The 57,671-nt window shown below is 55.0% G+C and carries 43 protein-coding genes and 1 other RNA gene (1 of these 44 cut by a window edge); 18 read left to right on the top strand and 26 right to left on the bottom strand.

Annotation, left to right across the window (positions count from 1 at the left end):
* On the bottom strand, positions 1 to 844 hold the 5' portion of the coding sequence (locus ACQKLP_RS07715) for a hypothetical protein (protein WP_427321622.1). The gene continues 449 nt to the left of window position 1, outside the view; the window shows 844 of its 1,293 coding nt (coding positions 1-844); the start codon lies at positions 842 to 844; its stop codon lies beyond the left edge, outside the window.
* Between the two features lie 300 nt (positions 845 to 1,144).
* Between ACQKLP_RS07715 and ACQKLP_RS07710 the strand changes: the two genes are divergently transcribed.
* The 6 genes from ACQKLP_RS07710 to ACQKLP_RS07685 all read left to right on the top strand — a co-directional run bounded on the left by ACQKLP_RS07710 (position 1,145) and on the right by ACQKLP_RS07685 (position 6,611).
* Positions 1,145 to 2,023 carry an acyl-CoA desaturase gene (locus ACQKLP_RS07710; RefSeq protein ID WP_427321621.1) on the top strand — a complete coding sequence of 293 codons (879 nt, stop codon included), beginning with the start codon at positions 1,145 to 1,147 and terminating at the stop codon, positions 2,021 to 2,023.
* 345 nt (positions 2,024 to 2,368) lie between these two features.
* Positions 2,369 to 4,258: a gamma-glutamyltransferase family protein gene (locus tag ACQKLP_RS07705; protein WP_427321619.1), complete on the top strand. Its 1,890-nt coding sequence runs from the start codon at positions 2,369 to 2,371 to the stop codon at positions 4,256 to 4,258.
* 119 nt (positions 4,259 to 4,377) lie between these two features.
* Positions 4,378 to 4,845, top strand: coding sequence for a redoxin domain-containing protein (locus ACQKLP_RS07700; RefSeq protein ID WP_427321617.1), 468 nt, complete (start codon positions 4,378 to 4,380; stop codon positions 4,843 to 4,845).
* Positions 4,846 to 4,852: 7 nt separating this feature from the next.
* The gene (locus ACQKLP_RS07695) at positions 4,853 to 5,368 is read left to right on the top strand and encodes a DsbA family protein (RefSeq protein ID WP_427321615.1); all 516 of its coding nucleotides are present in this window, start codon (positions 4,853 to 4,855) and stop codon (positions 5,366 to 5,368) included.
* 9 nt (positions 5,369 to 5,377) lie between these two features.
* A complete protein-coding gene (gene trxA / locus ACQKLP_RS07690) occupies positions 5,378 to 5,677 on the top strand; it encodes a thioredoxin (protein ID WP_427321613.1) in 300 nt (99 codons plus the stop codon).
* A 46-nt stretch (positions 5,678 to 5,723) separates the two neighbouring features.
* Positions 5,724 to 6,611, top strand: a complete 888-nt coding sequence (locus tag ACQKLP_RS07685; RefSeq protein ID WP_427321611.1) for an SMP-30/gluconolactonase/LRE family protein — start codon at positions 5,724 to 5,726, stop codon at positions 6,609 to 6,611.
* Between the two features lie 2 nt (positions 6,612 to 6,613).
* Here the strand turns inward: ACQKLP_RS07685 and ACQKLP_RS07680 are convergent, their stop codons facing one another.
* The gene (locus tag ACQKLP_RS07680) at positions 6,614 to 7,606 is read right to left on the bottom strand and encodes an ABC transporter ATP-binding protein (RefSeq protein WP_427321609.1); all 993 of its coding nucleotides are present in this window, start codon (positions 7,604 to 7,606) and stop codon (positions 6,614 to 6,616) included.
* A gap of 328 nt (positions 7,607 to 7,934) precedes the next feature.
* Here ACQKLP_RS07680 and ACQKLP_RS07675 point away from each other — a divergent pair, with 328 nt between their 5' ends.
* A complete protein-coding gene (locus tag ACQKLP_RS07675; protein WP_427321607.1) occupies positions 7,935 to 13,229 on the top strand; it encodes a glycoside hydrolase family 44 protein in 5,295 nt (1,764 codons plus the stop codon).
* A 155-nt stretch (positions 13,230 to 13,384) separates the two neighbouring features.
* Here ACQKLP_RS07675 and ACQKLP_RS07670 read toward each other — a convergent pair whose 3' ends face one another.
* Positions 13,385 to 14,245 (bottom strand): hypothetical protein, encoded by an 861-nt coding sequence (locus ACQKLP_RS07670; RefSeq protein WP_427321605.1) that lies wholly within the window; start codon positions 14,243 to 14,245, stop codon positions 13,385 to 13,387.
* A gap of 174 nt (positions 14,246 to 14,419) precedes the next feature.
* On the opposite strand from ACQKLP_RS07670, the gene ACQKLP_RS07665 reads away from it, so the two are divergent.
* The 4 genes from ACQKLP_RS07665 to ACQKLP_RS07650 all read left to right on the top strand — a co-directional run bounded on the left by ACQKLP_RS07665 (position 14,420) and on the right by ACQKLP_RS07650 (position 17,814).
* Positions 14,420 to 15,058, top strand: a complete 639-nt coding sequence (locus ACQKLP_RS07665) for a response regulator (protein ID WP_427321603.1) — start codon at positions 14,420 to 14,422, stop codon at positions 15,056 to 15,058.
* Positions 15,059 to 15,184: 126 nt separating this feature from the next.
* Positions 15,185 to 16,018 carry a sensor histidine kinase gene (locus ACQKLP_RS07660; protein WP_427321601.1) on the top strand — a complete coding sequence of 278 codons (834 nt, stop codon included), beginning with the start codon at positions 15,185 to 15,187 and terminating at the stop codon, positions 16,016 to 16,018.
* Positions 16,019 to 16,110: 92 nt separating this feature from the next.
* Positions 16,111 to 16,884 carry a helix-turn-helix domain-containing protein gene (locus ACQKLP_RS07655; RefSeq protein WP_427321599.1) on the top strand — a complete coding sequence of 258 codons (774 nt, stop codon included), beginning with the start codon at positions 16,111 to 16,113 and terminating at the stop codon, positions 16,882 to 16,884.
* A 60-nt stretch (positions 16,885 to 16,944) separates the two neighbouring features.
* A complete protein-coding gene (locus ACQKLP_RS07650; RefSeq protein WP_427321597.1) occupies positions 16,945 to 17,814 on the top strand; it encodes an ester cyclase in 870 nt (289 codons plus the stop codon).
* Between the two features lie 65 nt (positions 17,815 to 17,879).
* Here ACQKLP_RS07650 and ACQKLP_RS07645 read toward each other — a convergent pair whose 3' ends face one another.
* Entirely contained in the window at positions 17,880 to 20,993 is a 3,114-nt protein-coding gene (locus ACQKLP_RS07645; protein ID WP_427321596.1) for a chondroitinase-B domain-containing protein, read from the bottom strand.
* Between the two features lie 199 nt (positions 20,994 to 21,192).
* On the opposite strand from ACQKLP_RS07645, the gene ACQKLP_RS07640 reads away from it, so the two are divergent.
* Positions 21,193 to 21,762 (top strand): pentapeptide repeat-containing protein, encoded by a 570-nt coding sequence (locus ACQKLP_RS07640; protein WP_427321594.1) that lies wholly within the window; start codon positions 21,193 to 21,195, stop codon positions 21,760 to 21,762.
* 30 nt (positions 21,763 to 21,792) lie between these two features.
* Here the strand turns inward: ACQKLP_RS07640 and ACQKLP_RS07635 are convergent, their stop codons facing one another.
* From ACQKLP_RS07635 to ACQKLP_RS07610, 6 genes are all read right to left on the bottom strand, one after another.
* A complete protein-coding gene (locus tag ACQKLP_RS07635; protein ID WP_427321592.1) occupies positions 21,793 to 22,326 on the bottom strand; it encodes an OmpA family protein in 534 nt (177 codons plus the stop codon).
* A gap of 92 nt (positions 22,327 to 22,418) precedes the next feature.
* A complete protein-coding gene (locus ACQKLP_RS07630; RefSeq protein ID WP_427321590.1) occupies positions 22,419 to 23,558 on the bottom strand; it encodes a VWA domain-containing protein in 1,140 nt (379 codons plus the stop codon).
* Positions 23,555 to 25,780 carry a DUF5682 family protein gene (locus ACQKLP_RS07625; protein WP_427321588.1) on the bottom strand — a complete coding sequence of 742 codons (2,226 nt, stop codon included), beginning with the start codon at positions 25,778 to 25,780 and terminating at the stop codon, positions 23,555 to 23,557. Before ACQKLP_RS07625 ends, ACQKLP_RS07630 begins: the two co-directional genes overlap by 4 nt.
* An 11-nt stretch (positions 25,781 to 25,791) precedes the next feature.
* On the bottom strand, positions 25,792 to 26,871 hold the full coding sequence (locus tag ACQKLP_RS07620) for an ATP-binding protein (RefSeq protein WP_427321586.1): 1,080 nt from the start codon (positions 26,869 to 26,871) through the stop codon (positions 25,792 to 25,794).
* 19 nt (positions 26,872 to 26,890) lie between these two features.
* On the bottom strand, positions 26,891 to 28,387 hold the full coding sequence (locus ACQKLP_RS07615; RefSeq protein WP_427321584.1) for a DUF5691 domain-containing protein: 1,497 nt from the start codon (positions 28,385 to 28,387) through the stop codon (positions 26,891 to 26,893).
* A gap of 3 nt (positions 28,388 to 28,390) precedes the next feature.
* On the bottom strand, positions 28,391 to 29,698 hold the full coding sequence (locus ACQKLP_RS07610; protein ID WP_427321582.1) for an SWIM zinc finger family protein: 1,308 nt from the start codon (positions 29,696 to 29,698) through the stop codon (positions 28,391 to 28,393).
* Between the two features lie 255 nt (positions 29,699 to 29,953).
* Between ACQKLP_RS07610 and ACQKLP_RS07605 the strand changes: the two genes are divergently transcribed.
* Positions 29,954 to 30,721 carry a MerR family transcriptional regulator gene (locus tag ACQKLP_RS07605; protein ID WP_427321580.1) on the top strand — a complete coding sequence of 256 codons (768 nt, stop codon included), beginning with the start codon at positions 29,954 to 29,956 and terminating at the stop codon, positions 30,719 to 30,721.
* A 68-nt stretch (positions 30,722 to 30,789) separates the two neighbouring features.
* Here the strand turns inward: ACQKLP_RS07605 and ACQKLP_RS07600 are convergent, their stop codons facing one another.
* Positions 30,790 to 31,647, bottom strand: coding sequence for a family 43 glycosylhydrolase (locus tag ACQKLP_RS07600; RefSeq protein WP_427321578.1), 858 nt, complete (start codon positions 31,645 to 31,647; stop codon positions 30,790 to 30,792).
* On the bottom strand, positions 31,644 to 32,375 hold the full coding sequence (locus tag ACQKLP_RS07595; protein WP_427321576.1) for an endonuclease: 732 nt from the start codon (positions 32,373 to 32,375) through the stop codon (positions 31,644 to 31,646). The genes ACQKLP_RS07600 and ACQKLP_RS07595 overlap by 4 nt, the downstream gene beginning before the upstream one ends.
* 79 nt (positions 32,376 to 32,454) lie before the next feature.
* Here ACQKLP_RS07595 and ACQKLP_RS07590 point away from each other — a divergent pair, with 79 nt between their 5' ends.
* Positions 32,455 to 32,796 (top strand): HopJ type III effector protein, encoded by a 342-nt coding sequence (locus ACQKLP_RS07590; RefSeq protein WP_341843443.1) that lies wholly within the window; start codon positions 32,455 to 32,457, stop codon positions 32,794 to 32,796.
* A gap of 4 nt (positions 32,797 to 32,800) precedes the next feature.
* Here ACQKLP_RS07590 and ACQKLP_RS07585 read toward each other — a convergent pair whose 3' ends face one another.
* Entirely contained in the window at positions 32,801 to 33,715 is a 915-nt protein-coding gene (locus ACQKLP_RS07585) for a ketopantoate reductase family protein (protein ID WP_427321574.1), read from the bottom strand.
* 344 nt (positions 33,716 to 34,059) lie between these two features.
* Between ACQKLP_RS07585 and ACQKLP_RS07580 the strand changes: the two genes are divergently transcribed.
* Positions 34,060 to 35,166: an epoxide hydrolase family protein gene (locus tag ACQKLP_RS07580; RefSeq protein WP_427321572.1), complete on the top strand. Its 1,107-nt coding sequence runs from the start codon at positions 34,060 to 34,062 to the stop codon at positions 35,164 to 35,166.
* A gap of 124 nt (positions 35,167 to 35,290) precedes the next feature.
* On the opposite strand, the gene ACQKLP_RS07575 is transcribed toward ACQKLP_RS07580, so the two are convergent.
* From ACQKLP_RS07575 to ACQKLP_RS07535, 9 genes are all read right to left on the bottom strand, one after another.
* The gene (locus ACQKLP_RS07575) at positions 35,291 to 36,400 is read right to left on the bottom strand and encodes a redoxin domain-containing protein (RefSeq protein WP_427321570.1); all 1,110 of its coding nucleotides are present in this window, start codon (positions 36,398 to 36,400) and stop codon (positions 35,291 to 35,293) included.
* 12 nt (positions 36,401 to 36,412) lie between these two features.
* Positions 36,413 to 38,962 (bottom strand): M1 family peptidase, encoded by a 2,550-nt coding sequence (locus ACQKLP_RS07570; protein ID WP_427321568.1) that lies wholly within the window; start codon positions 38,960 to 38,962, stop codon positions 36,413 to 36,415.
* Between the two features lie 2 nt (positions 38,963 to 38,964).
* Positions 38,965 to 40,344 (bottom strand): TlpA family protein disulfide reductase, encoded by a 1,380-nt coding sequence (locus ACQKLP_RS07565; RefSeq protein ID WP_427321566.1) that lies wholly within the window; start codon positions 40,342 to 40,344, stop codon positions 38,965 to 38,967.
* 27 nt (positions 40,345 to 40,371) lie between these two features.
* Entirely contained in the window at positions 40,372 to 41,223 is an 852-nt protein-coding gene (locus ACQKLP_RS07560) for a hypothetical protein (RefSeq protein WP_427321564.1), read from the bottom strand.
* An 11-nt stretch (positions 41,224 to 41,234) separates the two neighbouring features.
* The gene (locus ACQKLP_RS07555) at positions 41,235 to 42,701 is read right to left on the bottom strand and encodes a RagB/SusD family nutrient uptake outer membrane protein (protein ID WP_427321562.1); all 1,467 of its coding nucleotides are present in this window, start codon (positions 42,699 to 42,701) and stop codon (positions 41,235 to 41,237) included.
* Between the two features lie 19 nt (positions 42,702 to 42,720).
* A complete protein-coding gene (locus tag ACQKLP_RS07550) occupies positions 42,721 to 46,305 on the bottom strand; it encodes a SusC/RagA family TonB-linked outer membrane protein (RefSeq protein ID WP_427321560.1) in 3,585 nt (1,194 codons plus the stop codon).
* Positions 46,306 to 46,386: 81 nt separating this feature from the next.
* Entirely contained in the window at positions 46,387 to 47,610 is a 1,224-nt protein-coding gene (locus ACQKLP_RS07545) for a FecR family protein (protein ID WP_427321558.1), read from the bottom strand.
* Positions 47,611 to 47,641: 31 nt separating this feature from the next.
* Positions 47,642 to 48,187: an RNA polymerase sigma-70 factor gene (locus tag ACQKLP_RS07540; RefSeq protein ID WP_427321556.1), complete on the bottom strand. Its 546-nt coding sequence runs from the start codon at positions 48,185 to 48,187 to the stop codon at positions 47,642 to 47,644.
* A gap of 74 nt (positions 48,188 to 48,261) precedes the next feature.
* A complete protein-coding gene (locus ACQKLP_RS07535) occupies positions 48,262 to 50,334 on the bottom strand; it encodes a carboxy terminal-processing peptidase (RefSeq protein WP_427321554.1) in 2,073 nt (690 codons plus the stop codon).
* 117 nt (positions 50,335 to 50,451) lie between these two features.
* Here ACQKLP_RS07535 and ACQKLP_RS07530 point away from each other — a divergent pair, with 117 nt between their 5' ends.
* A complete protein-coding gene (locus tag ACQKLP_RS07530) occupies positions 50,452 to 51,693 on the top strand; it encodes a thioredoxin family protein (protein WP_427321552.1) in 1,242 nt (413 codons plus the stop codon).
* A gap of 267 nt (positions 51,694 to 51,960) precedes the next feature.
* Here ACQKLP_RS07530 and ssrA read toward each other — a convergent pair.
* From ssrA to ACQKLP_RS07510, 4 genes are all read right to left on the bottom strand, one after another.
* Positions 51,961 to 52,332, bottom strand: a transfer-messenger RNA (tmRNA) gene (gene ssrA, locus ACQKLP_RS07525).
* Positions 52,333 to 52,370: 38 nt separating this feature from the next.
* Positions 52,371 to 53,720 (bottom strand): RIP metalloprotease RseP, encoded by a 1,350-nt coding sequence (gene rseP, locus ACQKLP_RS07520; RefSeq protein ID WP_427321550.1) that lies wholly within the window; start codon positions 53,718 to 53,720, stop codon positions 52,371 to 52,373.
* Between the two features lie 43 nt (positions 53,721 to 53,763).
* Positions 53,764 to 54,927 (bottom strand): 1-deoxy-D-xylulose-5-phosphate reductoisomerase, encoded by a 1,164-nt coding sequence (locus ACQKLP_RS07515; protein WP_341843428.1) that lies wholly within the window; start codon positions 54,925 to 54,927, stop codon positions 53,764 to 53,766.
* Between the two features lie 114 nt (positions 54,928 to 55,041).
* Positions 55,042 to 56,541 (bottom strand): GH3 auxin-responsive promoter family protein, encoded by a 1,500-nt coding sequence (locus ACQKLP_RS07510; RefSeq protein WP_427321548.1) that lies wholly within the window; start codon positions 56,539 to 56,541, stop codon positions 55,042 to 55,044.
* A gap of 293 nt (positions 56,542 to 56,834) precedes the next feature.
* Between ACQKLP_RS07510 and rplU the strand changes: the two genes are divergently transcribed.
* Both rplU and rpmA read left to right on the top strand, forming a co-directional pair.
* A complete protein-coding gene (rplU, locus tag ACQKLP_RS07505; protein WP_240646677.1) occupies positions 56,835 to 57,164 on the top strand; it encodes a 50S ribosomal protein L21 in 330 nt (109 codons plus the stop codon).
* Between the two features lie 37 nt (positions 57,165 to 57,201).
* The gene (gene rpmA / locus ACQKLP_RS07500; protein WP_109697096.1) at positions 57,202 to 57,480 is read left to right on the top strand and encodes a 50S ribosomal protein L27; all 279 of its coding nucleotides are present in this window, start codon (positions 57,202 to 57,204) and stop codon (positions 57,478 to 57,480) included.
* The last annotated feature ends 191 nt before the right edge of the window (positions 57,481 to 57,671 follow it).

The raw sequence follows: 57,671 nt of genomic DNA, 5'->3' as shown, positions 1-57,671 counted from the left end.
GGATCGCTTTGCCGGTGGTGCCTCTGCCGGGGATCATGCCGGCTGGGATGAAGTTGTGGATTTCCACGCTTACGGTCACGGGGTTGGGATTGGACGGTTTCGCGGGAGCGGTGTAGTTGGCCAGGAAGGGCTTGGCGTCTGGAGTAATCGTTCCGCCACCACTGGCCATTTTCCAGTTTTTCACGTTTTCCGCTTTTTCCAGCACTTTTTCCCGGGCGATTTCCACTTCGTCCTGGTTCAGATTGGCGATGAGAAAGTCCTCGGTGACATGGATCGACAGCAGGGTCGATTCTTTGACTTTGACGGCGTCTTTACCGGACGTGAGCCAGAACATGGCGTAGGGTGCCCAATCGGAGAAGTGATCGGTCTGAACCGTGAGGGTTTTGGCCTGTTTATCCAATTGTGTTTTGGGCAACATGCGCCAGATGCCGTTTTGCGCCTGGTAGGCCATGAACAGCGCTTCTTCGTGGGTACTGTCGAGGTCGGCCGCAGTGTAGGTGAACTGCAGCGTGAGGGGTTTGGCGAATTTGACACCTTCGGGCCTGAGCCTGTAGGCGATGCCGGGGCTCCCGGGGAGGGTGTTGGAAATAGGCTCCACCGAGAACTGCGTGTTGGCAGCGATGGCACCGGCGGGAACGGTGATTTTCAGTTTGCCGTCGGCGGACGAAATGTCTCCCCCGGCAGCGCCGATGGTTTTGGTGACAGGCGCGCCGAGCGAAGTGCCTATGGGGCGAACGGCGCCTTTGGGCGGCTGGGGCTTGGGGGTTACGTTGTCATTATTTTCGTGTGAAGTGCAGGCAAAAAGCAATAGCATGGCCAGCACGGGGGCGATGATCCGTTTCATGTGGGGTAAAAAATGGTTATTAGCTGATGATGATATTCCGACGCAAAGGTACCTCCGTCCCGAACGACCGGCAATCGGCGATGGTACGTATTTTTAGAGGTACCGTATTTCTACTGAATACCACCTGCCCCATTTTACATACCGTCAAAACGGAAACTGAAAATCCCGTTGACGGAAATCATTACGATTTGTAAAAATTCCATCACAGATCGCCCGAAATCGTTAAGACAATGTTAAATCCACCTATATCCGTTGACCGAAATCATTGCGGATTTGTAAATCACCCCGTACTTTTGGCGGATGAATACCACCATTACTCCGAATAAGAAAGCGGGGACCAACTGGTTGCACGAGATGGACTTCATCGGGATGCACCTCGTGCCTTTTCTCGCCTTCTTCACGCATGTGACTGCTTTCGACTGGATTTTGTGCGCAGTGCTGTATTTCGTGCGCATGTTCTTCGTGACCGGCGGATATCACCGATACTTCTCGCACCGATCGTATAAGACTTCCCGGTTCTTCCAATTCCTGCTGGCTTGCGGCGCGCAGAGCAGCTTCCAGAAAGGGGTGTTATGGTGGGCTGCCAATCACCGCGTCCATCACAAGCATTCCGATACCCCGGAAGACCCCCACTCCGCCAAGATCTACGGCTTCTGGCATGCCCATATCGGCTGGATCATGGACAAGGAGCACAAGGAAACCCGCTACGATCTCATCAAGGATATGAAGCATAAAGAATTGTTCTGGCTCAATAAGTACCACTTCGTTCCGCCGCTGGTCCTCGCCGTTGCCGTGTATTTCATCGGTAACAAAGTGAATGGCGCGGGCTGGTTCGACTGGTCGGCCGGTCTTTCCACGCTTTTCATCGGGTTCTTCCTCAGCACGATCCTGCTGTTCCATGGCACTTTCACCATCAACTCGCTCATGCACAAATGGGGCAAGGCACGATATAAAACCGGCGACGAATCCAAAAACAGCCTCATCCTCGCACTGGTGACCCTCGGCGAAGGCTGGCACAACAACCACCACTATTACCAGCGTGCTACACGACAGGGTTTCTACTGGTGGGAGATCGACATCACGTTTTACATCATCAAGATGCTGGGCTGGTTCGGCCTCGTGTGGGATATCCACGGTGTGCCGGAGAAGATCAGGGAAAACAATAAGGTTTCGGTATAGGAACACCTTGCAAAATAATGAAGCCCCTCCGGCCGGAGGGGCTTTTCTTTTTTAATCCGTTTCACCCGGAATATCGAAAAACCGGACCGTTCCGTCGATGAACATACCCGCGAACCGGCCAAAACTTGCGCTGGGAAATAGTTTAATGCATTTACCCTTCATTTCTTCCTGGCCGGCCGTCTTCCGGACTGGCTAAGGCTATTGCAGCGGTTTTCAATTTTTTCAGGACCATCAAGATCGGTCATGATCAATAAATAGTCACCCGTAAAAATGACGAATCCCGTTCATGAAATTCACCCGCAACTTATCCTGAATTTTCCCTTCCCATTGATTAAATTAGCCTATATGCAACGTTTCCTGATCCTGCTATTGCTGCTGGCCGCCACCGGCAAAGCGCAGCAAACCCAGAAGCCACCGCTCCACGGCCGCCACTGGATGGCCATTACCGGCAAACCCCTCGCCGCCACCGCCGGCGCCGCGCTTTTCCAACAGGGCGGCAATGCCGTTGATGCCGCCTGTGCCATGCTGGCCGCCACTTGCACCATGTGGGACGTGCTGAGCTGGGGCGGTGAAACGCAGGCGCTCATCTATCATCCCAAAACAGGGAAAGTGATCGCCATCAACGCCCTCGGCGTGGCGCCCACCGGCGCTACCGCAGCGTTTTACAAGGGAAAGGGGTACGCCTTCCCGCCGGAATACGGCCCCCTTTCCGCCGTAACTCCCGGAACGCCCGGCGGCATCTGCCATATGCTGTCCGAATACGGCACCAAAAGCCTTCAGGAAGTGCTGCGGCCCGCCATGGAAATGGCCGCGGGATACCCCATCGAAGCGCAAACCGCCAACAGCATCGAACGCGGGAAATCGTGGATCAAGCAATGGCCTTACAGCGAAAAGGTTTTCCTCACCCATCCCGGCCAACCCCGCGAAGCGCCGGAAGCGGGCGAGATCTTCGTGCAGGCCGACCTCCTGGCCACCCTTCAAAAAATGGTCGACGCGGAAACCGCCGCGCTGCGTGCCGGAAAATCCCGGAAAGAAGCCATCATGGCCGCATACAACAGATTCTACAAAGGAGATATTGCGCAGGAGTTCGTCCGGGGCGCCCGCGAACAGGGAGGCCTCATCACGATGCAGGACCTCGCCAACTGGAAAGTGATCGAAGAAGAACCCGTCCACGTCAATTACAAAGGCATCGACGTCTACAAGCTCCGCGAATGGACGCAGGGCCCCATGATGCTGCAAGCCCTCAACATCCTCGAAAACTTCGATCTCAAGGCGATGGGATACAATTCCCCGCAATACATCCACACCGTCTACCAGGCCATGAACCTCAGTTTCGCCGACCGCGATTTTTATTACGGCGATCCGTACGGAACGCTGAAGCCCCCCATCCGCGGGCTCCTCAGCAAAGCCTACGCCCGCCAGCGCGCCGGTACGATAGATCCGAGGCAGAACGCAACGGTCGTCATGCCCGGAGACCCCTACCCTTTCCAGAACGAACGCAATCCCTGGAAACGCCTCCTCGAACTTCGGCCCGCTTTGTCTGACACAACGCAGCAAAAGCCGCCGGGGGAATTTGTCCCGAAACACGACGCCATCGCTTACCAGCCGTCGGACAGCGCCTACCACGACCGACTCTGGCGCGGCACCACCAGCGTGGAAGCTGCCGACGCAGAAGGATGGGTGGTCAGTATCACGCCCAGCGGCGGATGGCTGCCCGCCTGCATCGCCGGGAGAACGGGCGTCGGCATGAGCCAGCGCGCACAAAGCTTCGTCCTCGATTCGGTCATGAACCCTTTCAACGTGATCGCTCCCGGCAAAAGGCCACGCGTCACACTGACGCCTTCCATGGCGTTGAAAGACGGCAAACCGTTCCTTTCTTTCGCCGTGCAGGGCGGCGATACGCAAGATCAAAACCTGTTGCAATTCTTCCTCAATGTGGTGGAATTCGGGATGACGGTGCAGCAGGCCACGGAAGCGGCGAACGTCAATAGCAACCAGCTGTGGCTGTCGCTGGGCGGAACGGCGGTGAAAGACAGGGTGCCCAGGGCCGGGAGCATCCTCGTTGCCAGCGCCACGCCAGACAGTACGCGCCGCGCGCTCGAAAGCATGGGCTATACGCTCAGCTTCGCAGCACGAACGAGCGGGCCCATTAACGCTATTTTCTTCGATACGCTGCATCGTTCCCTATGGGGCGGCAGCAGCAATCACGGCGAGGATTACGGCATCGGATGGTAGTTTTACGCGGTGGGAATGTATATCACGCCCCACCATCCGGGAAACACCGGTATGCTTTTTGGGCGTACCTTTGCTGGGATTTGAAAAACTCGATTTCCTGTCACAAAAAATCATGCGGTATGTTATCGATCGGCACCCCGGCACCGGATTTTAATTTGTACTCAACGCCCGACCAGCGGTATACGCTGCAAGACTTCCAGGGCAAGAACCTTATCATGGCTTTCTACCCGGCAGACTGGAGCCCGGTTTGCGGCGACCAGATGTCGCTCTACAATGAAATGCTCCAGTTGTTCCGCAAGCAGAACGCGGCGATCGTGGGGATTTCGGTAGACAGCAAATGGTGCCACCAGGCCTACACACAGGCGCGCAACCTGCACTTCCCGCTGCTGGCGGATTTTGAGCCGAAGGGAGCCGTCGCCAAAGCGTATGAGGCGTACGACGATAAGGAAGGCCAATGCCATCGCGCATTGTACGTGATAGACGGCAACGGCATCATCCGCTGGAACTTTTTATCGCCCCCGGCTGTTAATCCTGGTGCAGACGGGATTCTCGATGCACTGGAAAAAATTCAGGCTAAAAAAATATAAACTATCTATGGCAAAACTCACACCGCCGCCCGGCCCGCAAGATCATGCACGGGGTAAGGAAGGAGCGCCCGTTACGCTCGTGGAGTACGGCGATTTTCAATGTCCGCATTGCGGAAAGGCTTTTCCCGCAGTGGAAGACATCGTTAAAAAAATGGGGCCCGGTTTGCGGTTCATCTTCCGTCATTTCCCCCTTTCCGAATCCCACGCCATGGCCAAGCCCGCAGCCATCGCCGCGGAAGCCGCCGGCCGGCAGGGAAAGTTCTGGGAAATGCATCACGGTATCTTCCAAAACCAGGAAATGCTATCCGCCGAAACCCTCTTCGCCATCGCGCAACATATCGGCCTCGACCTCGAACAATTCCGGAACGACATACAGGATACCGCATTGGAAGATAAAGTGGACGCGGATTTCGAAAGCGGCGTAAGAAGCGGCGTGAATGGTACGCCTTCGTTTTTCATCAACGGCCAAAAATACAACGGCAGCTATGACGAAGAATCGCTCATGGCTTCCCTCACTTTTTAAACACAGGTTATGAGCGCATTCAATGATCTCATCCAATCCGAACAGCCCGTACTGGTGGATTTCTATGCAGACTGGTGCCAGCCCTGCCATGCCATGACGCCCGTCATCAAGGAAGTGGCGCAGGCGGTGGAAGGCAAAGCGCGGGTCGTAAAAGTGAATATCGACAAGAACCAGCAGGCCGCCAGCCATTTCAACGTGAGCGCCGTGCCCACTTTCATCATTTTCCGGAAAGGGGAAATAGTGTGGCGGCATGCGGGGATGATCGACAAAGGGAGCCTGCTCCGCCAGTTGCAGGCAGCGTCTGCATAGGAAAGGTTTCCGGTTTTTCGTATCTTGATGGAAATACGAATTCCACATGAAACTAGCCGCCTTTTTCTTACTGGCAGCCTTGTCTGCCAATGCCCAGTCCGATTCCCTGCACCTGCTTGTGGCAGACGGCGCCAAACCCGTGCTGATATCCAAACAGTTCAAATTCACGGAAGGCCCCGCGCCCGACCGGAAAGGCAATATCTACTTCACCGACCAGCCGAACAACTCCATCTGGAAATACGACACCAAAGGCAGGCTCAGCCTCTTTTCCGACAAAAGCGGCCGCGCCAACGGATTGTACGTCGATAAAAAAGGGAACATCCTCGCCTGCGCAGACGCAGACAACGAGCTTTGGTCGTTTTCCCCCAAAGGCGTGCATACCGTATTGATGGATAATTTCGAAGGGAAGAAACTGAACGGCCCCAACGATCTCTGGGTCCATCCCAACGGCGACATCTACTTCACCGACCCCTACTATCAACGCAACTACTGGACCCGCCAAAAGCCCGAGATCGACGCCATGCGCGTGTACCGGCTCCCCAAAGGCGCCAGTGCGCCGGTTATCGTGGCAGACGATATCGTGAAGCCCAACGGCATCGTGGGCACGCCAGACGGGAAATACCTTTATGTTGCCGATATCGGCGGGGATAAAATTTACAGGTATGAAATTTCGGGGGATGGAAAACTCGCCAACCGCATCCTTTTCACCAATAAAGGCGGCGACGGCATCACGCTCGACGAGCGCGGGAACCTTTACCTCTGCGGCAACGGCGTATTCATCTACAATCCGCAGGGCCAGCAGATCGGGCATATCGACGTCCCCGAAAAATGGACCGCCAACGCCTGCTTCGGCGGCAGAAAAAGGAACATACTTTTCCTCACCGCATCCACCGCGGTGTATACCGTCGAAATGAAAGTAAAGGGAGCGGAATAAATTTACGAAGGCAGGAACCAGATCCCCTTCGACGGCAATGCCACGAAAACAGCATCGCCCTTCTGGTATTTCGGCGCGGTGGTGCGCACGGTGAGCAGATTGCCCGGCACTTCCACCACCACATCATGATAGCTGCCGCCGAACATCACATCCTTTACCACACCCTTGATGGCCTCGCTGCCGTCTTTCGCGAAACGGAACTGCTCCGGCCTCACCACCAAACTGCGCCGCCCGTTCACGACGATCCCCGGCATGAGGGCAAACACTTTCGCCTTGTCGGGCGGAAAGAGTTGAAAATCGCCCAGGAGCCCCGCTGCATAAGCGTCTGCAGGCTTACTGTACACTTCCGCAGGACTGCCCTGCTGAACGAATTGCCCGTCGCGAAGAATGATGAGATGGTCTGCCCAGGGCAACACATCGTCCGGATCGTGGGAAACGAGGAGGCTCGTGATGCCGAAAGCCTCGCCCAGTTCGCGTATCACGGATTTGAGGATGTGGGTATGAATGAGGTCGAGGTTGGAATAGGGCTCGTCCAGCAGCAGGAGCTTCGGTTTGGTGACGAGCAGCCGCGCAAGGGAAATGCGCTGCTTCTCCCCGCCGGAAAGCTGGTCGGTCTTCCGTTTGAGGAGATGGCTGATCCGGCAGATGTCGAACAAGCGGGTGGCCTCTTCGTCGGTCAGCTGGTTTGCATACGCGAGCAGTTCTTCCACCCTGTAATTATTGCGCAGCTCGTAATGTTGCGAGAGGTATGCGATGCCGGGGTGACCAGGAATCAATTTCCAATCCGGCCCCAGTACCTTCTCCCCTTCGAACAGGATGGTGCCGCCATCGGGCTGTACCCATCCCGCGATCATCCGCAGCAATGTGCTTTTTCCCGATCCGGAAGCGCCCATCACGGCTACTTTCTGTCCACGCTCCACATTGAAAGACAAAGGCTGCAATTCGAATCCCAGCTTGTCTTTCCTCGTTATATCTGAAACTTGTAAAAACGTCATATTCCCTAAAATTGCCGGCCGGTTACTGCAAAGCGCGTTCCATTTCCGGAACATAAAGAAAAAACATTTCCGCGAATTGGACCGGCCGGCTTTTGTGAAGGGCTATAACGAATGGAGGATCAGTCCGTTACGATCAACGGACCCGTTCAACCGGAACATCCTTCGCTTCGGGACTGTCCGTGTATGTTTCAGATATCAATATCGACACCCCGGCGGAAGCCCCTTAGTTGCCCCCTTCAATCCCCGTAATTTGCATTCGACTTTTTTATTATACCTAACGAGTTCCATGCCGTTCCGCGGAACGATTTATTGACCTCAACCATCTCTCATGAAACCATTCTACTCAATTGTGGCGTGTGCCGCCATGGTGCTGCTTTCCAGCGTAAGATCATCAGCCCAGGCCACACGGAACGTCCGCTTCACCATCGATGCATCCGCCCCCAACAGGAAAGCCATCAGTCCGCTGGTGTACGGCACCAACGACCATTATCCCTACGCGCCGGCCAAGCGGATGGGCGGCAACCGCATCACCAACTACAACTGGGAAAACAACGCCAGCAACGCCGGCCGCGACTGGGTGCATCATAGCGACGACTGGGTGCCGGCGCAATGGAACACGCCCGAAAACCAGTACAATGTGCCCGGTTCGGCGCTCAAGGCATTCCACAACCAATCGCTCCAGCAAGGCGCCTATTCCCTGGCCACCTTGCCCATGGCGGGTTACGTGGCGAGAGACAAAAACGGGACGGTCAGCGAAAACGAAACCGCGCCGTCTAACCGCTGGGTACCGGTGGTAGCCCGCAAACCCGGCGGGAACCTCTCGCTCACGCCCGATGTGAATGACAATGCGGTGTATGTGGACGAGGAACTGCATTTCCTCCTCGATGCCTACGGCCGCAGCAATACCGCCACCGGCATCAAAGGCTATTCGCTCGACAATGAGCCCTGCCTCTGGACCAGCACGCATCCCCGGCTGTTCGGCACCACCGGCGTGTCTGTCAATTACCTCATGAACAAATCTTACGAAACGGCGGAACTGATCAAGGAAATGGACCCCTCGGCCGAAGTGTTCGGCCCTGCCTTATGGGGTTATACGGCTTATCAAAACCTCCAGTTCGCGCCCGATTGGGACCAGGTGCGGGGCAATTACGAACTGTTCGTGCATTACTACCTCGCCAACATGCGCGCCCGTGGCCAGGCCGCGGGGAAACGCCTGCTCGATGTGCTCGACCTGCACTGGTACCCCCAGCAAAACCGCGATTTCGGCAACATGAGCCCGTTCGACGATGAAAACGACGACAACTCTGTTCTGGGCCGCATTTCCATGTCGCGCGGACTTTGGGACGATACCTACCGGGAGAATTCCTGGGTGAACGACGCTTCCAACGGACAGATTTTCCCCGTGTTGCCCAAGCTGAAGCAAATGATCGCCGATTTTTATCCCGGTACGAAGCTCGGGATCACGGAATACAGTTACGGGGGAACGAGCCACGTTTCCGGCACCGTTGCGCAGGCCGACGCGCTGGGCGCCTTCGGGACGGAACAGATCTATTTCGCTTCCTATTGGGGCGCGGTGACCGGGTATATCAAAAGCGGGTTCGACCTGTATTGCAATTACGACGGCAACGGCGGGAAATTCGGCAACACGTCCGTCAAAGCGCAGACAGACAATCGCGCGGTGAGCGCGGTGTACGCTTCCGTGAACGCTTCCAGCGACGAGTTCCTCCATACCATCGCCATCAACCGCAGCATGACCGATACCGTAGTAGCGACCGTGTCTTTTTCGGGAGCGCGCCAGTACAAGAGCGCGTCGGTGTATATGGTAGACGGGAATAGTCCGGTGGTGCGCAGGATGGAAGATATCCGCACCGTGGTGAACAATTCCTTCCAGCTGAAAATGCCGCCCATGACGGTGTATCACCTGGTGCTGTCGGAAACGGATCTTACCGTATACCCCTACATCACGAACCTTACCATTGCGCCGGCCATCGGTTATTCTGACGGGAATGCCCGGTTTACCGTATCCGCTACCATCACGGATTCCGATAACGATATGCGCCCGCCGACGATCGACCTGAGCTCCCTGGGCGGCAGTGCCGCCACGCCGCTCGTGCGTAACGGCGACCGCTATTCCATCGAGTATACCGTGCCCGCCAATACCGCCTCCGGCATGAAAATGTTGACCGTTTCGGCAGCAGACGCAGCGGGGCACAGCGTTTCCGGGAACGTCACCTACCGTGTGATTCGCGAAATGCCATCCACCGACATCTGGAACGGAGACGCCATCCGCGGCGGCGAAGGCGAACGCTTCAACGACGGCAGCGATCAGACAGCCGGGACGCAAATCATCGAAAGACGGGCCACCGGCGGCAACACCGACCCCGGCAGTTTGTACATGCGGTTCAAACACGATCCCAATTACTGGGGGCTCATGACCTGGCGCATCGATCCCAATGCAGGCGGTGCGCGGGATGTAAGCGAATTCGGGTATCTCGAATTTTACATCCGTTCCAACGCTCCGGAATATGCAGACATAGAATTCAGCGTGAGAGACGCCAGCGCCAACATGAACGTTTCCAACAGCGTGAAACTCAAGGCTAACGGCTACATTTCCTCCTTCCACCCCACCCAGTTCACGAAAGTGAAAATCCCCTTCTCCGACCTGTTCACCGGCTCCGGGTTCGACCTCACCCGCCTGTGGCAGTTCAATTTTCTCGTCAATTCCGCGCAGGATGGTTTTGAGGTTTGGATAGACGATGTGCGCGCCGTGCCCTACGACAACCCCACCGTTCAGCCGGTCCTCAGCGATGTGCGGATCAACCCTGTAGCGGGTTTCGCGGACGGCATCACTCCGGTTCAGCTCAGCGTGCTGGCCAGCGATCCGAACAACGACCTGGCCACCGTCACCGTCGATCTTTCCCCGGTGGGCGGCGCCAACAACCAGACGCTCCAGCTGGTGAACGGAAGGTATGTGGCGAGTTTCACCGTGCCGGCCACAACGCCTCCCGGCCCCCGTTCCTTCCACATTACGGCGACCGACCAGAAAGGGAACACGGCGCAAATGCCGGCGGATTACCTCGTGTGGAGCCGCGCTTCGACCGACGTGATCTGGGATGGCGACACCAAAAATCCCGGCATCGTCCACAGCACCAGCAATAATGCATCGCAGCTCGTGGTGCTGCCCACCGGCGGGAACAAAGGCCCGATCCACATGTCGGCACATATCGAGCCCGGCCCGGAACCCTTCGCCTATGTGTTCTGGGACCTGGCGCAGAACGCAGATGCCCGGATGGTCGACCTTCGCCAGAAAAGATACCTCAACTTCAGCATCCGCTTCCCCAATACCGCCGGCCTCGGCAACTTCGATCTGCAGATCTTCCTGAAAGACCGCTTCGGCGGCGGATCGAATGCGGCATTCCTGCTGCGCGACAAGTATCTCACACAATTGTCGGGCAATTACCAGCAGGTCCGCATCCCGCTCGCCGATATGGTGAACGGCTCCGAGATCGATCCGTCGAAAGTTGCGCTCATCGGATTTTTGTCGGAACAGATGCCCAACAGCGGCGTGGATTTCCAGGTAGACGACATTTACCTGAGCGGCAGTCCGGTAGCGGATGTAGAGATTGCAACGCAGCCCTCCGCATGCGGGAACAATGGCCGTATCGAAGTGAAGAAAGTGGTGCCCGCATCCAATAACTATCAGTATTCCATCGGCGGCGCAGCGCAGGCCAGCCCTGTTTTCGAAAACCTCCAGCCGGGGCAGTTCGACCTGCGGATCACCGGGCCGAATAATTTCGTATATGTGGAAACGGTCGTAATCGGCGGTGGACAAGGCCTGCAGGGCAATATCCAGGTAGATGACCAGGCCGGTAACATCAATCTGACGATCACCGGCGGCAGCGGGAATTATACCTACGCCTGGTCGAACAACGCTACTACTGAAGATTTGACAAACGTGCCTTCCGGCGATTATGTGGTGAACGTGAAGGATAACGTCAGCGGATGTACGTATCGCGGAACGGCGAAAGTGACGCGCCAGCAGGCCGTACAGTTCACCGTAAAAAACGCGCAATGCTTTCCCAACGGCATCATTACCGCCACAGTGAGCAACGGCAGCGGCGTGTACCAGTATTACATCAACGGGAAAGCCAATCCGGACGGCATCAACAGCAACATTTTCGGTCAACTGGAGCCCGGTGTATATACCATCCGCGTCACGAATGCGAATGGTTTCGACTTTTCCCAGGCCGTGACGGTGGGCGGAACGCTCAACGACCTGCTGATCGCGCAAACCATCGATCACCGCTACGGCAATATCGACATTACCATTACCGGCGGTAGCGGGAATTATCGCGTCAATTGGGCGCATGGGTCTACGGTGCCCGACCAGTTCGGCCTGGCGTCCGGGCAATATCATATCGAAGTGACCGATCGCACTACGCAATGCGTGACGGCCATGACGCTCACCGTAACGCGTACCGGTCCGGACGTGACTTTCACGTCTACCGACGCTTCCTGCAACACGGGCGGTACCATTACCGTGGGCACCACCGGGGCCAGTGCGGCGCCGTACCAGTATTTCATCAACGGGCAAGCCAACCCGGCCGGCGTCAACGAACCGGTTTTCCGGAATCTGCAGGCGGATTACTATGAAGTCAGGATCACGGGGGCGAATGGTTTCGAGAAGAACGAACTGGTGGTGATCGATGGATGGCTGAACGACATGGATGTGACGTCACAGACCGATCATACGGCCGGCGCGATCGATGTGACCGTGACGGGTGGCAGCGGCAATTATTCCTATCGCTGGTCTACCGGCGCCACTACACAGGATGTGAGCGGCCTCGCCACCGGCGATTACTGGATGGAAGTGACCGATGTAACGGCTGGATGCGTGACCAGGAAAGATTTCCGGGTGACGCGGCCCGCCCATCCCACCGTTACCTTTACCGTTACCAACGCCCGCTGCGGCGCCAACGGTGTGATCGGGGTGAACCTCAGTGCCGGTGCGCCTTCCGATTTCCGGTATTTCATCGACAACAGGGAAAACCCCGCGGGCCCCGCTAACCGGGAGTTCCGCAACCTCGCGCCTGGGAATTATTCCATCCGCGTAACCGGCAGCGGCGGATTCTCGAACACGCAAACCGTAACGGTTGGCGGCACGCTTAACCAGCTGGTGATCATCGGCACGGCGGATGAAGACGGCAACATCAACATCAGCGTGAACGGCGGCAGCGGGAACTACCAGTACTTATGGTCCGACAAATCCACCACCGAAGACCTCGAGCAACGGGCGCCCGGTTTATATACCGTGAACGTCACTGACAGGGCCACCGGTTGTTCCGCACAGTTTACCATCCTGGTGGCGGCGAGCCGGGAATCGTTGTGGATTTATCCGAACCCTGCGCAGGAGGGCTTCCGCGTCAAATTCGTCATCCCCGAATCCAGTGAAATGGAATTGACGGTGACGGACCTTTTCGGCCGCGTATTGCACCGGCAGGTGCTCACCGAATCGCAGGGGAATATATACGTTCCCGCAACGAAACTGCGGTCCGGTATGTATTTCGTGCAGGTGAAATCCGGGAAGCACAAACAGACAAGACCTGTTATCATCGCCAAATAAATGGGTAGCGTAAAAAGTAAAAGGCCGGTCTTTGTACCGGCCTTTTTTTGTAGGGATGAACAAATGGAATTGAAGTTTTGGGTATAAAAAAACCGCCGTTGCCGGCGGTTTCTCTCACACACTACAGGTTTAATTCCTGATTACCCCTGATATCATTAACCGCGTTCGCGGCCACGGCTGTTCTCGTGTCCACGGCTGCCAGGCTCTGCTCTGCGGTCGTTTCCACGGTTTCCGTTGTTATTGTTCCATTGGCGCTCTGCAGGGCGGTTCGGCGTTACTTCCCGGCGTTGTTCGGCGGGGCGGTTCGGCGTCACCTGGCGTTCCGGGCGGTTGTTGTTCTGATTCCATTCGCGGCGTTCTGCAGGACGGTTGTTATTGTTGTTCTGATTCCATTCCCGGCGTTCTGCGGGACGGTTGTTGTTCTGATTCCATTCGCGGCGCTCTGCAGGACGGTTATTGTTGTTCTGGTTCCATTCGCGGCGGTTATCGTCGCGGTCGTTGTTCCGGTCATTGTCGCGCGTCCATTCGCGGCGATTGTCATTATCTACCCGGCGCTGAACGGGGCGGCTGTTCCATTCGCGGCGTTCTTCCGGGTGGTTTCTCCAGCGGTCGTTCCATTCGCGTCGGTCGCCGGGGCGGTCCCGCCAAACGATCTGCGAATAGTTGTTCCGGTAATGTGAATACTCCCTGCGGTAACGGTTATGGAATCTCCAGGGATCGCGCTGGTTGATCACCACCTTGTAACCCCGGTAGAAGTCGTAATATCCGTAACGGGCCGGCAGATAGCGGGTGTGGACCCATCGGCCGAAGTCGAAGTAGATGTACGTCTGCGTCGGGATGTAATAGTAAATGTCGATATCAGGAAGGTAATAATACTCCGCGTAGTCGTAACCCACGGGGCCCCAGGCGGGCTGAATACCAAGGTTGATACTCACGTTCACCTGTGCCGAGGCGGGAGACGGGGTAGAGGCCGTAAAAGCGGTCATCACAGCCAGGATGAGAAAAATCCGTTTCATACATGCTGGTTTTAGTTCTTGTTAATTAGACGTTGTAAATGCGTCCGGGTTTACGCGTTACAACAGGTTTAACATATAGGATGGTAATGCATATTTGATGCCAGAACAGCCGTAAGCGGGAATTCTTTCATATCTCCCGGGAAACCATTAATATTACATATCTAATCGATTCGCATGGACCGCATTACTATCGCACTGGTAGACGATCACCCCGCCATTCTCAATGGTTTACAAATGATTTTGCAAGGTTTCCCGGACGTTACCGTGTCTGGCGCCTGGCAAAACGGCGACCAGTTGCTGGACGGTTTGCAATCTGGAGCGCCCAACATCCTTTTCCTCGACATCCAGTTGCCGGGGCAAGACGGCTTGGCGCTGTGCCGGCGGGTTTCGGCCGATTATCCCCATACGCGGGTCATCATTTTCACGAACGTGGAAGACAAGCATACCATCCGTACCGCATTCCAGAACGGTGCGGCGGGCTACCTGCTCAAAACGGCCGGCAGCCGCGAGATCCGCGAAGCGATCGATGCCGTGCATGCGGGCGATCAGTATGTGCACGGGGAATTGAAAGACCAGATGTTCCAGCAGATCATCCAGCGGAAACCAAGCCGCTACGCACCTTCCCTTACGCGGCGCGAAAAGGAAATACTGGGTTTCATCGCCCAGGGAAGCAGTAACCAGGACATCGCCGACAAGCTGTCGCTCAGCGTGCGCACCATAGAAAACCATCGCTACAACCTCATGCAAAAGCTGGACGTGAAAAATACCGCCGCCCTGGTAAGAAAAGCCATGGAACTGGGGCTCGCCAGCTAATACACTTTCCCGTTACCCGTCCTGCTCCTCTATCCGGGTAAGTAAAATTACTCAGTTTCAAATACGAGTAATACATCGGAAAAATCCGTTTGCGTTGTCAGGTAGTTTTGAGGAAACTTCATGACCATGTTGCTTGTAGAAAAGAAAGCCCCCCTTCTCTTACAAACCATGATCGCCGGACTGCTGGCGGCTTCGCTGCTGTTGCTGGCTTTCAACATGCACCAAAGCGGCGCATCCGGCGGACTGGCAGCCATGCTCGCACTGGCGGCCGTGGCCATCACCGTCCTGCTGCTCCGCATGCCGGGTGAAAAACGGGCCGTTGCCGGGATTCCCGACCGGGAAGCGGAAGTCCGGTTATTGCAGGAACAGGCTTTGCAGGCGGAATTACAGGCCCTGAAAGCACAGATCCAGCCGCATTTTCTCTTCAACGCACTTAACCGGGTGAACGCCAGCCTTCCTGCCGAACAGGAAGCCGCCAGGGAGCTCATCGCGCAACTGGCCGATACGTTCCGGTATGCGCTGAACTCCACCCGGACAGACCTGGTGCCCCTGGGCCAGGAGCTTTCCTTCCTCCGCGACTACCTCCGGATCGAACAACACCGCTTCTCCTCCCGTCTCCATGTTGAAATAGACGCGGCGGCATCGGTGCAAAGCATGCGCATCCCCCCGATGTTACTGCAACCGCTGGTAGAAAACGCCGTAAAACATGGGATCGGCCCCTGTATCGACGGCGGCGCCATCACCATCCGCTGTACCCGGCATAAGAACAAACTGCGCTGCACCGTCAGCGACACCGGCGCCGGCTTCTGCGGCCCCCTCGATCAAATCATGCTCGGCTCCGGCGTAGGGCTCCGCAACACCGCCCTAAGGCTGGAGAAACTCTATAACACCCCGCTGCAGGTAGAACGCAATTCCGGCGGCGGTCTCCAGTTCATGTTTGATATCCCCATTCAACCCTGACAGTTATTCGGACATCATGCTTCCGGCGACCGTACGGCCATGCTCCGTACGGTCGCGCTGTTTTAACCGCCCGGATTCCGTACTTTTAGGGCATGACCATCCGGAAATTCCAACCCTCGGCCCCGCTTGCGCCTTTCATCAGCGAGTACATCCTGATCGAAAGCGACGCGGACATCCTCAACCAAACGATCCCCGGCACATCGCTGGTGCTTTCGTTCCGGTTCGGCGGCCGGATCGTGCAGGAATCGGAGGGTTCATCCGAAGTGTTGCCCGGATCCGTTATCAGCGGATTGCGGAAGAACGCGCGGGGATTCCGGTACGAAAAAGGAACATCCAACCTCCTGGCCGTTTGCCGCGAAGGCGCCATCCATGCATTTACCCGGCTGCCTGCGCACGAGCTGTTCGGGTTGAGCGTGGATACGCACGATATTTTCCCTTCCGCCGAAATAAATACATTGCTGGAACAGCTGGCCGAAGCGCCCGGGCAACCGCAGCGGCTTTTTCTGCTGGAAGCGTTCCTCCTCCGCCGGCTGACCCAGATCCCGCAAGACGGATTGGTACTGGAAGCCGCTTCCCTTATCAAACGGCAAAACGGCAACCTGCGCATCAAATCGCTGGCAGAAGCCCTGCACATCAGTCAAGACCCGCTGGAAAAACGGTTCCGCGCCCGGATCGGCGCTACGCCCAAGCAATACGCGGCGCTCGTGCGGCTGAATGCCCTCGTCGGGCGTTACCACGACACCGAATCGCTCACACAGGCCGCCTATGAAGCGGGGTACTTCGATCAGTCGCACTTTATACGCGATTTCAGACAGTTCACCGGTCAAACCCCGAAAGCGTATTTCAGCGTCGCCCGCGGATGGTAAATCAATGATTTTTTACAATTTCACCCGCAGCACTGCAAGTAATTTTGTAAAAAATCCAAGATGATGACTACCATACTTTCTGCAGCCAGCCTGGCCCTTTCAGCTTCCCTCAGCCCGGAATCCGCTCCCGTACAACATTTCCTCTCCCCTGCCATCGAACAAACCGATACCAGTACCGCACAGCGCAACAAGCAGGCGGTACGCCAGCTCTTTGAGCAGGTGATCAACGAGCGGCATTTCACCGACATGCCGAAATATGTGGCAGACGAATATACCGGCCCCTCCGGCCTGAAAGGCCCGGCAGCCTTCGAAGCCTCCATCACAGGGCTTATCCGTTCCTTTCCCGACATCCGGTGGCAACTGCTGGAATTCATCGCGGAAGATGATAAAGTGATGGTGAAATGGCAATGGAAAGGAACGCATGCCGGCGATTTTCAGGATATCTCCGCCACCGGTCTCCACATCACCCACAATGCCATCGCCATTTTTACGCTCAAAGATGAAAAGATTGTAAATGGTTTTTTATTCAACGACCGGTTAGGATTCCTGCAGCAGCTCCGGCAATTGCCCGCCGATGAATCGCAGATCCGGGCGAAAAACCAGCCGGGGGAAGTGCGCTTCGTCGACCATTTTACCGTGCCCGCGGCAGCGAAAAAGGCGTTCCTGGAGCGCGTCCGCATCAACCGGGATTTCATCAAAACCCTGCCGGGATTCCTGGAAGATGAACTGCTCGGCCACACGGCCGCAAATGGGGACTTCATCTGCATCACCACTGCGCGATGGAAGAACGCAGAAGCGCTGCAGGCCGCTAAAACCGCCGTTCAGCAATCTTATCGGCAAGAAGGTTTCGATCCGGCCGCCTTCATGCAAAACATGGGGATCAGGATGGAAAGAGGCGTTTTCGAACCGATGGAGAACACCGAAAGATAACCCCTGCAAAAACAGTAAAGGCGGCCCGAAAGAGCCGCCTTTACTGCATTCAATCGATCCTTACATCAATATTTCATGATCGTGCGAACGGTTTTCACGATACCATCAGACACATGCAGGAAATAAATACCATCGATCTGTGAAGAAAGGTCGAGCTGCACCTGCGTGGCGCCCTGGCCCTGGGGGATCACCGTTCTGGCCACCTGGTTGCCCATCCGGTCGATGACCTGGAACACGTATCCCCGGTTCTTTTTGTTGTCCAGTTTCACGGTGATGGGGCCGTGTGTGGGGTTGGGAAAGATCGTGATGCCGATGGGGTCTGCGATCAACCCGATCCCCAATACGAGAATCCCCTGTTCCGCCGACGCGGCTTCATACAGCGCGGTACTGTCTGCCAACGCGCGGACCGTCACGATTCCCGTGGTCGTAAGTTTCAGCGAATTTCCGTTCAGGATGCCACCGCCATCGACCAGCGCAAAACGCACCGGCATTCCGATGGAGCTGGAGGCCTGCAATTGTACCGTCTCAAATTTCAGGCGGGGCGCAACCGGCGGGAACTGGAGGGTTTGTATGCCTTTGAGAACGGTAAACGTCTGCACCGTGTCTGCCGGGAAGTAGTTATCGGTCCCGGCTGCGGAGGCTCTCACCGTCACCGTTCCAGGCCCCGTGAATGTAAGCTGCGAGCCCTCCAGCACCGCGGGCCCTTCCACCAGCGAGAAAGTGACCGGCAGCCCGACCGTAGATTCGGCCACCAGCTGCAACGGCGCAGTTCCGTACCGGCGCTCGCCGATACTGTCGAAAACGATGGACTGCTTCCGCCGTTCGAACAGCTCCCATTCCGCAAACTGCGTGTTGCCTTCACCGTTATTTGCCGTCATATCAAAACGATAGTATACATATGCTTTCGTATTTCCCGGAACATCGAAGGAGCGCAGCTGTCCGCGGCCGGAGAACGTTTCGCCCGCACGCACGTCGAGCGTATCCCAGCTGAGGGAATCGACGGAGCCGAGGAGCGCCCAGTCGCGGGGATCGCGGGCGGGACGGTCGTTCCCGGAGGTGATCGTGTAACGTACGACGATGGCGGGTTCCGTCGATTTATATTGGACCCAGAGCGCCGTGCGGCCGCTACGGAAGTACTTGGTGCCGGGGTTGTTGTCGATGAGCGAAGGCAGATCTTCCGAGGGCTTGGAAGGGTTCGGGTATTGGCCGGAGATCGTTCCGCCGTTGTCGGTAATGTCGATATTGCCGATCCTGACCTTGATGGCGGTTGCGCCGGAGATGGCCGTTTGGCCCGATGCATTGAGGGCTTTGGCCGTCAGGGAATAATTGCCCGCAGCCGGGCCGTACCAGCGCAGGGCGTAGGGCGCCGTGCTGTCTGTCCCGATCAGCGCCGTATCTGCGTAGAACGACACCGCCACAATGCCGCCCAGGCTGTCGGAAGCCGCAGCCGCCAACTGAATGTATACCGGCGAAACGAAAACCGTTCCTGCCGCCGGCGAAGTCAGTGAAACATCGGTGCCGCGCGGGTTTACGGTCACAGTGGATGACGCAACGGCGGACTCACGGCCTTTCATGTCGAATGCCTTCACCGCGATGCTGTGCTGGCCGTAAACTGCCGTCCAGGCGAAAGCATAAGGGGCCGATGCATCCTCCCCTGCCTTTACCCCATCCACATAAAATTCAACCCTTGCGATCGTATCGGAAAATGAGATGGCGGTCGCCTGAATGGAAACAGTATCGCCGGCTTTGATCAGCGCGCCGTTCGCAGGAGCGGAAATACTGGCGCGGGGCCCGTCGCCGCCCGCAAGATAGCCGACCATGGTGCTATCCAGCGGAATGGCTTTTACCGGTGCGATGGAAAACTGATCGGCACCCGCGTCCATGGGCGATGTGCGGGGCTGACCGTCCAGATCGACCGTCACCAGCGGATATCCGGCGCCGCCTTTCCCGATGGCAGGACTGTTCTGCACCAGGTGCCAAATGCCATTCGCATCCCGCTCCAACAGCGGATTCTCAACGGTATACGACGTATCCGGAAAAATGCCGGCCGGCACATTATGCAGGATGTTCCCCAGCCAAACCGAGCCCGTACTGGGGCCGGCGATCTGTAACGCGTCGTACGTACTGTTCTGAATGATGTTATAGGCGCCGGTGATGTAAGTGGATCCCAAACCATTGGTGCGCGCGGCCTGGCGGATGTTCTGCGCGTTGCCGTTGAGCGTGTTGAATGCGATCAATACCCGGTCTGGCCGGTCGTGCGAGGTGAGCGCGCCGCCTTCCGACACTTCCGCGCTGCCGTTGCCGATATTGATGGCGATGCTGCAACTGTCGAAATAATTGGAATGGATGGTGTGATCGTCCCCGAAAATGCGGATGCCCGGCGTCTTGATGAAATAGTTGCCGTACACCTGGCAGAAATTCCCGTGCCGAAGCGTAAACTGCGCGGGATTGTTGCGGATCGTATTGTAGCGCAGCGTTACGTGCGACGCCTTCACCGAAATACCCTCGTTCTCCCCGTCGCATTCTTCGAAAAGATTGTACTCCACCACGCTGTGGCTCGAAGAAAGACTGTAGCCGCTCAATCCGAACTGGATCGTTTCGGAGCCGTTTCCGCCGCCGGGATACTGCTTGTAGAAAAAGTTGTGATGCACCCAGATCCTTTGCGCCACCTGGCTGCCGCCGTTGCCCGAACCGTGGATCGAAACGTACTGGCCCAGGCCGCGCTTGTTGCGGAACGTGCAGTACGAGAGCTCATGATCGTTCCCCTGGATGTTCAGGTTGTCGCCTTCGCCGGGCGTCTCGTATACGTTGTGCATGAGGCGGACGAAGCCGGTCCCTTGTGCGGTGGACGATTTTCCCGCCGCATGGCGGAATATAAACCCGGTGATGGTAATGTAACGGGCCGGGCTCAATACCTGGAACCCGCCAGCACCGTTGATCTCCACACCACCTATGGTTTCTGCCGCGATGATGATGGGCTGCGCCGCCGTACCCTGGCGGTTGACGGTAATCGTACCGGTTGTGGTGTATACACCGTTAGCCAGCACGATCACGTCGCCGGGAACGGCGGCATTGATGGCGGACTGTAAGGCGGAAATAGAGGTGACGCGGATGATGGCAGCGTGCAATGCCGTGTGCGCCCATAAAAACAGGACGACGAGGGGTAAAATTCTTTTCATAAGTGGATGTTTTCAATAACGTGAATCAATGCAATCGTTTGCAATTCTAAATAACAGTAATTATTGGAGGTGGAATGATAGTTTTTTCACAAGGAATGGCAGAGAATTGATGTTATCGTCGGGAGGGTTTGTCCGCCGAAAAGCGCAGTTCAGCGAATCCGGCGGCAAGATCTGGTGGAAATGATTAATTTTCAGGGATATGGAAACCGAATTTTACGATCAGGCTTTCGAGCGGCAGGATTATCGCGCGCAGCCACTCCGGCCCGGCGAATACGAGGCATGTACTTTCCGGAACTGCGATTTTTCAGAAAGCCCGCTCGTCAACGTCATATTCATCGACTGCACCTTTTCCGGCTGCAACCTTACCCTGGCGCAAATCAAGGGGACGGCGCTGCGTGGCGTGAAGTTCCAGGACTGCAAACTCCTCGGCCTCCGGTTCGACGAATGCAATTCCTTTAACCTGTCATTTACTTTCGAGCGGTGCACGCTTACCAGTTCATCCTTCTTCGGCCTGAAAATCAAAAAAACGACGTTCGCCCATTGCCAGCTGCGCGAAACGGATTTTACGAACACCGATCTCACGGGGTCCGCATTCCCGCATTGCGACCTGCTGAACGCGGTTTTCAGCAATACGGTATTGGAGCAGGCAGACTTCCGCACGGCAGAGCATTACCTCATCGACCCGGAGCGGAACAATATCAAAAAAGCGAAGTTCTCGTTGCCCGGCGTATTGGGGTTGTTGGGGAAATACGATATTCAGATCTCATAAAAAAGCAGTCCCGCGGGACTGCTTTTTCAATTATTTGCTTTCAGGTTTGACGTCGTAAAGGATCACGAATTCGATCCGCCTGTTTTTAGACCGCCCGTCTTCCGAATCGTTCGTTGCGATGGGGTGGCGCGATCCCAGGCCCCAGGTGAAGAGCCTGTCACCCGCAACCCCGCTGGAAGTGAGCTGGTTTTTTCCGCTCACGGCCCGTTTTTCGGACAGCTCGTTATTGATCTGGTCGGTGCCGGTATTGTCGGTATACCCTGTCACCAGGATTTTCGTTTTGTCGAACTTGTTCAGTACTTCCGCAAACCGGCCGAAGGTGGGCTTGATTTCGTCTTTCAACTGGTCGGAGTTGGTGGCGAACATCACGTTGTTGGGGAAGATGACTTTCAGGCTGTCGTTCAGGATGGAAACATCCGCTTCGTTCAATACTTTCTTCAGCTCCTTGTACTGCTTGGTCATATAAGCATGGGAAGTCCCTTTCTTGGACGCCGCACAGGAGGTTAACAGTGCCGCCGCTACGAAGAACAGGAGGCTTCTGAGATTAACTGCAGGTAAGGTCATATGCTTGCGATTTTGGGGACAAATTTATGTAAATCCCCAATAATCAATCAGTTATGACAATAAACAACCATATGACGAGGTAATTACATAAGTTACCTTTTCAATGCCAGGTCTTCCTTCGCGGCCCATCCGCCGATATCCTGCCGGCTGAGGGAGGCGGCCATGAGATCGGGGAATTTGTCGGGCGTGCAGGCGAACACGGGAATGCCGCGGCTGGAAAAATATTGTGCGTTGTCGTGGTCGTAGGATGGGGCGCCTTCATCATTGAGCGCCAGCAACACCACTACCTGCACACCGGCGGCGGTGAGCTCGGCAGCGCGTTTGCGCATTTCGGCTTCGTTCCCGCCTTCATACAGGTCGGTGATGAGCACCAGCACGGTATCCATCGGGCGGGTGATGATCTGGCGGCAATAGGTGAGCGCGGCATTGATGTCGGTACCACCGCCCAGTTGTACCCCAAAAAGCAGTTCCACGGGGTCTGTCAGCGCTTCGGTAAGGTCCGCGACGGCGGTGTCGAACACGACCATCTTCGTTCTGATGGCGGGAATAGACGCCATTACGGAGCCGAATATCCCGGAATACACGACGGATGTGCCCATGGAGCCGCTTTGGTCGATGCAGAGCACCACGTCTTTAAGCGCCGTTCTTTTGCGGCCGTAACCCACTTTCACTTCGGGGATAATGGTTTTGAATTCGGGTTGGTAGTGCCGGAGGTTTTTGCGGATGGTGATGTCCCAGTTGATTTCGTTGTGCCGCGGCCGGTAGTTCCGCATGCTGCGGTTGACGCTGCCCGAAACGGCCTGCTGCATGGGCTGCTGCAGTTTCCGCATCAGTTCGTCCACCACTTTCCTGACCACCTGGCGGGCGGTGTCTTTCGTTTTGTCGGGGATCACGCGGCTGAGAGTCATGAGCGTGGCCACGAGGTGCACATCCGGCGTTACGTTTTCCAGCATTTCCTTTTCGAACAGCATCTGGGTGAGGTTGAGGCGCTTGAGCGCGTCTTGCTGCATCACCTGCACCACCGTGTTCGGGAAAAAGGTACGGATATCGCCCAGCCAGCGGCTTACGTTGGGCGACGAAGGCCCCAGGCCGCCGCTTCTTTCACTGTCGTACAGCGCTTCCAGCGTACGGTCCATCCGCAGCTCGTTGCCGCCCAGCTCAACGCCGGTGCCGTCGTTTTGGCCTCCACCGAGAATCATGCGCCATTTGCGGAGATTGAATTCGTTGTTCATTTGTATCCGAGTAATTTCATGACTACCGGGAGCCCTTTCGCCCCGCGGTCAAAATCAAATTCGTTCGTTGTTTCCGATGGCAGCACGGTGGCGGCGCCTCCGCCCTGTTTCACCTTTTCGCCCAATTTCCCCCGTTCGGGTTGCGTGAAATGCGCGAACGTTCTCCGCAGCAGCGGCAGCACTTCCGTGAAATCGCTTTCCCCGAGCGTGGCTACCCAGCTGTTGACGACGTTCCAGAGGTTCGCGTCCAGCAGCAACAGGGTGCCGCTGCCTTTGAGGAAACCCTCCAGCCAGGCGGCCGCCGTGGCAGGCGCCGAGGCTTTTGACATGGCGAAATTGAACACCTTCACCAACGCGTCTCCCGTCAGCAATTGGTGATCGGCCAGCAGGCGGGTGCTGTAGCCGCCGATGACGGGCGCGGTTTGCCGGCCTTCGGAAACGGTTTTGAGCGATTGTTGCCATTCTGCCGTGGCGTTTTCCTGCTGCAACAGGTTCACCGAATCGTTCATCCGGTACAACAATTCCAGTAAAGTTTGCGCGGCGTCGCCGGAAATGGCGTTACAGGCGTTGGGCAGACTGATGCAGATCCGTGTGATCATGCCCGTTACGATGCCCGTCACCAGCGCCGCGTCGGTTTTCCGGACGTTCCCGTAGCGGCTGACGCTCACCAGCGAAGGGATCGCTTCCATTAGCTGCATCACGTCGCTGCTGGCGGCAGACAGGTTGCCCAGCATGCCGATCAACGCTTCCACCGCTTCCGGCAATTCTGCGGGCAGGGTGTCTGACAGCAGTCCTGCCACCGTCCGCAAACTGCCCGATTTGTGCGCTTCACTGGTCACGAACCTGGCCGCGGCTTCGGCGGCTGTGTTGCCCCAGATCCCTTTTTCGATGATCTCGATGGTGAACGCGGGGTCCCACTGCAGGCGCCATTGTTCCTTGAACGTCCCCTTCCCGCCTACTTCCGTTTTTTGCGCCCAGGTGAGCCCCAGGAGCTGTAAGCGGTGCAGGAACACGCTCCGTTCGAGGTCGCCTTCCTTGCGCAGATCTAGCAGCAGGTCTTTGGGATCGGGCGTAACGGGGATGCGGAGCTTCTTTTGGTATTTCTCTATATCGACCTGCAGCGGCGGCTTCGGCACTTCGGAAGGCACCTGCCCCATTTTGTTGCTGACGATCAGCTGCTCGCTGATGAGTTGCATCATGATGTTTTCGCCGGTGCAAAGTACGCTAACGGTGGCTTCGTTCAGTTCCTCGAGCCCCGCTTTGGGCAAGCCTCTCAGCGCCGAGAGCGATTCGGCCAGGCGAACGGCTTCGATGACGTGGGCCACGGAAGTGTCCATGTTATTTTCCCGGAAAAGCCGGGCCACGTTGGTCATCCAGCGCGAGCCGTCGTCGCCGGGATGCTCCCAGATATGTTCGTACCACCCGGGAGATTGGATCCCCGCGCCGTAGCCGCTCCGGTAACTGAGCCGGTTGTAGCTCCAGGGGGCCCAGGTACATTCCACTTTCACTTTCGGCAAGCTTTTCAGCAATTCGTTGTCTTCTTTCGCCGGCGGCATTTCCCGCAACGCCGGTGCGTGCCAGGCGCCGCAGATCACGGCGATCGAGGTGTACATTTCCTTTTCCGCCTGGCGGATGATCTTGCGCATATACGCTTCCCGCAGCTGCTCTTCGCGGTCGCCGCGGGAAGGCTGCGATTCCCGCATCGCCTGCATGGCCTCGCCGATGGCATCGAACACCTGGTCGTTCATCCGCCGGTGCTCGAAGGTATGCTCCCACCATTTGTCGCTGCTGTCATAACCCGCCGCCATGGCCATTTCCTCCATGGGATGCGGTTTTCTTTCCAACGTTCCCGTTCCTTCCGCCACCGCATTTTCCGCCTCCACGCTGTTTTCCTCTTGCTGATCTTCTACAAAAGCATGCACCAGCGGCAGGTCCATGAACCGGACGGGAATATGGTGGCGCTTCGCGTATTGAATGGCCTGCCATTCCGGTGAAAACGTGGCGAATGGATAGAACACCGATTTCCGGATATCGTCTGCCTGGAAAGCGAGGATCGCTACGGGCGGGCGCAGCGCTTCATGGTCTGCCCATTGCAGGAGCGCATCGGCTTCCGGCGGACCTTCCACCAGCACGATGTCTGGCTGCAGCCGTTCCAGGAAACTTTTCACATTGGCGGCAGAGCCAGGGCCGTGGTGGCGTATGCCTAAAACATGTATCGACATAAACGCTTTTTTTACACCAGGTCTCTGCAAGCCCTGTAAATATCCTTCCAGTTCTCGCGGGGTTTCACGACCGTTTCGAGGTACTCCTGCCATACGATCTTGTCCTGCACCGGGTCCTTGATCACCGCGCCCAGGATGCCCGCGGCGAGGTCGGCGGCTTTGAGGTGCCCGTCGCCGAAATATCCCGCCATCGACAAACCGTTGTTCACCACAGAAATGGCTTCGGCCGTGCTGAGCGTGCCCGACGGCACTTTGATCTTCGTTTTCCCGTCGAGCGTAACGCCGGAGCGGAGCTCGCGGAAGATGGTGACGATGCGCCGGATCTCTTCGAGGGCGGGCTTTTCAGCGGGCAGTTCCATTACTTTTTCGAAACTTTCCACCCGGCGCTTCACGATATCGATCTCTTCGTCCATACTATCGGGAACGGGCAGGATCACGGTGTTGAAACGGCGCTTCAGGGCGCTGGACAAATCGTTCACGCCTTTGTCGCGGTTATTGGCCGTAGCGATCACGTTGAACCCTTTCACCGCCTGCACTTCGCTGTTAAGTTCGGGAACCGGTAAGGTTTTTTCGGAAAGGATGGTGATGAGCGTATCCTGGACATCGGCGCCGATGCGCGTGAGCTCTTCGATGCGGACGATCTTCCCGTCTTTCATGCCACGCATGACCGGCGTTTCGACGAGCGCCCGTTCCGACGGGCCTTCAGACAGCAGCCGCGCATAGTTCCAGCCATAACGGATCGCTTCTTCGCTGGTGCCGGCCGTTCCCTGGATGATCAGGGTGCTGTCTCCGCTGATGGCAGCGGCGAGATGTTCGCTCACCCAGCTTTTCGCGGTGCCGGGGAGGCCGTAGAGCAGCAGGGCACGGTCTGTGGTGAGCGTGGCCACGGCAATTTCCATGAGGCGCCTGTTGCCGATGTATTTGGGCGTGACCTCCATGCCGTTTTTCAGTGTGCCGCCTACCAGGTAAGTGACAACAGCTTGCGGGGTTAACTTCCAGTTGGCGGGGCGCTTGCCGCTGTCCTGTTTCTGCAGCTCCTCCAGTTCGTGCGCGAAGAGTTGTTCTGCATGGCTGCGTAAGATGGCTGACATATTTGTTGTTGTTAAGGGTTTATTGTTGAAATGCTTGTAAGGTTTGACTTTTGATGGACAGTAACTGGAGCACATATCCTGCTATTTCCGTCCAGCCTTTTTTACTGTATTCGTCGCCGGCAGAAAATTTGTCGAGCTCCGCGCCGATGCGGATGGGCAACAGGTGGATGTGCTTGTTGAAGAAACCGCGATTGCAGGTATAATGATTATTGGCCGCATATTGCATGAACACCCGCGTTACTTCCAGGCTCCATTCTTCCTGTTGCTGCTCCGTCAGAAAACGGATAATGAGATCGGCGCTATGCGAAAAATTCCGGATCATGTATTCATCACGATCCTTCCCGGTTAAAACGGGCAGGATGTCTGCGAAATACCTTCGCTCGTCTTTGGCGAAAATGGTACCCCATTTTTCATTGGGATATTTGCTCAAAGCAAGGCCGATGCCGGGCAGCAATCCTTCCACGAAATCGTCTTTAGAAAAAAGTGTGTAGACCTCTTCCGCTGATCCTTCGAAGTGAGATTCCCAATATTCGGGCGGGATAAACTGCATCATTTGATAAATGACCATCGTATTTTCCGTGATCCCGTTTTTGCTTCCGCTTGTATTGATTTTGTTGATCCCAAGTTTGAAAATTTCGGGATCGAACGATTCGGGTTCCTTGTATTCGAGTATTTTCCGGGATGATAAGCCCAGCATTTTCTTCTCGATCTTTACCTGGAAACAGGATTTCAACAATTCCCAATACCGCTGCACCAGCGATGATCCGGGAATCCGCTGCAGGATTTTAATGGCTTCGTCTTTCACCTTCTGGCTCTTATCTCCCAGCAGGGATTCCAGCCAGGGAAGGTCCGTTTCGAACAGCGACGGGGGCAGGTCTTTGAGCAGTTCCGTCCGCGCGGCCGCATTCTCCTTGCCCCAGGTATCTTTCAGCCATTGCAGCGCTTTCGCGGGATCGGATGGAGCGGTACGGAGGAGCACCTGTTTGCGCTGTTGCGGCGAGCCGGTATCCCATAGCTCATCGTCGGTGAGATCGGTCGTGAACTGCCAATCCGGATTGAACTGCGCGAGCCATTTGCCGCGCCGGCCGAGAACCGGTGCGATCATGGGGCGAAGCGCTCGTTGCTGCCGGGCCGTGTCCAGCAAAACGGGGAGCAATTCCGGCCGGGCGATCTTTTGCTTTTCCGCCGCCTGTTGCAGCCAAAGCGAGAGCAGGCCGGGACTTTCGAAAATGAAAATATCTTTCAACGCCTGGTGCGCCGCCGGGCTGCAATACGCCAGTTCCTCCGCCGGAGCGGGTGCCAGCCCATCGCCCGTATAGGAGACGGGAAGCGTGCCGCATTGTCGGAAATTGAAAACCAGCGCGGCCGACTGCAGGAATTTTTCTTCGCGGTCGATGTCCGGATGTTGCTGCACGATGGAAACCGCTTCCGCCAGCGAGGGTTCCGGCGGTGAGGCGGGTTGCCGTTTTTCGGTGCCGAGTTGCGCCGTTTGAACGATGTTATCCCAGGATTGCATGTCTTAATTTGTGAGGTGATGATATTGCCCGCGTGCCCAAATGCCCAGTGGCTCGAAGGCGTGCTCGCGGCCCAGCACCGCCATGTCGAGCGGTTCGCCGCCGCTGATGGCCAGCAGGGTAAACAAATGGCGGAACCCTTCGCGGATGCGCGCCAGCCGGTTTTGCCCGTCGCAAAGCCACCATTGGCCGTTCCATTGCACGGGCCGCAGTTTTTCCACGATGAAAGGGCGGTCGCCGTCGAACGGAAGCCCTTCGCACACGGCCGCCACCGACTCCGCCACCTGCATCCAGCCGCCGAAAGCGGTATAGGGCGCCTGGGCGCGGGTGGACTGCTGTTGCCGGATAACGGCCCTCAGCGGCCTGGCAGAAGGGAAAAACACCAGTTCCGCCTGCACCTGCATGCCCGCGCTCAGCGAAAACGCAAGCCCCTGGCCGCGTACGCTGAACTGGAGCACCAGGGCGTATTGTTGGGTTTGCGTCCCGAAAAGCCAGTTCCGTTCTACGAGGAGATTGTCTTCTTCGAGGGTTTGTTTGCCGAGGACGGTCCATATATCGGTAACGCCGCTTTGGGATTTCAGTTCTTCCTGATTTTGGGTGAACCCGATCCAGGTGCGGACGTCTTCCGCCAGTCCTTCCGGGAGATCGTTCCTGTGCCGGAACCCCGTTGCCACGAGGTACATGCGGCAAAGCTGGTCCATAAAGCGGCTCTGCCAGTCTTCCCTGAAAAACCCGATGGAGCCGAGCTGGCGCACCATCCCGGCGAGCCCCGGAGATTTGGCGTCGATCATCCTTTTGGCCATATCCGCAAAAAATGCAGGGGCTTTTTCCGGCATATGAAGGATGCCATTGCGCACGATGTCTTTCATCCACCGTAACAATTCCTCCAGCCCGTCTTCCACCTGCTGTTCCCGCGATTCTTTCCGTTTCGCCTGCGCCGCTTCGTCTACCGGCCTGGCCGCCGTTTCGGCTTTCTTCTCTTCCCGCTTCGTCCTTTTCTCCAGCCATTCCGTCACCCAATCCGGCGCTGCCTGTCCGGTAAAGAAGCCCTGTTGGCGGGCGTGCAGCAGCAACAGGCCCAGCCCATGCTTGCAGGGGAATTTGCGGCTGGGACAGCTGCATTTGAAGGCGATGTTCGAAAGATCGACCTGCGTCTGGTAAGGCTTTGCACCGCTACCCTGACATTCGCCCCACATGGCCATGCCGTTCACGCCGGCACTGACCCATTTCGCGGCATTGGCCAGGCCTTTGCCGGATTTGCGGGAAGGCTCGTCGGGCGCCAGGGAAAGTATTTGTTCTTCTGTGAGTTGCAAGGGATTTTTGATTTACAAGTTGGCTAAAACAAACAAATCTGTACGATCGAAAATAGTCAAAATAAACCACATCGATCATTATCTGATAGTGAATTCATTACACCGGATTTTCCCGGTCTCTGTGGTAAAATTACCACCACCTTGCGCAAGGTATCTGCGTATCGGAAAAAAGTTTTTTCAAAAAAACCGGCGGCAGGGCTTGACTCTCCCCTTACGTCATACCCTATATTTGCCCGAAAGGTATAAATCCAAACGATGGACAAATATTCCGTAAAAAAGCTCTCCAGACTTGCAGGCGTAAGCGTGCGCACCTTGCACCTGTACGACAGGATGGGCTTGCTCGAACCGTCGGTCCGTACCGAGGCCAGGTACAGATTGTATGGTGAAAAGGAATTGTTGCGGCTGCAGCAGATCCTTTTCTACCGGGAGCTCGACTTTCCGCTTAAAGACATCCTCGCGATCCTGGAAGACCCCGCGTTCGACCTCGAACAGGCGTTGGAAGGCCACCGGAAGGCGCTTTTGGCGAAAAAGGAAAGGATAGACACATTGGTTGGTACCATCGACAAAACATTGGTAACACTTAAAAACAAATCTATGTTACAGGTAGAAGATTTATACGATGGCATCCCCAACGAAAAGATGGAAGCATACCGGGCCGAGGCCATGGCTAAATGGGGAAAAGACACCGTCCTTTCCGCCGAAGAAACGCTGCGCGGATTCGGTAAGGACGAGATGAAAGCCCTCCAGCGCGAGCTCACCCGCATCAGCGACCGTCTTACCGAACTGATGAGCACAGATCCGAAAAGCGCGCCCGTGCAGGAGTGCATCGCCCGCCGGTTCGCGATCATCCTGAAGCTGAGCGGTGGCAAGATCGAAATGGGAAAACTGGAATACTTCCGTAAACTCGGCGAACTGTATGTGCAAGACAACCGCTATACCCCGGTGAACGGTATGCCCAGCATGGAACTGGCGCAGTTCATGAAGGAAGCGATGGACTATTATATTGCCCAGCAATCCGCCTGATATTTACATCCGGAAGCCGCAAACATCCGTTTGCGGCTTTTTTTATAGAACGAACAGCCGGCAGCGTTTCAGGATGTCATGATCACTTCTTCGATCGTGCCATCCGCCCGGTACCTTAACTCGTCGACGCAAACGGACCGCCGGTGACTTCCTCCATCCGGCAACCGGCCATTGTGATAAAAGAAATATGACCGCCCGCCGAAATCCAGCGTGGCCGGGCGGTTGGTGTCGCTGTTGAACGCCGGGGCACAAATGATACCGCGATACGTCCACGGCCCCGTAATCTGCCTGCTCATGGCGTATCCCACTTTCTCGGGCTGGCCGGCGCCGTACATCAGGTAATACCAGCCGTTCCTTTTGTAAAGATGGCTGCCCTCGCTGAATTCCGGCAGCCGGATGGTTTGAATGGGGCCTTCCAGCGCGGTGAGCGATGCGTTGAGCTGCGCGAAGTGACAATATTTATTGCCCCAGTATATGTAGGTTTTACCATCGTCGTCCGTCAGCACCGTGGGATCGAGGTTTTCCTTATCGTGATGCAACTGTGGGAGCAAATCTCCCGTTATGAGCGGTTGTTGCAGGTAATCTGTGTAAGGCCCTTCCGGCGAAGGGGCCCTTGCCACGCCGATCGCTTTCCCGGGAATATCGCGGTGGGAAACGGACACGAACCAGTAAAAGGCATCGTTGTACCGGACCACTTTCGATGCAAATGCATCGCCTGAGGCCCATTTGAAATCCGTCGCCTTCAATGGGGAGGCGTGTTCCGTCCAGCGGAGGAGGTCGGAAGAAGAAAAGCATAGCCAATCTTTCATCACATAATCGCTGACGCCGTGTGGTGGCTCGTCGTGGCCGGTAAACAGGAATACTTTTCCGTCGTATTCGAGCACAGTGGGGTCTGCGGTAAATTTGTGGCGGATGATCGGGTTCATGTGTATTTCTTTTGGCAATTGTTGCAATAGTAGGTGCGTCGTTTTCCTTTGCCCATGTAGGATTTTTCCAGTGGGATATTGCACCGGGGGCATTCCGTTTTCGTGTGTACGTTCCAGTGTTGTTTCAGCACGCCGGCTTTTTTCCAGCTGAGGAAATCGAACGCGAAATCGTGCATCGCTTTTACGAGTTCGCTGCGCTTTCGCGCGGGCAGGGCGCCTACCCTGCTGCCGGGGTGAACGCGTATGCGCCAGGGGACTTCGTTCTTGAAGATATTCCCGGCCCCGGCGAAAATGTTTTGGTCCAGCAGGGCGTCGCAGAGAAGGGCGCGGGGCATGTCTTTCAGTTTTTGGGATGCATGGCGCGGGTCCCAGGCATCGTTCAACAGGTCGGCGCTCCAGTCGTATATTTCATCCAGCGGCGATGTCAACAACTGTACGGAGCCGGCGTAAAAGTTCACTTCGCCGTTCCGGAAGCGCAGATGCAGGCGGGGTTTTGCTTTTTTCCGGTCGTTGATGAGATAGGATCCGAACAGCAGGAAATGCACCCGCACCGTGAACTTCGGGAAACAAATGAGGAAATGTTTGCCCCAGGTCCGGAAATGCGCGGTCTTGTTTTTCAGCAATTGCAAGTCGAACGATTTCTCCGTACCGGCTACCGCCAGCACTTTCTTCCCCGAGAACGGGGCGAGCGCTTCTTTCAAAATGACGATGGAAGGTCCTTCAGGCATAAATACCCTTCATCAAATGACAGACCATTATTTCCCCGATTTTCTATTTTTGCGGTCCAACTTATTTAAACTGATTATCATGAAACAGCAAACCGATACATTGCTCCAACAGCTGAAATCCAATGCCCTTGCGTTTAAAGACGTCATCGCGTTCATCGAGTCCCATTACCTGCACCAGCCCACTGCGTTCAAAAACGGTGAAGCTTTCAACGAAGCCACCCAGAACCAGGGCAGCGCCAAAGTATTTTCTTTCGCTAAAATAAACGGGCTCGGGAAGGAAGATACCCTGCAATTGTTCGCGGAACATTACCAGGCCGTGCTCAGCACGCCCGACGGCGCCGATCACCAGAATATCCGGCAGTTCATGCAGCACGGCTGGGACGGGATCGCATTTGAAGGGGAAGCGCTGACCGCGAAATAACCGGCTAAAGATGAATGTCGGATTTCAACCGGGTAAGCTCGCCCAGCAACCGCGTGACGCTTACCTCACCGGCCTTCTGCATACCCTCCGCCATCTTCGCGATCGTGAGGTTCAGGGTGTCGATCTCGGTGGGCCGGTGATGCCGGATATCCTGTAAGGTGGAGATCAATTGTCCGTCAGACATTTTGCTGATCGTGATAACGCTCTCCACCACTTCTTCTTCCCCGATTTCCACACCTTTTGCCCGGGCAATGCCTACACATTCCCCGATCACACTGCGGGCCAGCGCCATCGCTTTTTCATTGCGGTGGAAAAGCCCGTTATCCGTTTCCAGCAAGGGGCAGATGGAATTGAAGACGCAATTGGCGATGGCTTTCTTCCAGATGACCGGCTGAATGTTGCGCTCGGCGCGGAAAGGAAAAACAGGCGTATCGAGCAGTGCTGCCAAATCATCCAGACCAGCTTCACCTCCCCGGATCAAACCCACCGGCGACGGTGCCACCGGTTTGAAACGAAGCTCCCCATCGTCCGCAAACTGGCTCGTAGCGAATAAAACACACCGGTAGACGTTCGGAAACCCTTCCTGCAGAAACGGCATTTCCACTTCCAGCCCGTTTTGCAGCAGCACCACCGGCGAATCGCCGGTTTTACCCTTCAATGCCCTGGCCAATGCCACATTGCCGAACGATTTGTTCGTCAGCACCACGGTCCCGCCGAGCACGGCATGGTTGTTCAGCGAGTCGACGGTCACGGGATATTCCAGTTGCCCTTCCGGCGTTGCCACCCGGATAAGCTGTGTCTCCCGCTGCTGATCCGTAGTGCTTCCCCGCAACAGCACCACGTTCCGTTGGTGGATCCCCAGCGCCACGGCCAGTACCCGCCCGATGGCGCCCGCCCCGATGATGAAAATGTTTTGCATGGCCTATTGTTTTGATTTTTCAAATTTCAGCCGATAATTTCAACGTGAAGGATGGCAGATGCAACATTTTCCGGCAGATCAGTTGTTGGCTTCCTGCTCCTCCCCTACATAGCCGTTGCAACATCAATTCCACCTCAAACTAACCGTCAATCAATGTTTTACACGATTCCATAAAAAGTGTATTTTTATTTATAAACCTAATTATACTGCTGACATACTGCTGTCATAACCCGTTCTGAAATTTGTTTCATCAAACCGAAAAACCCATGAAACAGACCGTTCTTTTCCTCACTATTGCTGTTTTTGCCCTCTGCGCAAATGCACAAACCAAAAAACCTGACAATATGTTAACTGTAAAGCCCTTCAAAGTAAATGTCCCGCAAACGGTGCTGGACGATCTCCAACAACGGCTCCACCAGACCCGCTGGCCCGATGCGCCTGAAAACATCGGCTGGAATTACGGAACGGACCCCGTTTTCCTCCAAAATCTCGTGAAATACTGGCAAAACGGGTATGATTGGCGTAAACATGAAGCCGCCATCAATGCCATCCCCCAGTTTACCGTGGAAATCGACAGCATGACGATCCATTTCCAGCACATCAAAAGTAAAAACCCCAACGCCAGGCCCCTCCTGCTCGTACACGGGTGGCCCGATTGCTTCTACCGCTTCCACAAAGTAATCCCGCTGCTGACCGACGATTACCACCTCATCATCCCTTCCATTCCCGGGTTCGGCTTTTCCGGGCACGTCGCCAAAACGGACGACGGATCGGCGAAGATTTTCGCTACGCTGATGAACGACGTGCTGGGTTACAAAACCTACTTCGTGGCGGGTGGAGACGTGGGCCAGGGGATCGCCAAATCGCTCGCCAACCTGTACCCGGATAATGTTGCGGCCATCCACCTGTCTGACGTCGGGTATCCGAACGGGTCGGAAGACTGGAGCCAGATGTCGCCGGCGGAGCAGCAATTCGGCCAATTCATCCAGGGCTGGTGGTTCCGGGAAGGTGCTTACGCCATGTTACACGCCACCAAACCGCAAACGCAGGCATACGGGCTGAACGATTCTCCTGCCGGCCTCGCCGCCTGGATCACGGAGAAGTTCAATACCTGGCGCACGCCGGACGGTTCCATCGAAGATCATTATTCGAAAGACGATCTGCTCACCAACATCATGATTTACTGGGTGACGCAAACGATCAATTCCTCCATGCGCACATATGCGGTCGACAATCCGCAGGGCCTCGCCTCCAACAATAAAGTGAACGTTCCCACCGGTGTGGCGATTTTCCCGGGGGATGCGCCCACGCCGAAGGAATGGGCGGAAAGGCGGGTGAACCTCAAACGGTTCACCAAAATGGATAAAGGCGGTCACTTCGCCGCGCTGGAAGTGCCGGAGCTGTGGGCCAATGAGCTGAAAGCGTTTTTCAACAGCACCGGCGGAAAATAAATCCATATAAAAAAGCAGGCCCGTTGCTGGACCTGCTTTTTCTACTTTCCTTTTTGAAGAAGCGCCCCTCCAACCGGTGTTCCGGCGGCGGGACGCTTTTATTACTACACAACCGGCGTAACAGTTACAACAATTTCTTGAGATATTCCTCCAGTTCAGCACCGCGCAAGCCGATTTTCAGCAGGTTGCCCTGCTTGTCGATCAGCATCGTGGCGGGGATGGCGATCACATTGTAATCTTTCGCTACCTGGCTGTTGGGCCCGCTTTCGCCGATCAGTTGCGGCCAGGTGAGGTTGTCTTCCGCAACGGCTTTCAGCCATTTGGCATTGTCTTCGTCGATGGAAATGGAAACGATCGACAGCCCTTTATTTTTGTATTGTTCGTTGAGCTTGATGAGCAGCGGGTTTTGTTCGCGGCAGGGTTTGCACCAGCTGGCCCAGAAATCGATCAGCACGTATTTGCCTTTGAAGTCGGCGAGGCTGTGGGAATTGCCTTTGTCGTCTTTCAACCGGAATCCGGGAGCGGGTTTACCGATTTTCTCGAACGTGACGGCGCTGGTGCCCGTCATCTGGGTGAGCATGTGCTTTACGGTGAAGGTGTTGCGGACGTTGGGGCCCAGTTTGTCTATGAGGCTGATAATTTCCCCCGGAGCTTCGGTGCTCAGATAGGCGTTGATGAGGTACGAGCCTGCGCCGGCATTGGGGTTGCTCAGCAGCCAGGATTTTGCGAGGCGGCTATTTTCGCTTTTGATTTTATCCAGTTGTGCACTGAGCTCTTGCTGTACATCGGCATCACCTACCTGCGTTGCTTCCATGATCTGGCCTTCCAGCTCTGCGATTTTCTCTTCGCCCAGGTTGTTGCTGAAAAAATCTTTTTCCAGCTTTTGCCAATCACTTACGAACTGGCTTCCGCTGTACTCCGCGTTGGTGAAATACGGGCCTTTTCCCTTGATATTCAGCTTTCCGCCTTCGAGATAGAGGAAAGTTCCATGTTCTTCCTTTTGCTCCCGGCCGATCTGGATGATGTAGGTAGAACCCCCTTCCTTCATATCGAGCGTTTTCGAGAATTTGCCGTTTTTCACGAAAGTGGAATCAACCAAGTTCCCCAGCGGGCGCCAGAAAATTACCCGGTCGTTTTCCTTCAACCCGTCGATTTCGGCATTGATTTCCAGTTTGTCCTGGGCAAAGCAAACCATCCCGGAAAGCAAGGCCATACCTGTGAATATACGTTTCATGCGATGCGATTTTTATGATTTTGAGAATATTTTCAGTTCGTATTGTTCGTCTTTCGTACCGTCTTCGTTGAGCGTTACCAGGTTGGGAATTTTGATGCCATCATGGGCTTCGTAGGCCGACAATACTTTGGAATTGTACAGGAGCGGCGTCCCTTGTCCTTTGAACACTTCCCTCACTTTCATGCCCGATGCGGCATCGTAATAGTATTCCCAGGTGTTGCCTGCTGTGGTGGTCACGGTGACGAGGTACGCTTCGACGCCATGTATCAACCGCAAGGAATCGGACAGCATTACTTTGTTGCCAGTTTCGAAAAACCGCAGCTCGGGGAAAAGTGCTCCGGCGAATCGCAGCTGGTCTGCTTCGGCAGGCGTTAGGGCCTGCGGCTGGCTGAAACTGGAAAACTGAAGGCTGTCCGCCACTTGCAGCGATTTCAAGACCAGTGGCGTATGGCCTGTTTCCAGCATGGTGCTCCACGAACTGGCGTTACCGGATCCTAACCGTTGTGTCATGACGAACGCATTGCCGGGGCCCGCCCGGTATTCCAGTTTGGCCGATCGCAGCTGCGCCAGTTGTGCCTTTCCTCCGATGGCTTCGAGGTAACGGTCTATCACCTGCTGCGCCGTAACGGATTTATCGATGCGCAGTTTCGTGCCTCCACCGATCCAGACATTATCCGAACGGTCCATATCAGGCAGGCGGTTTTCCGGATCGAGGAGAACGGCGGTAACGGGCGAAGTCGTGCTCACTTTCAACGTGTGCTGATCATTCCATTCCCACACCTGCGCCGGCAATTTGATGCGGTGCGATTTGCCGTTGAACTCGCGTACCAGCAGGTTGACGGGCATGGGCATAGCCAGTTTGTTGACGAGCGTAACGAAAATACCGTTCGCAGGACTTCCTGTTGTGTACGTCACTTTCCGGATCCCCTGGTCCAGCCGCGCATCGGTGAAAAACCAGGCACGCCAGAACCACGAAAGGTCTTCGCCGGCAGCATTTTCCATGGCGCGGAAAAAGTCGTGCGGTGCGGGATGTCGGAACGACCACGACCGGATGTACCGCCTGAAAGCATCGTCGAACCGCCCGGCGCCCAGCACTTCATTGCGCAGGAGCATGAAAGCCATCGAAGGTTTGAGGTACATGATCTGCCCCATGTCTTTGGGCGGCACGCTGCCGAAAGTGGTGTGGATGGGGACTTTTTCACCCTTCATCGTGAGGATTTGCAGACCGGTTTCCCATTCGAAAGGGCCGGGACCGTTCAGTGCTTCCGCATTGAGGATGTTGATGAAAGTATTTTGTCCTTCGCACATCCAGCCGATGCGGCTGTCGCCGGCGATCATGAGGTTGAACCAGGCGTGGCCGATCTCATGATTGGTTTTTCCCCAGATAGTGCTGCCCATGCTGCTTTGGTCGTAGCGCAGGACAGACACTCCGGGGCTGGCCACACCGGTGATGGCAGCGCCGATATTGACGGCGGACGTATAGGGATAGGGCGTCCATTGGTTAGAATACGTTTTGAGGATGCGGGACATGGCCGTGGCGATGGTATCCCATTCCCGATGGCTGCCGGGCGGATACAGTGCCATGGTGGGTATCCGGCGCCCGTCGGGCAGCTGTGTGCCGAGGGCATCCCAGTTGAAGGCGGCGGAAGCGGCCCAGATACCGTCTCCGGCATGGGGTTCCGAGAAATGCCAGGTGAGGGTTTCGGCGCCTTTTGGCGTGGTGGCCTCCCCTGCCGTGCGGATGCGCATTGCAGTATCTCCGGCGATCGCAGTTCGGTAGCGTTGCAGCAGCTCCGGGCGCATGACTTCCCCGGGGTTCATGAGGGTACCAGTGCCCTGGACGATCATGTTGGCCGGCGCGGTAAACCGCATGTCCATACTGCCGGTCTCGACGTAGTATTGTGTCGAAAGCACATTCCAGCCGCGGAGATCGTCGTACACGCACATCCGCGGGAACACGGAGCTTAATTGGTAAACGCCTCCCTGCGGGGTTTTCAGCACGCCCATATAATCGGCGCCGCTTTCCGGAAGGGTATAATGATAGCCGATTTCCAGCTTCATTTGTTTGCCGGGCAGCAAAGGTTTCGCCAGCGCCACCCGGATGTAGTTATCCGAAACCCGGTAATCGGCGGGCTGCTGGCCGGCCAGGAACCGTTCGATGACACATCCGTCCGTATATTCCTTCACGCCGAACCGGCTACCTTCCGGCGGTGTGAGCAGGCTCTCGCGCGAATCGCTCCGGAAGCGGTTGAGTGCGGCCACCAGCCAGAGATACGACAAAGTATCCGGGCTGTTATTGGAATAGACGATGGTTACCTGTCCCTGCACTCTCCGCGACGCGGTATCCAGCGAAAGGACGATCTTATTATCCGCCCTGTTCTGCCAATACCCCGGGCCCGGCGTGCCATTGAGGCTGCGCTGCGCGCTGCCCGGCGAATGCGATACCGGTGCGAATGCCGCAACGGGATCGTATCCGTTTTCCGGGCGCTGTTGGGCCAGCGCCGGCATGGAAAGCCCAAGCGCCAGCATCAGCAGCACGTTCCTGCATGTATGATTGACCACTTTTATTGCGCCTGTTGATTGTAGTAATCTTCGATCTCCTGTTCCACTTTTTCGTCGAGCGCAGTGCTCAGCGCCGCATTGAGGAAATTGCCGTTTTTGTCGATAACGATGTAACGGGGCGCCTGTGTGATACGGTAACCGTCTTCGAAGAGGGCTTTAGCCGCTTTATCGTCGTCGCGGGTGATCACGGTCAGGTTATTGGGCCCGGTGATACCGGCCTTCCCCGCCAGTTCCATCCAGAGTTTTTCGAATCCGGGCGTATGCCAGGCGATGGTGAGGAAAACGATATCGTCTTTCCCCTTGTATTTTTCAGCGATCTCCCGGAAACGCGGCAGTTTGGCGATGCAATACGTGCACCAGTGCGCCCACACGTCGATCACAACCATTTTCCCTTTGTAATCAGACAGGTGGACCGTCTTGAACTTTTCGTTCTTCGCCGCAAAGTTGGGCGCCGGCCGGCCATAGTCGAGCACTACGTATCGGTTGTACAGCGAATCGATGTAATTGCGGGCCGCTTCTGTACTTACGCCGTTTTTCAATACGGGATAAATTTCCTTGATCGTCGGCGTCCAGTGTTTATAGCGCGTTTCGCCATATATCCAGAGTTTGGCGGCTTCATCGCGGAGCACGGTGCTTTTGGCGGTGCGCATGAGGTCTACCATCATGAATTCCGCTTCCAGTCCGGGTTCTGCGGCCTGCCGGCCAAACCACCAGGTAGAAACGATGGTGCTCATCAGATGCGCATTGCCGATCCTGTCGAAATGAGGGCTGGTGAGGTCGAATCCCTCAAAATACCAGTCGGAAAAACCTTCCGTTTTGGCGACTTCTTCGTGCGCCCGCACCATCGAACGTTTGGCCATCATCCGGCAGATGCCTTCAAATACGGCCACCGTTTCCAATTCATCGACCGATAATCCTGCCGCCTTCTTTTCCTTCGCGATCCATGTATCCGTCACCTTAAGCAATCCATCCATTTCCGCCCTCGACTTCGCTTCACTGCAGGTATTAAAAATCGAATCAATCCTGTTCGGCAGCTGGAACTTCCTGTCGTTGTGCAGCGCATGCGGTCTCATATTCCGCATCTGCGATACATCCATTTCTACTTCCAGCGGTTCATTGGTATTAACGAGGAAGGTTTTATTGTGGATAAACATTATCTGGCTGCCTTTGCTCAAATCCCGCAAAACGGGCACAGGCGCCTGCCCCTCCTTCCCATTTATCTGCTCGAACACATGCCCGTTGGCTCCGATGTACGAAAACATGAAAGTGTAATTGGCATTCGTTTTCGAGTGCAGGTTCAGTTGAAATTTGCCAGGTCCGCCGGCTGCGGCCGTCAGCGTTCCACATACGGCGGCTATCAGGAGCCCAAAGGTTTTCTTCATTCCAATTGCATTAATTAGGTGAACGGATTACGGCCGGTTGCCAATGGCAGCCAGGTCCAGGTTATGTTTCTCGCGGAAATAATTCAGTACGATGTTGTATTTGCGGCGTACGATCCCTTTCGTGTCTTTCTGCGGACTGAGAATGGTCGCTTCCAGTTCGGCCGTTGTATGGCTCATGATGGCCTGCGTGTAGCTGGAAAAATCCTGCGCGCGGTCGGGCCGGTTAGGCGCCTGCACTTCCAGCATCCCGAACTGGTATTTATTGTTCTCGGTGATGCCAGAGATACTGGCGGGCCACAGGGCGAGGAACTCATTCGGCATTACCACGCTTTTCCCCAGCGCCGCACGATACATGTAATAGCGCCGCAGGGAGGCCAGGAAAGTTTTCCTTTCCCCGGGCGTCTGCTGTTCCAGTTCGGCTTTCGTCCACCCGATGCCCAGCATTTCCGGGCTGGCGGCGAAACCGGTCGTCACATTAATGGCGCCGCCGGGCAAAGGTGCTCCTATGGCGGAGGAGAGGATGATCTTAAATGGTACGGTCGTTTTAATGAAGCTTTCCGGGAAGACCGACAGGCTTTCCTTGAACACCTGTATCAACTGCCCAACATACGCAGGATCTCCCAGCGCCGCGGTATCCGACAGGTAGCCGGTGTTGTTGTAGGCGAAATCACGATAGTTGAATTTATAAAGGATATAAGTACCGTATTGTTTTTTAAACGCGACGATTTCGTTATCGAACGCATGGTTCCCCTGCGGCAACTGGAATGCGTCGGGCAACAATTGCGGGTTTGGTTTCGCTTCCCTGCCGCATGCAGCCAGGATGCAAAGGACTCCTGCCATCCCTGCCGCCGCTGCGAATCGTTTGAAAGTAAGTGCCATGTTGCTAGAGTTTATTGCGGTTTGCGGACGTAGGTAATCTGTTTGTTTTGCGTGAGGGAATGGTTGCGATCCAATACTTCCCGCGGAATCGCGAGCACGTATTGCGGATCGTTTTCCTCCAGCACGTACACCTCGGTAACGGCTTCACTGGGGCGATACACGTGCTCGATACGCGGCATGCCATAGCGGCGGAGGTCGAACCAGCGGTGGCCTTCCTCGAAGAACAATTCACGGCGGCGCTCTGCGCGGTACTTTGTCAACAGCTCGTCACCCGGCATCATGCCCCACACCGGTGCTTCTCCGGGATTGAACCTTTTGGCGCGAAGCGTATTAAGATCTGTGAGCGCTTTTTGTGCGAACGATGCATCACCGGTTTTACGATACAGCTGAATGTACCCTTCCGCCCTGTTGAGATAGGCTTCGGAACTTCTCCAGATCATATAGTCCATATCGTTGAAATGTTTCTGGCTGGAATAATCCGGAGCGAACCAGACTTTCAGTTCCGGAGGCGTCCACCAGATGTAGTAAAACGTACGAAGATCATTGGGCTCGTAAGAATCGTAAAGGTTGTGCGAAACATCCGCCAGGAGCGGGAACCCGTTCACTTCCGTTTCCTTGTTGGAACCGTAGGCCCAGATGGTTTCGGGGCTCTGGCTGCGGATCGGGGAATACTCCTGGGACCAGCCCGCGAGGTCCTGCAGTTCCGGATTGTATTGCAAAACGTAGCTGGCATGGTCCACCGCGGCCTGCCAGTCTTCCATTTGAAGCGCTACCCTGCTGGCGAGCAGATGCACCGCAACATGACTGAAGAAAGTCTTCTCCCGCTCCCTTTTGTCTTTCTCGAGCAGCCTGATAGAGCTGTCGATATCTTTTTTGATCTGTGCATACACTTCGGCCACGCTGTTGCGGGTCAAATCGCTTTCCACCACATTGGCATCCAGTTTCAGGGGAACGCCGGGCAATTTGTCCGGCGTGGTGCCAGCCGTATTGTACGGCATCGCATACAAGTTCACGAGCATGTAGTAATAGTACGCCCGCAACCCGAACGCCTGGCCTTTAAACCATTCCCGCTCGTCGTTGTCGCCTTTCGCTACGTCGAGGTACTGCAGGGCAACGTTTACAGGCAACATTAGCTTGTAATAGGTTTCCCAGGAATTGATCACCGTAGTTTCGCCGCCTGCCAGCCTTACCGCTTCGGTATACTCCGCCTGCCATTTAAAAATCGGCGAATATTTCTGGTGCGCCTGATGGTCGGTGGAGCCGATCGTCAGGTAATATTCCACATCATCGGTCAGGAAAAAAAGTTGCGGCTGTAATTTGCTGTTCCCGTCGGGATACCCTTTCGTACAAAGGATATCTCCGTAATCAGCAACAGTTGTAGGTATGATATCTGTCTGGGAACGCTCTTCGAGAAATTTTTTGCAGGACGTAATGCCCGTTGCCCCGGCCAGTATCGCTATCAAGAATAATTTTTTCATCAGCTTTCAGATTTGTCCGTTAAAAATTAGCCTGTATGCTCCATGCAAACTGGCGGGAGATCGGCAGGGCGGTAGTTCCCACCCCATCGATTTCGGGGTCTTGCCCTTTCAGTTGACGGGAAGCGATGGTGAAGGGATTGGTAATGTTCAGGCTCATCCGCAGGTTCTTAACAGGCGTATTACGGAATACCGTTGCGGGAACTGCGTAAGCCATCATGATGTATTTGCATCGCAGGAAGTTGGCATTTACCACGCGCAGATCCGACAGGTCATACATTTGGTATTGCGCCATATTGCCCGCACCCGCAAAGTCCCGCACCGAGGGGAGCTGCTGATAACCTGCCGGGAAAATATCCCTGATCACCGGCACGTCGGTAAATTGCTCGTCGCCGGGTTTACGCCAGCGATCGATCAGGTCGCGGCTGGCGTTGGAAGAGGGTGACGGGATCCCATACCCAGCATCCAGCCGGCGGAACATCTGGTTCAACCTTTTGGAAGCGCCCAAGCTGTAGTACAAGCCCATATTCATCGAAAAATTCTTATAGCGGAAGCTCGGTGCCACGTTCCCGAAAACTGACGGCTCCAGTTGCCCGCTGTACACCATGTACTCGTAGGGCTCGTCCAGTATTTTACCGGGATTCATGAAGTTGAAGACGGGAAGGCCCGTTTTTCCGTCGAGACCATTATATGAGAAGGAATAAAATCCGCTGATCGGACGGCCGGGCATAATGGCGCTTCCGCTGAGGTAATCCATAGGATTGTTGCGGTATCCCTGCTCACCGACTTTATTCCGGTTGATACTGTTCATGAACGTGAACGAAACGGTCATGTCTTTCTTTTGCACCGCCACCACGTTCAGGGTAATTTCAAGTCCCCCGTTGGTCATATTCCCGAGGTTCACATACGTTTCCCCCACCCCGTTTTCGGCAGGCACTGCGCGGGCCGACAGCAGGTCTACGCTTTTCTTGCCGTAGAGGTCCACCGCCAGGTTCACACGGTTCTGGAGCAACGCCACATCGAGCCCGAGGTTCCATTGATAGGTCTTTTCCCAACGCAGATTCGGGTACGGAAGCGTTTTGATAACAACGGGGGGCCTGCCCAGCAGGTTACGTTCTTCCTCCGTTCCCGGAATGAAGTTGGCGATGAGGCTGGGCCCAACCTGTGTTACCACGTTGCCCTGGGTACCATACGAAGCGCGGAGACCAAGATTGTTGAAGAACCGGCTGGTCTTCATCCATTTTTCGCCGGTAACATTCCAGCGGAAAGAAGAGCCGAAGTTGGGAAGGAATTTGGAGTTGGAATACTGCCCGAAACGGTTGGAACCGTCGGAACGTACCGTAACGCCAACGGTGTACCGGTTGTCGTAGTTATACGCAGCATTGGCATATAACCCGAGCCTGTTGTCGAGCTGGTCCATCAGCTGGTTCCGGCTCTGCCTTCTCCTGGAAAAATCGTTGGCATAAAACGTTTTTCCGCGATCATGGTAATATCCCGGCTCCTGCGAAAGATGCCCTTTCAGTTGGCGCGAACTGATTTCCGTACCCACGGTAAAGTCGAACTGGTCGCGCTGCTTGAAAAGGTACTTTGAAAACTGGAGCGAGTTCCGGGTATTGATGGTGAGGCTGTTCATGTTACTGAAATTCGCGATCCCGCCGCGATTCAACTCCGACCGGTTCATGACTTCAACAGGAACGACTTCGCCCAGGTTCCAGCCCCTGATTTTTCCCGCATGGCTGCTGGCCTCGAACGCCGCACGAAACGCGTCTGTGGCGTCGGAAATAGCGCTGGACATATGTTCGAAACGTAAACCGCCTCCGATGTTATAAGATAATTGCAGATTGGCCGACGCATTGCGGGACGCATTGGTATTGAGCGTATTGGCAATTTCGTCATGGATGTTGTAGTTGATCGGTTTCGGGATATAGTTACCGCTGGGCACATCAGGAAGCGACCAGGCATATCTTTCATGCGGATCCAAAAACCGGCTGGCCTGGATCGCGTAGGTCATGGGGTTCACTGCGGTATAATATCCTTCCATCTGGCTGTAACCCGCCATCAGGTGAAGGTCCAGCTTCAATCGCTTGCTCAGTTTAGCGTTCAGCCGGATGTCGGCATTGTATCTTTCGTTCCCGTCTTTCTTGCCCGCGCCGTTGTTCCGCCCATAACCCAGCGAGGCGTACCAGGTGGTATTATCGTTACCTCCGCCCAGGCTCAGCGAATGATTCATGCTGAACGCGTTGCGGAAAAGTTCCCTGAACCAGTCGGTATTCCGGGAACTGCTGGCCTGTACGGCAGCCTTGAACTGATCTTCCGTCAATTCGCGCGCGTATAGCCTCGCCAGTAATTTTTCATAAGAAGATTCCGGTTCGAAACCTGCGGTAAAGCGTTCCTTCACCAGGCCGTCGTCGATGATCTCTTTGGAAAAATTCATTCTTTCTTCGGAGTTCATAAGATTCATCCTGCGGTAGGAAGGCCGGGCGGAGAAAGACATATCGGTGTTATAGCTGATCTGCAGGGGCCCCGCTTTACCTCTTTTGGTCTGGATCACGATCACGCCGTTGGCGGCCTGGGTGCCGTAAATGGCGGTAGCCGCCGCGTCGCGGAGGAAAGTGATGCTTTCGATATCGTAAGGGTTCAGTCCGCGAACGGCGTTACCGAGCAGGTTAAAATCGCCGCCGATGATGTTGTTCAGTTCCCCGGTGGCGAGGGGAACGGGCTCTGGGCGGATCATCCCGTCGATCACCCAGATGGGCGAAGCGTTCCCGATGAAGGTGGAGGTACCGCGCATACGGATCTTCGGTGCCGCATTTACGCCGCCGGAAGAATTGAGGATCATCAGGCCGGGTACCTTTCCCTGGAGCATTCTGTCGATCGAGGGCTCCCCGGGCTGGAGAATGTCTGCCGCATTGAGTTTGAACGTAGATGCCGTGGCCATCCGTGCTTCGATGCGTTGGTAGCCGTTTACCACCACTTCCTTGATTTCCTCGGGCGAGGGCTTCAAGGTCACCTTCATGAGGCCTTCTGTTGCCGGATTAGCGCGCATGGTAACGGCACGGATGCCTACGCCGGAAAACCGGAGCGGCTCATTTTCGTACACCATGAGGGAAAATATCCCGTCGTCGCCCGTTACGGTTCCGATGTTCGATTCCATGGCCCGGATGGAAATCCCTTCCAGGGTGGGCCCGTTTTCGGAAACGACCTGCCCGCTCAACAGGAAACTTTTCCTGCCTGTTTTTTGATTGGCTTCCACTTCGGGATAAATGATGATCCCGCCCATGTCTTCTGCAAACTGCAGTTTGGTACCTGCCAGGATGTGTTGCAGCACATCCTGGAGCCGCTGACCTTTCGCATCCACATTAACCGGTGGTTGGTTGCGGATAAGGTCGGAGTTGTAGGTAAAGCGCACATTGGTAAGCGCGCGAATGTCTTTAAGCACCTTGGCCAGGGATGTTTTGTCCGCTTTATAGTTCACCCGAATGTCCATAATGGAGCGGGTTTGCGCGGCCAAACCGCCGGAAAGCGCCAGCAAAAACACCAGGAGGAATGTGCGGGCATAGCACTGCCAGGCCCATCCTCTGATAAGCAATCCAGATTTTGATCTCATGTTGATAAAAAGATTTACATGCCGCCTCGTCCAAGGCGAATTCGTATCTATGTATTCAAGCCTGCAGCGATAGTCCCCCTGCTAGTCCTTGTAAAAAATTACCGTCCGGCCTTGTATCCGGAACCGGATGTCCCCAGTTGTTTTTTTGAGTTGTTCGAGTACCGTTTTCAAGTCTTCCGGGCGCGACATGTCCAGCGTAAAGCTGCGCTGCCGCAGGGATTCGTCTTCAAATCGGAATGTATAGTCGTATTCCCTGTCTAATGTTCCTGCAATTTGTTCCAGGCTCGCGTCGTCGAAATAAAGCTGGCCGTCTTTCCAGGCCGTAACCCCGCGAACATCCGCCTGCGTACGGTCCATACTACCGGATGCGGGATCGAAAGCCACCTGTTCTCCGGGAGACAGTACCATCGATTTGCCGGCTGCGCTGGTTTTTACTTTACCACTGGCAAGCGTGGTATAGGCAATGCCTGTATAAGTATTGATGTTGAATGCCGTTCCAAGCACCTCCACGTCCATACCTCCCGCCTGCACGATAAACGGCTTCCGCCCGTCGGCCTTAACTTCGAAATACGCCTCCCCTTCTACCTGCACGCGGCGGCTGTTGCCGGAAAACGCCGAAGGATAGATAAGTTTCGACGCCGCATTCATCCAAACGGCCGAGCCATCTGCCAGCATGATGCGGGCATGTTTGCCCCGGGGGATCAGCAAAGTATCCACCGTTACAGTACCCGATCCGGCATCTTCATATACGATATCGTCCCCAGCGGAATTGACGGTGGCACCGTTATTCAACTGCAATTGGATGGCACTATCTCCCAGCACAACGGTCTTGCCGTTGGAAGATTTGATCGTAATCTGCAAGGACACCTGCGCCATCGCTTCCGGAGATTCTCCACCGGCGTTGCCCGCATCGTTCCGGAGCGTACGAACGCCAACAACAACTCCAATCACTACAGCTGCCGCAGCGGCTGCCCACCAAAGCCGGCGTAATCTTCCGCTCCTCCGTTTTCCTTCTTCCGAATCAGCCGTACGTTGCAAATACGCCGTTTCATATTCCGGCTTCATTCCTTCCATTTCAACGGCCCGCTGAAAACGCGCCCAGCCCTCATCAGCCGGAAATTGCGCTTCCGGATCACCGGCCTTTGTACGGCGGCGAATTTCATGTGCAAGACGCAAGTGTTCGTCCTCATCGCTGTTGCCAGCGGAAGTATTTTGTTCGAGATCCTCCAGTTTCGGGAGCAACCGATCCCATTCAATATTGTGATCCGGATTTTCCATTCTTTGACTATATAAATGGCAACACAAGTTTGAAAAAGGGTGAATGCCGGGAATATTTTTATTTTAAAAAAAACAGGATACTGATAATGCGGACCAACCAACCGCACTCCTTCCGTAAAAACTGGTACGCCAGCTTAATATGGGTCTTGACGGTATTAATGGAGATATCCAGCTGGACCGCAATGTCTGCGTACTTTAATCCATCGCGGTTGCTGAGTAGGAACACCGTGCGGCGCTGTTGGGGTAAACGCGAAATGGCCGCCCATAGGGCGGCATTCCTTATTTCTTCGGCCTCGGATGATTCATCGGCAGCGTCTGCCACCGTTTCGGCTAATTCGTCAGTCATCTCAAAACTGATCCGGCCTGCCCGTTTGATATAATTCAACGAAGCATTTTTTACTGACCGCGCAGCATAACCCGGAAATCCGACGTTGATGACCAGCTCGTCCTTCTTATTCCAGCAATACAGGAAAAAATCCTGAACGATGTCCCTGGCCGCCTCCTCATCCTCCACCACATAAAATGCGATCCGGCAAAGCGCCGAATAATGTTGACGGAAAAGATCCTCGAACGAAATCTGATCTCGTGAATTTGGTTGACTCATACCCCTTTATAGCACACATCATGATTACCCTCACAAAATAGTTAATTATTTGATTTCGCAGATTTTGCATTTGATCAATGCGCCATATCCCCCACAAGGTCAGCCGAATGGGCGATATACCGATCGGTACGCAAGGTTTTGAGCCATTCCTGCTGGCGGTCCGCCTCCGGAGACCCTGGCGCTGCGGACACCAATACCCGTGCCCCCATCACAGCGCCCCCTGTCATGCGGGCCGCAGCTTCCAGCCGCTGCTCGACGGCCGCTTTTTCAGCCGCCGCACGTTGAAATTCCTTAAAGGATAGCGAACGAACGTCCTTTTCATGCGCCTTGAGCCACCTCAGGGCCTCCCCGATCGCCGCAAATCCCGTATCCTGTGCCACCCGGGCCTTCGCCGCCGCAATTGGCGCCGTCAGCGTACCGGCATGCTCCCATCGCTCAAAATAAGCCGCAGCCATCGTATCCGGCTCCCATGCCGTCGGGTAATTCCGCTCCCGGAACCCGTTCCACTCCCCTTTGCCCGGGAACACCACGTCCGGCGTTACCCCGTTCAGTTGCGTAGACGCCCCCGTTATCCGGTAAAACCGCCCCAGCGTAATGGCCAGCGAGCCATAACTGATATTGGGCGTTCCCAGCTGCTTGTTGCCCATCTTCCCCATCGCCCGGGTTTCCTGCATCGTTCCCTTTCCATAAGAAGAAGGACTGCCCACAATTACCGCACGGCCATAATCCTGCATCGCCCCGGCAAACATTTCGGAAGCCGACGCACTGCTTTCGTCCACCATCACCGTCAAAGGCCCGTCGTACGACACATCCTTCCACTGCATCATGTCGAACCGGGTGGTCTTGTCCTTAAACCGCCCCTGCGACACCGGACCGGCGGGTAAAAATATCCCGGCCATTTTCTGCACTTCCTCCAGCGAACCGCCACCATTGCCGCGCAAATCGATAATGATGCCGGCAACGTTTTCCTTTTTCAGGGCCAGCACCGCCTTTGCCACGTCCATCGCGCATTGCGCGCCGTCCGGCCGGCTCAGGTCCTTATAAAAATCCGGGAGCTTAATATATCCGTAATTTTTCCCATTCCTTTCTATGACGGCACTCTTCGCGGCATTGGAATTATCCAGGATCACGCCCCTTGTGAGACTGATCTCCGACTCCCTGCCCGCGCGGCTCACCAGCATCCGCAGCACCGACCCCGAATCCCCGCGCACCATCTGCGACACCTGCGACACCGATAGCCCCGCCAACGGCTTCATCTTCCCGCCTGCATCGGCCAGGCTCAGGATATGATCGTTCGCCTGCAACAACCCGCTGCGCTCGGCCGATCCGCCCGGAAGTACCCGCTTCACCCGGATATCCCCTTCATCGGCCGAAAGCTCCAGCCCGACCCCGAAGTACCGGTGAGACATGCGCGCGTCGCGCTCCCTCTCGTCTGCCGGCGCGTAAAAGTTCGTATGCGGATCGATTTCCATCACCACCGTATTCATAAAGGACGAAAACCGCAGGTCTGTCCCCGATTCCCCGACATAATTGTTGTAAAAAACATCCTGCCGGAACAGCACTTTCGCCCGTGCTTCCTTTTCGGCGGCAGCCATGCTTAACGCAGGCTTTTCCGCCTGGATCTCCCTCATCTTCTGTAAAACCTGCAACTTAAGGTAACGCTCCCAGGCCAGCTTACACGCCTTCTCCCCTCCCGGCCAATGCTCGATGGTAGCCGCGATACTGTCTTTCCGCGAAAAATCCATCGGTTTGGCCAGCAGCCCCCGATATAAGGGCATCATCTCCTTTATGCGTATGACCAGCAGACTGTCTGCCTGGCGGAAAAAGCCCAGCGACGGCGCCTTCAGCTCATCGTCGATCTGCTTTTCCCAACTCCTCAGCAGTGCTATATCCTGCTGGCGGAACAGCAGCTTGTTGGGGTCCTGGTTCTGGAGGTACTTCGTCCAGATGGAACTGGAGAAATTATCATCCAGCGCTTTCGGTTGAAAATGCTCGGTCGTGATACGTTTCATCACCTGGCGGAGCGTATTGACCCGATGGGTTTCCTTGTCAGGGGCCGTTGCGAACGACGCGCAAAGTAACCCGGCGGCCAGAACGGGCACCGTATGATGAAATGCCTTCAATTGGCGGAAGAAGATTTGTCGCATATCCTAACAGGCAATCGAAAGTTGGTTTCGGGTGAATGGAAATTCTGTTTTTTCTTTCGGATAGTCTGCGTAAAGTTGTAGCTGTCAACCGAACATAACATTAAAATATCGACACCATTGAAACGATTATTCAACAGGCCGCTGAGATTGGAATGGATTGTCCTGCAAATGGCGATCGCGCTGCTGATGGCCGGCAGCACGCATGCGCAGGGGATCAATTTCCGGAACGAGCTTACTTATGAAGAAGTGCAGGCCCTCGCCAAACGTGAGCACAAAGGCATTTTCATCGATTTTTATACCACCTGGTGCGGCCCCTGCAAACACATGACCCGATACATTTTTACGATGGAAAAAGTCGGCGCGTACATGAATGAGAATTATATCAGTGTGAAAATCCAGGTAGACAGCACCGCGGCCGACAATGCATCCGTACAGCGCTGGCGGGAATCGGCACGTATGCTCGCGGCCCGGTATAAAGTCAAAAGTTTTCCTACCATGGTATACCTCGAAGCGAACGGTACACCGGTCAACCGGATCGTAGGCGCATCCGGAAGCGACGACTTCCTGCAATCCGCCCGCCAGGGCCGGACACGCGAATCCGGTTACTACGCACTCAAAAACAGGTTTACCTCCGGCGAACGTTCCCCCGAACCGCTCCGGGCGTTCGCGCTTTCCGGCAAAACCGTCGGGGACCCCGCGGCAGACACGGCTGCAGACATTTACCTGCGTACCGTAAAGGATACCTTTTCTCCGGAGTACCTAACATTATTGCAGCAATTCACCCAAAAAACCACAGATCCCGGGTTCAAACTTTTGATGGAAGCGCCCTCGAAAATCAATGCCGTATTAGGGCAAGGCGTTGCACAACAACTTGCGTTCGGTATTATTCTGAAAACCATCCAGTTCTCCGCGGAAAAAGCCCAATGGCTGAAAGAAAATTATCCTGAAAAAGCAGAACAGATCCTTCAATATGCGAAACTGACGGAAGCGAGAGACCGGTTGGATTCCACAAACTTTTTCCCCGCTGCAAAATCCTATCTGTCCCGGTACGGAAAGGAAATCTCGTTCGAAGACCTTTCCAGCATAAGTTTCGCCGCAACTTCCATGTATACGGATGCATTGAGGCTCGAACAGGTGCTGGCCTGGCTCGGACCTACCCAAAAGGATACGTCCAGCTACATGTACCCTTACGCCCGCGCCCTGGTGCTCTATGAGCTCAATCGCAAACCGGAAGCCCTCCAGCAGGTGGATCTCGCCATCGCAAGATCGGAAGCATTCCCGGAACGGATGTTCCGCGCAGTGCGGGATGAAATGGTAAAAGGGGGAAGCTTGAAGGATTTTTCGTTTATCATGGAATAGCGAAAGCGAATTGCCTTTTAAATAAAACGGACGCTGTGAATAGGATCCCCACAGCGTCCGTTTCTATTAACTACATCTGTATAACATCGGATTTCCGAATATTGGACAAATCAGTATTAAGACAGCATTCATTCGAAGCAGCAATGCACATCCCGTCCTTCCGGATACGACACATTTTTGCCAGCAGTATTCCAATCAAAGCGCAACATCAGGGCAAAAAAAAATAGGTAAGCCGGATGACTTACCTATCAAAAATTCAAAAATTTTTCGTGGAGCTGGCGGGAGTCGAACCCGCGTCCAAACATATTCCCGGAAAGCTTTCTACATGCTTATTTCCTTATTGCTTTTTCGAGGCCTGGCAGGAACGGAACAAACCAACCTTGCCCTTATCCGTTAAGTTTTTCGTTGCACACTCACAGAAACCATGTGCACTTATCCATCTGTGGTTTTGATTCAGCGGCGGGAGTCGCAGTAGGACACAATTCCGGCGGCTATAATGGGTACCTAATCTGATTAGGCAGCCATGGCGTAGTTAGATTCGCCAATTAAAGTTTGGGTATTCAGATTTACGTGCTAATTATCCAACGCACGACATGCTTACACTTTCAAAGACCTATGCTGTCAAAACCGGTCAGCCCCGGTATTTTTGCTCTGCAAAGATACGAATAATTCCTGATTTATTTTCCGGTGATCGCTCGCCAGATATCCAAACCGTTCGCATACAACAGTAACCCGAACAACAATACCATCCCCACGATCTGCGCATACTCCATGAACTTCTCACTCGGCTTGCGGCCGGTAATGATCTCATAGATGAGAAACAGCACATGGCCCCCGTCCAGCGCAGGTATCGGGAGAATGTTCATGAACGCCAGGATGATGCTCAACAGCGCCGTCAGCGTCCAGAAGCTCTGCCAGTCCCATTCCGAGGGGAACAGGTTCCCGATCGCCATAAAACCACCGAGCGATTCGCTGGCCTTCACTTCCTTCGAAACGAAAATCAACCGTAATTGCTTCACATAGTCTACCAGCGTTTCGATGGCCGTCGTAAAACCTGCCGGGATCGCTTCTCCGAAAGAATAGCGCTTCGTCACGAAATCAAGATGCCGGTCAGGAAAAACATTCACGCCCAGGTATCCCGCCGCAGGGATTTTAGCACTTTTGGTAATGGTATCCGCGCCACGCTTCACCATAACGGTCACCGTTTTGCCGGAATCCTTCACCACCAGTTTCGAGATTTCATGGAAATAATGCACGGGCTGGCCATTGATCGCCAGCACGGTATCCCCTGCCAGCAAACCGGCCTTGAACGCGGGCGTCTCCTCCTTTTTCACTTTCGCGATAACGGTATCGATCACCGCCGGTAACCTGACTGCCGCGATGGCGCCCTTCTTCCGGATCGTCCCTCCCACAAATCCATCTTTAATATGCACATCCAGCTGCTGCCCGTCGCGGATCACCTGGATGGTCTTAGCTTCGTCGAGGATCACACCTTTCGTAATGTCCCGGAAATCTTCCGGTTCGTTACCGTCGACGGAAACGATTTTGTCACCGTCCTTCAAACCGATGCTATAACCTACTGAATCGGTATAAATACCATATTTCACGTTCTGCACCGGCAGCAATTTCTCGCCCCAATGCCAGAGGATCATCGTATAAATGAGAAAACCCAGGACCAGGTTCACCGTCACACCGCCGATCATGATGATCAGGCGCTGCCAGGCCGGCTTGGAACGGAACTCCCAGGGCTCCGGCGGCCGGTTCATCTGTTCCTTGTCCATGCTTTCGTCGATCATCCCCGCGATCTTCACATAGCCGCCCAACGGCAGCCAGCCAACGCCATATTCGGTGTCGCCTTTCTTGAATTTGAAAAGGGAAAACCAGGGATCGAAGAAGAGGTAGAACTTCTCCACTTTCGTTTTAAACAGTTTGGCCGGGATAAAGTGCCCAAGTTCATGCAGGACCACGAGGATCGATAAAGAAAGGAGCAACTGGCCTGCCTTGACTAATATTGCGGTTGTTTCCATGTATTTGCTTGAAAAACCAGGTATTTTTTGCGAATGTAAGTAATTAGGTCAGGCTATGTATCAATTCTGCGGCATGATCGCGGGCAGCTGTGTCGGCCTGGTAATATTGCTGTAAAGTCGGCTTTTCGACGAATGGCACTTTCGCCATCGTTTCCTCGATCACCTCTGTCATCTGCAGGAACCCGATCCTGTTTTTCAGGAAAGCGTTCACCACTTCTTCGTTGGCCGCGTTCATGACGCAGGCAGCATTGCCGCCCTTGCGCAGCGCCTCCATGGCGATCGCCAGGTTGCGGAACGTTTTCACGTCGGGCTGTTCGAAGGTCAGGGAAGGATAATTCTTGAAGGAAAACCGCGGGAATTCGTTGACCAACCTGTCCGGATACCCCATGGCATACTGGATGGGCAGTTTCATATCGGGCAGGCCCATCTGTGCTTTGATGGAACCGTCGGCGAATTGCACCATGGAATGGATGATGGACTGCGGATGGATGATCACCTCGATCTGGTCTGCATGCAAACCGAACAGCCACTTGGCCTCGATCATTTCCAATCCCTTGTTCATGAGGGTGGCCGAATCGATGCTGATCTTGGCGCCCATGCTCCAGTTGGGATGCTGCAGGGCGTGGTCTTTTTTAACGTTGATGAGGAAATTCGTCTTTTTGCCGAGGAACGGTCCGCCGGAAGCCGTCAGGATCACCTTTTCCACTTTGGAAAGCGGTTCGCCCTGCAGGCATTGGAAAATGGCGGAATGCTCGGAATCCACCGGGATGAGGGGCACGTTCTTCTTGCGGGCGGTTGCCATGACGATGTCTCCCGCCACCACGAGGGTTTCCTTGTTGGCGAGGGCCACGGGCGTGCCCTGTTCCAGGGCGCTCAGCGTCGGCGCAAGCCCGGCGAAACCAACGATGGCAGACAAAAACAGGTCGATGGAATCCCACGCGGCCACTTCCACCATGGCGGAAGGGCCGGCAAACACTTTGATCCCCTGGTCGAATAAAACGTCCTTCACTGCGGCGTACTTGGTTTCATCGCCGATCACGACGGCATTGGGCCGGTGTTTCAGCGCCTGCTCGATCAGCAGCGCGTCGTTCGATTGTGCGGTCAGCACTTCCACTTCGAACAGGGCGGGGTGGGCTTCGATCACTTCCAGTGCCTGGCGGCCGATAGAGCCGGTAGACCCGAAAATGCCTATACGTTTTTTACTCATGATCAGATTGAATCTCTCCTTGCGTTTAAATTTAAAGGTTTTTTCAATTGCGGCGTGCGAAAAGGGCCGCCCCGCCTGTTGGGCGGGGAATATTCACCCGGGAAATGCCGGTTTTCAGCGGCCTTCCAGGTATTTGCCCAGCTCGTCCGCGATGGTACGGTCGTTGCTGAGGCGGGGCACCTTGTTCTGCCCGCCCAGTTTTCCGATGGATTTCATATAGTCGATAAACCCGTTCTTGCGTACCGGCCTGATTTTCAGGGTTTGCAGGATATTGCCGGTCAACAGGTCGTTATAATAAATGTTCTGTTCCTGCATCGCCGCGTCTACCTCCTGCGCAAAGCCGTCGAGGTTGCCGGGCACGTCTTCGAACTCCACGAACCACTCATGGTACGGCAGTTCGCCGTTCACCTGGATTTTGGGCGCAACGGTGAATTCGGTGATGCGGACGCCGTGGCGGCTGGCCACGCCCATGAGGCTGTGCTCCACTTCTTCGCCGATGACGTGCTCGCCGAAGGCGGAAATGAAGTGCTTGGTACGGCCGGTTACGACGATACGGTAAGGGTTGCGGGACACGAACTTCACGGTGTCTCCTATATTATATGCCCACAATCCGGCATTGGTGCTCACGATCATGGCGTAATTCACCCCTGTTTCCACGTCTTTGAGGGAAATACGGGTGGGGTTGGGCGAGAAGATCTCCGCCGCAGGCACGAATTCGAAGAAGATGCCGGCGTTGGTGTTGAGGAGAAGGCCCTCCTGCTGCTGGGTGTCCTGGTAGGCGAAAAAGCCCTCCGACGCAGGGAAAGTCTCGATGGTGGTCACTTTCCGGCCGATGGAATCCATCAGTTTGGCGCGGTACGGCTCGAAATTGACGCCGCCGTGCACGAGGAGGTTGAAGTTGGGGAACAGTTCGCCGACAGGCTTGCCGCTCCGGGCGATCAGTTCGTCGAAATACATCTGCATCCACGGCGGAATGCCGGAAATGAGGCGCATATCCTGGTTGATGGTCTCGTCCACGATCTTGCCCAGCTTGGTTTCCCAGTCTTCGATACAGTTGGTTTCGTAGGTGGGCAGCTGGTTGGTGCGGAGGTACCGGGGGATCTGGTGGTTGGCGATGCCGCTGAGCCGGCCGGTGGGGATGCCCGCGATCCTTTCCAGTTCGGGAGAGCCGGAAAGGAAGATGAGCTTGCCGTCGAAAGCCGATGCGTCGCCCGTTTCCACGACATTGCAGAAAACGGCGTTGCGGGACGTATTGAAGTGATGATCGATCGATTCTTTGGAGATCGGGATGTATTTGACGCCGCTGGTGGTGCCCGACGTTTTGGCGAAGTACATGGGCAGGCCTTTCCAGAGGATGTTATGGCGCCCTTCCTTGATTTTCTCGATCCAGGGCCGGAACTGCTCGTAGTCACGGATGGGAACGGCCTGTTTATATTCCTGATAGTTGTGAATATGCTCGAATGTGTGCTCTTTCCCGAACTCTGTTTTCCTGCCCGTCTTCAGCAAATCCTGGAGGATGGCCTCCTGGTCTTCCGCCGCCCGCATCATTTCCTTCTTCACCTTTCCGGCGATAATGGAAGCAAATGGTTTGGCCAGCAGTGATTTAAACTTCATGCCCCGTTATTTTAATGATCAACGTAAGTAACAAATGTATAAAAATTGTCCGCAAGTTAAGCGTTTTTAGAACTGGCCACTGGCGGGGCTTGCAGGGTGTAAAGCGGCAGGTGGCCTGCGGGTGCGGGGGAAGGGGGATATGTATACAATTGTTAAAAAAAACTAAAATTGTAAAAAGTGCGTATCTTTGATATGTAATCTACTATTTTTCAAGCCTGTAAAAACCCTTGCCGGGTGAACGGGCATTAAAATTGCAGGAATTGTTTTGTTGATTAAAAAACAAAGTAATACCTTTGCAGGAAATTATTTTTGGAAATACTATGTTCGCAGTTGTAACAATCGCAGGTCAGCAGTTCAAGGTGCAAAAAGATCAGGAGATCTTCGTTCACCAACTGGCTGGTAACGTCGGAGATAAAGTAGAATTTGCAGAAGTTCTGCTGACTGACAACGACGGTAAGATTACCGTAGGTACTGATGTAAAATCAGTGATCAAGGCTGAAATTCTGGGCCATGTGCAAGGTGATAAAGTGATCGCCTTCAAAATGAAGCGCAGAAAAGGCTTCCGGAAGAAAGTGGGCCACCGTACCCATTTCACCAAGATCAAGATCAACGAAATTGCTTAAATTCATATTGACTAAAAGTTTCTAAAGTTATAATACAATGGCACACAAAAAAGGTGAAGGTAGTGTAAAGAACGGCCGGGATTCCCAAAGCAAAAGGCTCGGGGTTAAAATCTTCGGCGGTCAGGCAGCTGTAGCCGGTAACATCATCATCCGTCAGAGAGGCACCGTGTACCATGCTGGTTCCAACGTAGGTATCGGCAAGGACTTCACGATCTATGCGCTGACCGACGGTGTGGTGGAATTCAGGAAAGGTCGCGAAAACCGCACTTTCGTTTCCGTTAAATCATTTGACACCACTGCGCAGGCGGAAGCCTAATTCAGCGTAGTGTTTGCCATAAAGTTTTTTTAATACCCAATTTTAATTACTAACCCAAAATTCAAAAAACAATGGCAACAATTAAGAAAGCCGCTGCTAAAAAAGCTGCTCCGAAGAAAGCTGCTGCTAAAAAAGCCGCTCCTAAAAAAGCTGCTGCTAAGAAAGCCGCTCCCAAAAAAGCTGCTGCTAAG

Source organism: Chitinophaga sp. NPDC101104, from assembly GCF_050277495.1.
In the GTDB taxonomy this organism is placed as follows: domain Bacteria; phylum Bacteroidota; class Bacteroidia; order Chitinophagales; family Chitinophagaceae; genus Chitinophaga.
The sequence above is the reverse complement of the archived record's forward strand: the minus strand, read 5'-3'. Positions and strand labels throughout refer to the sequence as shown.

Coding starts and splice junctions, on each gene's coding strand:
- ACQKLP_RS07630 (WP_427321590.1), bottom strand. CDS start 23,558: ATGAACAACGAATTCAATCTCCGCAAATGGCGCATGATTCTCGGTGGA.
- ACQKLP_RS07660 (WP_427321601.1), top strand. CDS start 15,185: ATGTTGCTTGTAGAAAAGAAAGCCCCCCTTCTCTTACAAACCATGATC.
- rpmA (WP_109697096.1), top strand. CDS start 57,202: ATGGCACACAAAAAAGGTGAAGGTAGTGTAAAGAACGGCCGGGATTCC.
- ACQKLP_RS07680 (WP_427321609.1), bottom strand. CDS start 7,606: ATGACGTTTTTACAAGTTTCAGATATAACGAGGAAAGACAAGCTGGGA.
- ACQKLP_RS07675 (WP_427321607.1), top strand. CDS start 7,935: ATGAAACCATTCTACTCAATTGTGGCGTGTGCCGCCATGGTGCTGCTT.
- ACQKLP_RS07535 (WP_427321554.1), bottom strand. CDS start 50,334: ATGCGACAAATCTTCTTCCGCCAATTGAAGGCATTTCATCATACGGTG.
- ACQKLP_RS07695 (WP_427321615.1), top strand. CDS start 4,853: ATGGCAAAACTCACACCGCCGCCCGGCCCGCAAGATCATGCACGGGGT.
- trxA (WP_427321613.1), top strand. CDS start 5,378: ATGAGCGCATTCAATGATCTCATCCAATCCGAACAGCCCGTACTGGTG.
- ACQKLP_RS07705 (WP_427321619.1), top strand. CDS start 2,369: ATGCAACGTTTCCTGATCCTGCTATTGCTGCTGGCCGCCACCGGCAAA.
- ACQKLP_RS07555 (WP_427321562.1), bottom strand. CDS start 42,701: ATGAAAAAATTATTCTTGATAGCGATACTGGCCGGGGCAACGGGCATT.
- ACQKLP_RS07700 (WP_427321617.1), top strand. CDS start 4,378: ATGTTATCGATCGGCACCCCGGCACCGGATTTTAATTTGTACTCAACG.
- ACQKLP_RS07710 (WP_427321621.1), top strand. CDS start 1,145: ATGAATACCACCATTACTCCGAATAAGAAAGCGGGGACCAACTGGTTG.
- ACQKLP_RS07590 (WP_341843443.1), top strand. CDS start 32,455: ATGAAACAGCAAACCGATACATTGCTCCAACAGCTGAAATCCAATGCC.
- ACQKLP_RS07620 (WP_427321586.1), bottom strand. CDS start 26,871: ATGTCAGCCATCTTACGCAGCCATGCAGAACAACTCTTCGCGCACGAA.
- ACQKLP_RS07515 (WP_341843428.1), bottom strand. CDS start 54,927: ATGAGTAAAAAACGTATAGGCATTTTCGGGTCTACCGGCTCTATCGGC.
- ACQKLP_RS07565 (WP_427321566.1), bottom strand. CDS start 40,344: ATGAAGAAAACCTTTGGGCTCCTGATAGCCGCCGTATGTGGAACGCTG.
- ACQKLP_RS07625 (WP_427321588.1), bottom strand. CDS start 25,780: ATGTCGATACATGTTTTAGGCATACGCCACCACGGCCCTGGCTCTGCC.
- ACQKLP_RS07670 (WP_427321605.1), bottom strand. CDS start 14,245: ATGAAACGGATTTTTCTCATCCTGGCTGTGATGACCGCTTTTACGGCC.
- ACQKLP_RS07550 (WP_427321560.1), bottom strand. CDS start 46,305: ATGAGATCAAAATCTGGATTGCTTATCAGAGGATGGGCCTGGCAGTGC.
- ACQKLP_RS07650 (WP_427321597.1), top strand. CDS start 16,945: ATGATGACTACCATACTTTCTGCAGCCAGCCTGGCCCTTTCAGCTTCC.
- ACQKLP_RS07580 (WP_427321572.1), top strand. CDS start 34,060: ATGTTAACTGTAAAGCCCTTCAAAGTAAATGTCCCGCAAACGGTGCTG.
- ACQKLP_RS07575 (WP_427321570.1), bottom strand. CDS start 36,400: ATGAAACGTATATTCACAGGTATGGCCTTGCTTTCCGGGATGGTTTGC.
- ACQKLP_RS07685 (WP_427321611.1), top strand. CDS start 5,724: ATGAAACTAGCCGCCTTTTTCTTACTGGCAGCCTTGTCTGCCAATGCC.
- ACQKLP_RS07510 (WP_427321548.1), bottom strand. CDS start 56,541: ATGAAGTTTAAATCACTGCTGGCCAAACCATTTGCTTCCATTATCGCC.
- ACQKLP_RS07540 (WP_427321556.1), bottom strand. CDS start 48,187: ATGAGTCAACCAAATTCACGAGATCAGATTTCGTTCGAGGATCTTTTC.
- rseP (WP_427321550.1), bottom strand. CDS start 53,720: ATGGAAACAACCGCAATATTAGTCAAGGCAGGCCAGTTGCTCCTTTCT.
- ACQKLP_RS07635 (WP_427321592.1), bottom strand. CDS start 22,326: ATGACCTTACCTGCAGTTAATCTCAGAAGCCTCCTGTTCTTCGTAGCG.
- ACQKLP_RS07595 (WP_427321576.1), bottom strand. CDS start 32,375: ATGCCTGAAGGACCTTCCATCGTCATTTTGAAAGAAGCGCTCGCCCCG.
- ACQKLP_RS07640 (WP_427321594.1), top strand. CDS start 21,193: ATGGAAACCGAATTTTACGATCAGGCTTTCGAGCGGCAGGATTATCGC.
- ACQKLP_RS07585 (WP_427321574.1), bottom strand. CDS start 33,715: ATGCAAAACATTTTCATCATCGGGGCGGGCGCCATCGGGCGGGTACTG.
- ACQKLP_RS07645 (WP_427321596.1), bottom strand. CDS start 20,993: ATGAAAAGAATTTTACCCCTCGTCGTCCTGTTTTTATGGGCGCACACG.
- ACQKLP_RS07655 (WP_427321599.1), top strand. CDS start 16,111: ATGACCATCCGGAAATTCCAACCCTCGGCCCCGCTTGCGCCTTTCATC.
- ACQKLP_RS07600 (WP_427321578.1), bottom strand. CDS start 31,647: ATGAACCCGATCATCCGCCACAAATTTACCGCAGACCCCACTGTGCTC.
- ACQKLP_RS07560 (WP_427321564.1), bottom strand. CDS start 41,223: ATGGCACTTACTTTCAAACGATTCGCAGCGGCGGCAGGGATGGCAGGA.
- ACQKLP_RS07615 (WP_427321584.1), bottom strand. CDS start 28,387: ATGCAATCCTGGGATAACATCGTTCAAACGGCGCAACTCGGCACCGAA.
- ACQKLP_RS07665 (WP_427321603.1), top strand. CDS start 14,420: ATGGACCGCATTACTATCGCACTGGTAGACGATCACCCCGCCATTCTC.
- ACQKLP_RS07605 (WP_427321580.1), top strand. CDS start 29,954: ATGGACAAATATTCCGTAAAAAAGCTCTCCAGACTTGCAGGCGTAAGC.